The 57,403-nt window shown below is 69.7% G+C and carries 49 protein-coding genes and 4 pseudogenes (1 of these 53 cut by a window edge); 30 read left to right on the top strand and 23 right to left on the bottom strand.

Translation table 11 applies throughout. The features are described from left to right. The 5 genes from ABZ896_RS03585 to ABZ896_RS03565 form a co-directional block, all read left to right on the top strand. Positions 1-1,783: the 3' portion of a heavy metal translocating P-type ATPase gene (locus ABZ896_RS03585; protein WP_360921447.1), read on the top strand. 329 nt of this gene lie to the left of the window's left edge; 1,783 of the gene's 2,112 nt are visible here — the last part of the coding sequence; its start codon lies off the left edge, out of view; its stop codon occupies positions 1,781-1,783. 49 nt (positions 1,784-1,832) lie between these two features. After that, on the top strand, positions 1,833-3,377 hold the full coding sequence (locus tag ABZ896_RS03580) for an AlkA N-terminal domain-containing protein (RefSeq protein ID WP_360921238.1): 1,545 nt from the start codon (positions 1,833-1,835) through the stop codon (positions 3,375-3,377). Positions 3,378-3,385: 8 nt separating this feature from the next. Continuing rightward, positions 3,386-3,868 carry a methylated-DNA--[protein]-cysteine S-methyltransferase gene (locus ABZ896_RS03575; RefSeq protein WP_360921235.1) on the top strand — a complete coding sequence of 161 codons (483 nt, stop codon included), beginning with the start codon at positions 3,386-3,388 and terminating at the stop codon, positions 3,866-3,868. A gap of 109 nt (positions 3,869-3,977) precedes the next feature. Next, positions 3,978-4,379 (top strand): hypothetical protein, encoded by a 402-nt coding sequence (locus ABZ896_RS03570; protein WP_360921232.1) that lies wholly within the window; start codon positions 3,978-3,980, stop codon positions 4,377-4,379. A 393-nt stretch (positions 4,380-4,772) separates the two neighbouring features. Beyond that, complete coding sequence (locus ABZ896_RS03565) at positions 4,773-5,582, top strand: LuxR C-terminal-related transcriptional regulator (protein WP_360921229.1); 810 nt, start codon at positions 4,773-4,775, stop codon at positions 5,580-5,582. Here ABZ896_RS03565 and ABZ896_RS03560 read toward each other — a convergent pair. The 3 genes from ABZ896_RS03560 to ABZ896_RS03550 all read right to left on the bottom strand — a co-directional run bounded on the left by ABZ896_RS03560 (position 5,570) and on the right by ABZ896_RS03550 (position 8,191). Beyond that, positions 5,570-6,313: a Sir2 family NAD-dependent protein deacetylase gene (locus ABZ896_RS03560; RefSeq protein ID WP_360921226.1), complete on the bottom strand. Its 744-nt coding sequence runs from the start codon at positions 6,311-6,313 to the stop codon at positions 5,570-5,572. The two genes, ABZ896_RS03565 and ABZ896_RS03560, sit on opposite strands and share 13 nt — an antisense overlap. A 67-nt stretch (positions 6,314-6,380) precedes the next feature. After that, entirely contained in the window at positions 6,381-6,875 is a 495-nt protein-coding gene (locus tag ABZ896_RS03555) for an NUDIX hydrolase (RefSeq protein WP_360921223.1), read from the bottom strand. A 242-nt stretch (positions 6,876-7,117) separates the two neighbouring features. Next, on the bottom strand, positions 7,118-8,191 hold the full coding sequence (locus tag ABZ896_RS03550) for an ADP-ribosylglycohydrolase family protein (RefSeq protein WP_360921220.1): 1,074 nt from the start codon (positions 8,189-8,191) through the stop codon (positions 7,118-7,120). Between the two features lie 171 nt (positions 8,192-8,362). On the opposite strand from ABZ896_RS03550, the gene ABZ896_RS03545 reads away from it, so the two are divergent. The 3 genes and pseudogenes from ABZ896_RS03545 to ABZ896_RS03535 all read left to right on the top strand — a co-directional run bounded on the left by ABZ896_RS03545 (position 8,363) and on the right by ABZ896_RS03535 (position 11,306). Then, positions 8,363-9,481, top strand: coding sequence for a glycerate kinase (locus ABZ896_RS03545; RefSeq protein ID WP_360921444.1), 1,119 nt, complete (start codon positions 8,363-8,365; stop codon positions 9,479-9,481). A 185-nt stretch (positions 9,482-9,666) separates the two neighbouring features. Further along, a pseudogene (locus tag ABZ896_RS03540) lies at positions 9,667-10,041 on the top strand (branched-chain amino acid ABC transporter permease); the annotation flags it as partial. Beyond that, on the top strand, positions 10,038-11,306 hold the full coding sequence (locus ABZ896_RS03535) for an ABC transporter substrate-binding protein (RefSeq protein ID WP_360921217.1): 1,269 nt from the start codon (positions 10,038-10,040) through the stop codon (positions 11,304-11,306). The pseudogene ABZ896_RS03540 and the gene ABZ896_RS03535, both read left to right, overlap by 4 nt. Before the next feature lie 87 nt (positions 11,307-11,393). Here the strand turns inward: ABZ896_RS03535 and pssA are convergent, their stop codons facing one another. From pssA to ABZ896_RS03490, 9 genes are all read right to left on the bottom strand, one after another. Continuing rightward, positions 11,394-12,248, bottom strand: coding sequence for a CDP-diacylglycerol--serine O-phosphatidyltransferase (gene pssA, locus ABZ896_RS03530; RefSeq protein ID WP_360921214.1), 855 nt, complete (start codon positions 12,246-12,248; stop codon positions 11,394-11,396). Next, positions 12,235-12,891 (bottom strand): phosphatidylserine decarboxylase, encoded by a 657-nt coding sequence (locus tag ABZ896_RS03525; RefSeq protein ID WP_360921211.1) that lies wholly within the window; start codon positions 12,889-12,891, stop codon positions 12,235-12,237. Before ABZ896_RS03525 ends, pssA begins: the two co-directional genes overlap by 14 nt. A gap of 169 nt (positions 12,892-13,060) precedes the next feature. Continuing rightward, positions 13,061-14,275, bottom strand: a complete 1,215-nt coding sequence (locus ABZ896_RS03520) for an acyl-CoA dehydrogenase family protein (protein WP_360921208.1) — start codon at positions 14,273-14,275, stop codon at positions 13,061-13,063. A 5-nt stretch (positions 14,276-14,280) separates the two neighbouring features. Then, positions 14,281-14,787 carry a MaoC family dehydratase gene (locus tag ABZ896_RS03515; protein ID WP_007385824.1) on the bottom strand — a complete coding sequence of 169 codons (507 nt, stop codon included), beginning with the start codon at positions 14,785-14,787 and terminating at the stop codon, positions 14,281-14,283. Between the two features lie 2 nt (positions 14,788-14,789). After that, complete coding sequence (locus ABZ896_RS03510) at positions 14,790-15,749, bottom strand: CoA ester lyase (protein ID WP_360921204.1); 960 nt, start codon at positions 15,747-15,749, stop codon at positions 14,790-14,792. Further along, positions 15,746-17,794, bottom strand: a complete 2,049-nt coding sequence (locus ABZ896_RS03505) for a protein meaA (RefSeq protein ID WP_360921201.1) — start codon at positions 17,792-17,794, stop codon at positions 15,746-15,748. Before ABZ896_RS03505 ends, ABZ896_RS03510 begins: the two co-directional genes overlap by 4 nt. 17 nt (positions 17,795-17,811) lie before the next feature. Further along, entirely contained in the window at positions 17,812-19,155 is a 1,344-nt protein-coding gene (ccrA, locus tag ABZ896_RS03500) for a crotonyl-CoA carboxylase/reductase (RefSeq protein ID WP_360921198.1), read from the bottom strand. A gap of 390 nt (positions 19,156-19,545) precedes the next feature. Continuing rightward, entirely contained in the window at positions 19,546-20,355 is an 810-nt protein-coding gene (locus ABZ896_RS03495) for a TetR family transcriptional regulator (RefSeq protein ID WP_360921195.1), read from the bottom strand. Positions 20,356-20,515: 160 nt separating this feature from the next. Further along, on the bottom strand, positions 20,516-22,321 hold the full coding sequence (locus ABZ896_RS03490) for a 3-hydroxyacyl-CoA dehydrogenase family protein (RefSeq protein ID WP_360921192.1): 1,806 nt from the start codon (positions 22,319-22,321) through the stop codon (positions 20,516-20,518). Between the two features lie 375 nt (positions 22,322-22,696). On the opposite strand from ABZ896_RS03490, the gene ABZ896_RS03485 reads away from it, so the two are divergent. Next, positions 22,697-23,272, top strand: a complete 576-nt coding sequence (locus tag ABZ896_RS03485) for an adenylosuccinate lyase (protein WP_360921189.1) — start codon at positions 22,697-22,699, stop codon at positions 23,270-23,272. Between the two features lie 7 nt (positions 23,273-23,279). On the opposite strand, the gene ABZ896_RS03480 is transcribed toward ABZ896_RS03485, so the two are convergent. From ABZ896_RS03480 to ABZ896_RS03465, 4 genes and pseudogenes are all read right to left on the bottom strand, one after another. Further along, complete coding sequence (locus tag ABZ896_RS03480; protein ID WP_360921186.1) at positions 23,280-23,810, bottom strand: GNAT family N-acetyltransferase; 531 nt, start codon at positions 23,808-23,810, stop codon at positions 23,280-23,282. 40 nt (positions 23,811-23,850) lie between these two features. After that, entirely contained in the window at positions 23,851-24,249 is a 399-nt protein-coding gene (locus ABZ896_RS03475; protein ID WP_360921183.1) for a RidA family protein, read from the bottom strand. A 66-nt stretch (positions 24,250-24,315) separates the two neighbouring features. Further along, entirely contained in the window at positions 24,316-25,893 is a 1,578-nt protein-coding gene (locus ABZ896_RS03470) for an alpha/beta hydrolase (protein WP_360921180.1), read from the bottom strand. 135 nt (positions 25,894-26,028) lie between these two features. Then, positions 26,029-26,847: pseudogene (locus tag ABZ896_RS03465) on the bottom strand (radical SAM protein); the annotation flags it as partial. Positions 26,848-27,100: 253 nt separating this feature from the next. Between ABZ896_RS03465 and ABZ896_RS03460 the strand changes: the two are divergent. The 11 genes from ABZ896_RS03460 to ABZ896_RS03410 all read left to right on the top strand — a co-directional run bounded on the left by ABZ896_RS03460 (position 27,101) and on the right by ABZ896_RS03410 (position 37,470). Then, entirely contained in the window at positions 27,101-27,304 is a 204-nt protein-coding gene (locus ABZ896_RS03460; RefSeq protein ID WP_360921178.1) for a hypothetical protein, read from the top strand. A gap of 58 nt (positions 27,305-27,362) precedes the next feature. Then, positions 27,363-27,794: a hypothetical protein gene (locus tag ABZ896_RS03455; RefSeq protein ID WP_360921175.1), complete on the top strand. Its 432-nt coding sequence runs from the start codon at positions 27,363-27,365 to the stop codon at positions 27,792-27,794. A gap of 26 nt (positions 27,795-27,820) precedes the next feature. Beyond that, complete coding sequence (locus tag ABZ896_RS03450) at positions 27,821-28,756, top strand: serine/arginine repetitive matrix protein 1 (protein ID WP_360921172.1); 936 nt, start codon at positions 27,821-27,823, stop codon at positions 28,754-28,756. After that, positions 28,753-28,980: a hypothetical protein gene (locus ABZ896_RS03445; RefSeq protein WP_360921169.1), complete on the top strand. Its 228-nt coding sequence runs from the start codon at positions 28,753-28,755 to the stop codon at positions 28,978-28,980. The genes ABZ896_RS03450 and ABZ896_RS03445 overlap by 4 nt, the downstream gene beginning before the upstream one ends. Positions 28,981-29,146: 166 nt before the next feature. Then, positions 29,147-30,067: an abortive infection family protein gene (locus ABZ896_RS03440; protein ID WP_360921166.1), complete on the top strand. Its 921-nt coding sequence runs from the start codon at positions 29,147-29,149 to the stop codon at positions 30,065-30,067. Positions 30,068-30,107: 40 nt separating this feature from the next. Beyond that, positions 30,108-31,061, top strand: a complete 954-nt coding sequence (locus ABZ896_RS03435; protein ID WP_360921163.1) for an abortive infection family protein — start codon at positions 30,108-30,110, stop codon at positions 31,059-31,061. Between the two features lie 295 nt (positions 31,062-31,356). After that, positions 31,357-32,628: an ATP-binding protein gene (locus ABZ896_RS03430; protein ID WP_360921160.1), complete on the top strand. Its 1,272-nt coding sequence runs from the start codon at positions 31,357-31,359 to the stop codon at positions 32,626-32,628. Between the two features lie 471 nt (positions 32,629-33,099). Continuing rightward, positions 33,100-34,038 (top strand): hypothetical protein, encoded by a 939-nt coding sequence (locus ABZ896_RS03425; protein ID WP_360921157.1) that lies wholly within the window; start codon positions 33,100-33,102, stop codon positions 34,036-34,038. Positions 34,039-34,162: 124 nt separating this feature from the next. Then, entirely contained in the window at positions 34,163-35,524 is a 1,362-nt protein-coding gene (locus ABZ896_RS03420) for a hypothetical protein (RefSeq protein WP_360921154.1), read from the top strand. Between the two features lie 86 nt (positions 35,525-35,610). Further along, complete coding sequence (locus tag ABZ896_RS03415) at positions 35,611-36,495, top strand: PIN domain-containing protein (protein ID WP_360921153.1); 885 nt, start codon at positions 35,611-35,613, stop codon at positions 36,493-36,495. A gap of 42 nt (positions 36,496-36,537) precedes the next feature. Further along, on the top strand, positions 36,538-37,470 hold the full coding sequence (locus ABZ896_RS03410; RefSeq protein ID WP_360921150.1) for a hypothetical protein: 933 nt from the start codon (positions 36,538-36,540) through the stop codon (positions 37,468-37,470). Between the two features lie 148 nt (positions 37,471-37,618). On the opposite strand, the gene ABZ896_RS03405 is transcribed toward ABZ896_RS03410, so the two are convergent. Further along, positions 37,619-37,750, bottom strand: a complete 132-nt coding sequence (locus tag ABZ896_RS03405; RefSeq protein WP_360921147.1) for a hypothetical protein — start codon at positions 37,748-37,750, stop codon at positions 37,619-37,621. A gap of 103 nt (positions 37,751-37,853) precedes the next feature. Here ABZ896_RS03405 and ABZ896_RS03400 point away from each other — a divergent pair, with 103 nt between their 5' ends. Next, on the top strand, positions 37,854-40,931 hold the full coding sequence (locus ABZ896_RS03400) for a hypothetical protein (RefSeq protein WP_360921144.1): 3,078 nt from the start codon (positions 37,854-37,856) through the stop codon (positions 40,929-40,931). A 105-nt stretch (positions 40,932-41,036) separates the two neighbouring features. On the opposite strand, the gene ABZ896_RS03395 is transcribed toward ABZ896_RS03400, so the two are convergent. After that, a complete protein-coding gene (locus ABZ896_RS03395) occupies positions 41,037-41,603 on the bottom strand; it encodes a hypothetical protein (protein ID WP_360921141.1) in 567 nt (188 codons plus the stop codon). Between the two features lie 209 nt (positions 41,604-41,812). Here ABZ896_RS03395 and ABZ896_RS03390 point away from each other — a divergent pair, with 209 nt between their 5' ends. The 4 genes and pseudogenes from ABZ896_RS03390 to ABZ896_RS03375 all read left to right on the top strand — a co-directional run bounded on the left by ABZ896_RS03390 (position 41,813) and on the right by ABZ896_RS03375 (position 44,211). Continuing rightward, positions 41,813-42,103: a hypothetical protein gene (locus ABZ896_RS03390; RefSeq protein WP_360921138.1), complete on the top strand. Its 291-nt coding sequence runs from the start codon at positions 41,813-41,815 to the stop codon at positions 42,101-42,103. Between the two features lie 218 nt (positions 42,104-42,321). Next, positions 42,322-43,144: pseudogene (locus ABZ896_RS03385) on the top strand (IS5 family transposase). 60 nt (positions 43,145-43,204) lie between these two features. Further along, entirely contained in the window at positions 43,205-43,759 is a 555-nt protein-coding gene (locus ABZ896_RS03380) for a YcxB family protein (RefSeq protein ID WP_360921136.1), read from the top strand. A gap of 245 nt (positions 43,760-44,004) precedes the next feature. Further along, on the top strand, positions 44,005-44,211 hold the full coding sequence (locus ABZ896_RS03375) for a hypothetical protein (protein ID WP_360921133.1): 207 nt from the start codon (positions 44,005-44,007) through the stop codon (positions 44,209-44,211). On the opposite strand, the gene ABZ896_RS03370 is transcribed toward ABZ896_RS03375, so the two are convergent. Both ABZ896_RS03370 and ABZ896_RS03365 read right to left on the bottom strand, forming a co-directional pair. Beyond that, positions 44,208-44,357: a hypothetical protein gene (locus tag ABZ896_RS03370; protein ID WP_360921130.1), complete on the bottom strand. Its 150-nt coding sequence runs from the start codon at positions 44,355-44,357 to the stop codon at positions 44,208-44,210. The two genes, ABZ896_RS03375 and ABZ896_RS03370, sit on opposite strands and share 4 nt — an antisense overlap. A 1,006-nt stretch (positions 44,358-45,363) precedes the next feature. Then, positions 45,364-45,594, bottom strand: a pseudogene (locus ABZ896_RS03365) (radical SAM protein); the annotation flags it as partial. A 134-nt stretch (positions 45,595-45,728) separates the two neighbouring features. Between ABZ896_RS03365 and ABZ896_RS03360 the strand changes: the two are divergent. The 5 genes from ABZ896_RS03360 to ABZ896_RS03340 all read left to right on the top strand — a co-directional run bounded on the left by ABZ896_RS03360 (position 45,729) and on the right by ABZ896_RS03340 (position 53,265). Then, entirely contained in the window at positions 45,729-46,172 is a 444-nt protein-coding gene (locus tag ABZ896_RS03360; protein ID WP_360921127.1) for an SRPBCC family protein, read from the top strand. Between the two features lie 164 nt (positions 46,173-46,336). Further along, on the top strand, positions 46,337-48,682 hold the full coding sequence (locus ABZ896_RS03355) for an MFS transporter (protein ID WP_360921124.1): 2,346 nt from the start codon (positions 46,337-46,339) through the stop codon (positions 48,680-48,682). A gap of 159 nt (positions 48,683-48,841) precedes the next feature. Next, positions 48,842-51,322, top strand: a complete 2,481-nt coding sequence (locus ABZ896_RS03350) for a SpoIIE family protein phosphatase (protein ID WP_360921121.1) — start codon at positions 48,842-48,844, stop codon at positions 51,320-51,322. A 157-nt stretch (positions 51,323-51,479) separates the two neighbouring features. Next, positions 51,480-52,205, top strand: coding sequence for a class I SAM-dependent methyltransferase (locus ABZ896_RS03345; protein WP_360921118.1), 726 nt, complete (start codon positions 51,480-51,482; stop codon positions 52,203-52,205). A 112-nt stretch (positions 52,206-52,317) separates the two neighbouring features. Then, a complete protein-coding gene (locus tag ABZ896_RS03340) occupies positions 52,318-53,265 on the top strand; it encodes a superoxide dismutase (protein WP_360921115.1) in 948 nt (315 codons plus the stop codon). 63 nt (positions 53,266-53,328) lie between these two features. Here ABZ896_RS03340 and ABZ896_RS03335 read toward each other — a convergent pair whose 3' ends face one another. The 3 genes from ABZ896_RS03335 to ABZ896_RS03325 form a co-directional block, all read right to left on the bottom strand. After that, the gene (locus tag ABZ896_RS03335) at positions 53,329-55,926 is read right to left on the bottom strand and encodes an immunoglobulin I-set domain protein (RefSeq protein ID WP_360921112.1); all 2,598 of its coding nucleotides are present in this window, start codon (positions 55,924-55,926) and stop codon (positions 53,329-53,331) included. 92 nt (positions 55,927-56,018) lie between these two features. After that, positions 56,019-56,558 carry a hypothetical protein gene (locus ABZ896_RS03330; RefSeq protein WP_360921109.1) on the bottom strand — a complete coding sequence of 180 codons (540 nt, stop codon included), beginning with the start codon at positions 56,556-56,558 and terminating at the stop codon, positions 56,019-56,021. Positions 56,559-56,643: 85 nt separating this feature from the next. After that, positions 56,644-57,288, bottom strand: a complete 645-nt coding sequence (locus tag ABZ896_RS03325) for a hypothetical protein (protein WP_360921106.1) — start codon at positions 57,286-57,288, stop codon at positions 56,644-56,646. Positions 57,289-57,403: the final 115 nt, after the last annotated feature.

Below are 57,403 nucleotides of genomic sequence, written 5' to 3'. Positions count from 1 at the left end.
GCTGCTGATCGTCATCTTCGCGACGTCGGGTGCGCTGGAGGCGCTGGCGACGGCCCGGACGGCGGACTCGGTGCGCGGGCTGCTGGATCTGGCGCCTTCTGTGGCGACTCGGGTGACCGACGACGGCACGCGTGAGGAGACGGTGCCGGTCTCCGAACTCGTCGTCGGGGACGTCCTGTTGATCCGGCCGGGCGAGCGCATCGGTGCCGACGGCGTGGTCGTGGACGGCGCGAGCGAGGCCGACCAGGCCACGATCACGGGCGAGCCGCTCCCCGTCGCCAAGGCGCCCGGCGACGAGGTCTTCGCCGGCACCCTGAACGGCACCGGCGCGCTGCGCGTCCGTGTCTCGCGTGATCCCGCGGACTCGGTGATCGCCCGCATCGTGACCCTCGTCGAGGAGGCCTCGCGTACCAAGGCGCCGACGCAGCTGTTCATCGAGAAGATCGAGCAGCGGTACGCGGTGGGGATCGTGGCCGCGACCCTGCTGGTCTTCGGCGTGCCGCTGGCCTTCGGCGCGGACCTCACGGACGCGTTGCTGCGTGCGATGACCTTCATGATCGTCGCCTCGCCCTGCGCGGTCGTCCTCGCGACCATGCCGCCCCTGCTGTCCGCCATCGCCAACGCCGGGCGGCACGGCGTCCTGGTCAAGTCGGCGGTCGCGATGGAGCGGCTCGGCGAGATCGACACGGTGGCCCTCGACAAGACGGGCACGCTGACGGAGGGAGCGCCGGAGGTGACGTCCGTACGCCCCCTGCCGGGCTCGGACCTGACCCCGGACGCCCTGCTCACGCTGGCCGCGGCCGCCGAACACCCGAGCGAGCATCCGCTGGCGCGGGCGATCGTGGCGGCGGCGCGGGCTCGGGGGCTGCGGATCCCGACGGTGGAGGAGTTCGTGGCGGTGCCGGGGCGGGGGGTTTCGGCGGTGGTTGAGGGGCGGGTGATCGGGGTCGGCCGCGTGGACGGCGCGAGCGCCGAGCACGGGTCGAGCGCGGGCGTCGGTCAGGTGGAGGGTGCGGGGGGCGGGCGGTCGGTGGGTGCGGGCGTCGTCCAGGCGGAGAGCGCGGAGGCCGGCCGAGCGGAGGGTCCCGCTGCCTCGCCGAGCCCGGCCGTCGCGCACCCCGCCGCCCTGTCCCTCCCCGCACACGACGAGGGCGCCACCGTCGTCCTCGTGACCGGCGACGGTGTGCCCCTCGGCACCCTCGCCCTCACCGACCGTCTCCGCGCCGCCGCCCCCGCCACGACCGCCGCGCTCACCGCCCTGACCGGGGCCGCGCCCCTCCTCGTCACCGGCGACAACCCGCACGCCGCCGCGCGGGTCGCCGAGGCCACCGGGATCGCCGACGTGCGCGCGGGGCTGCTGCCCGAGGGCAAGGTGGATGTCGTACGGGAGCTTCAGGACGCCGGCCGCAAGGTGCTGTTCGTCGGGGACGGGGTCAACGACGCGCCCGCCCTCGCCGCCTCCCACACCGGCATCGCGATGGGCCGCGCCGGCTCCGACCTGGCCCTGGAGACCGCGGACGCGGTCGTCGTGCGCGACGAACTCACGACGATCCCCGCCGTCGTACGACTCTCCCGGGCCGCCCGCCGCCTCGTCCTCCAGAACCTGGTGATCGCGGGCACCTTCATCACCGGACTCGTCCTGTGGGACCTCCTCGGCCACCTCCCGCTGCCCCTCGGCGTCGCGGGCCACGAGGGCTCGACGGTCCTGGTCGGCCTGAACGGGCTCCGCCTGCTGCGAGAGTCGGCGTGGCGATCCGGGCAGGTCCAGGACGCGCGAGGTTGATGTCGGATTCTCGCCAGCCCGGGTCCGTCCGGTGACCGATGCTGGACCCATGCAGACGGGGATGTACACCGAGACCGAGCGCTGTGTGCGGGCCGTGCAGTCGAAGGACGCGCGGTTCGACGGCTGGTTCTTCACGGCCGTCCTGACCACCCGGATCTACTGCCGGCCGAGCTGCCCGGCCGTCCCGCCCAAGCCGCGGAACATGACCTTCTACCCGAGCGCGGCGGCCTGCCAGCAGGCGGGCTTCCGGGCCTGCAAGCGCTGCCGTCCCGACACCAGCCCCGGCTCCCCGGAGTGGAACCAGCGCGCCGACCTCGTCGCCCGCGCGATGCGCCTGATCGCCGACGGCGTGGTCGACCGCGAGGGCGTCCCAGGTCTCGCGACCCGCCTCGGCTACAGCACCCGGCAGATCGAACGCCAGCTCCTCACCGAACTCGGCGCGGGCCCGCTCGCCCTCGCCCGCGCCCAGCGCGCCCAGACCGCGCGGATCCTGATCGAGACGACCCCGCTCCCGATGGCGGACATCGCCTTCGCGGCCGGTTTCTCCGCGATCCGCACCTTCAACGACACCGTGCGCGAGGTCTTCGCCCTCTCCCCGAGCGAGCTGCGCGCGCGAGTGCCGCGCGGGGCCGTGGGAGGTGCGCCGGGGGTGGCGGCAGGCGCTCCGGCGGTGGCGGGGGGCGCCCCCGGTGTGACGGGAAGCGCCCCGGGTGTGCTCGCCCTGCGCCTGCCCTTCCGGGCCCCGCTCAACCCCGACAACCTCTTCGGCCACCTCGCCGCCACCGCCGTCCCCGGTGTGGAGGAGTGGCGGGACGGCGCGTACCGGCGCACGCTCCGACTGCCCTACGGGCACGGTGTCGTGGCGCTCACGCCCCAACCCGACCACATCGCCTGCCGGTTGATGCTCAGCGACCTGCGCGACCTGACCGTCGCCATCAGCCGCTGCCGCCGGATGCTCGACCTGGACGCCGACCCGGTCGCCGTCGACGACCAGCTGCGCACCGACCCGGTGCTGGCACCCCTGGTCGACAAGGCACCGGGCCGCCGCGTCCCACGCACCGTGGACGAGGCGGAGTTCGCCGTACGGGCCGTCCTCGGCCAGCAGGTCTCCACGGCCGCCGCCCGCACCCACGCCGGCCGTCTGGTCACGGCGTACGGCGACCCCGTGGACGACCCCGAGGGCGGCCTCACCCACCTCTTCCCGACCCCCGAGGCGTTGGCCGAGGCCGACCCGTCGAGGCTCGCGATGCCCCGCACCCGCCGCACCACCTTCACCACGCTGGTGGACCAACTGGCCGACGGAACACTCCAGTTGGGCGTGGAGGCGGACTGGACGGAGACCCGTGCCCGGCTCCTCGCACTCCCCGGATTCGGCCCCTGGACGGTCGACGTCATCGCCATGCGGGCCCTCGGTGACCCGGACGCCTTCCTCCCGACCGACCTCGGAATCCGGCGCGCCGCCCAGGAGTTGGGCCTGCCCGCGACCCCGGCCGCGCTCACCGCCCGCGCGGCGGCCTGGCGGCCCTGGCGGGCGTACGCGGTCCAGTACCTGTGGGCGACCGACAGCCACCCGATCAACTTCCTTCCCGTGTGAGGACGTTCATGAAGCAGCACACCGTGATCGACAGTCCCTACGGCCTCCTGACCCTCGTCGCCGACGACGGCGTTCTGTGCGGCCTCTACATGACCGAGCAACGTCACCGCCCACCCGAGGAATCCTTCGGCGAACCGGACGACGCCCCCTTCGCGGAGGCCGCGGAGCAGCTCGGGGCGTACTTCCAGGGCGACTTGAAGGAGTTCACCCTCGAACTCCGGCTCCAGGGCACCCCGTTCCAGCGCAGGGTCTGGGACCAGCTCGCCCGGATCCCCTACGGCGAGACCCGCTCCTACGGCCAGCTCGCCGACGCCCTCGGCAACCCCCAAGCCTCCCGCGCGGTCGGCCTGGCCAACGGCAAGAACCCCGTCGGCATCATCGTCCCGTGCCACCGGGTGGTCGGCGCCGACGGTGGCCTCACGGGCTACGGCGGCGGCCTGGAACGCAAGCAGCGGCTGCTGGACTTCGAGCGGGGGGCCGCGCTGTTCTAGGCAACTCACCCACGTCAATGGGGAGTTCTACCGATCCCTCGACCGGTCGGGTGTCCCTAGGTTCCGAGTGACCGAAGCACCGTCACCAACCGAACGCCTGGAGGTCACCATGGCCGGATCATGGGACGCCGAGATCAAGATGGTCTACCCCGTCGACGACGGGACGTTCTTCACCGTCGACCGCATCCCGAGCGGGACGCCCTTCGACGTCATCGCCAACGTGGAGATCGGCGAGGAGATCAACCAGAACGTCGACGAGCACGACGTGTGGGTCTCGGTGCGCAACCTCAGCACCTCGACGATCGTCGCCGCCCGGAAGCTCAACGAGGTGCTGGTCCCGCAGAAGGACACCCGGCGCAGGCTGGAGATCCGGGTGGACCTGGACGCCCCCTGGACCGCGGCCGACGGCGACGTCCTGGAAGTGGTGGCCTCCTATCGCGTACGCGCCGGCATCAACACGGTCTTCTCCGTGGCGCGCAGCCTGCCGTTCGTCGTCGCGCCGGAGGACTGAGTCCCCGGTGCGGTTCCGGCATCCGCGGGGTGCCGGAACCGCACCGCGCGCCGGGCGGGGTTCACGCCCGCCACGCGCGGGGCGCCGGTCTGCCGCAACCGAACCCCCAAAGACCCATGGGGTGTTGACGTTCCGCTTCGGCCGAGCGGTAGCCGACGCGGCCTCCCGCGTCCCCCGCCCCGCCCTTCGTCGGGACGAGCAGGCCCGGCGGCAGAGCGGCACCGCCCGTACCAGGAGTGGCGGCCACCCACACGGTCCACGGACGTGACGCGGACGCACGGTCGACTCGACGCGCGTACCGGATCGATCGCCTGTGACACACCCGGGATACGGGCCGAATCTCCGCGCGAGCGGCACGTGCCGTACCGTCCGGCAGCCGCGATCCTGACGGGCATGACGGACCTGGAAGCCCGTGACTACCGACGCATGCTCGACCTGGCGGTCGCCCTCCTGGACAGCTTCGACCCCGACTGGTCGCTCGCCACGGCGGAACTCAACGACGCGCTCCACGGAGGGCTCTGCCTGTTCCTCGACGACGTCCGTTTCGCCGAACGGTCCGGCCGGGTGCGGGCGTGGGCCCCCGCCACTCCGCGGCTCGGCCGCCTCTCCTGGGACATGCTCCTGCACGCCAACATGGGCGCGCACCCGATCGCCGGGTACTACGCCGGGGGCGGTGACCGGAAGGTGGTCGCCATCGACGACGTGGCGGGTCCGGGCCACTGGCACCGCACCCCCACCTACCGCACCATGCACACCCTGTTCGACGTCGACGACCAGATCGCCCTGCCGCTGCGCGCACCCGCCGGTGCCATCCGCTCCTTCCTCCTGTGCCGCCCTCCCGGGGAGCGCGTCACCGAGCGCGACCTCCTCTACGCGCGCCGGATCCAACCGCTGCTCGTCCGCGTCGACAGCCATCTCAGGGAACTCGAGCGCCTGCGCACGGCGGCACCGGACCGACCGCGGCCACAGCGACGCGCCGCCGAACACGGCCTCACCCCAAGGGAGTTGACCGTCCTGTCCCTGCTGGCGGAGGGCCTCACCGCCGACGCCGTCGCCCGGCGCCTGTCGATCTCGCCGCACACCGTGAACAGCCATGTGGAGCGCGTCTACCGGAAACTGGGCACCACCAACCGCCTCACCACGGTGCTCGTGGCCCGCGATCTCGGGCTCGTCACCGGGCCCGACACCCGTCAGGACGAGTGACCGGCACCCGTACCCAGCCCCCGCAACAGCGTCGGCAGCGCCGTGCCGATCGGCTCGCGGATCACCTCGTCGGCGATCTCGTCGTACGGTGTCGGCTCGGCGTTGACGATGACGAGCCGGGCGCCGTGGTCGGCGGCGACGCCCGCGAGCCCGGCGGCGGGCTGTACCTGCAGGCTGGTGCCGACCGCGATGAAGACCTGGCAGGCCTTGGTGACGGCGACCGCCTCGCCGAGGACGACCGGGTCGAGCCGCTCGCCGAACATCACGGTCGCCGACTTGAGGACACCACCGCACCGCAGGCACGGCGGGTCGTCCTCACCGGCCTCGACACGGGCGAGCGCGTCCTCCATCGGCCCGCGCGCATGGCACCCGGTGCACACGAAACTCCTTGCGGTGCCGTGCAGTTCGAGCACCTTGCGGGCGGGCAGCCCGGCCAGTTGGTGCAGCCCGTCCACGTTCTGCGTGATCACCCGCACCGGCACCCCGGACCGCTCCAGCTCGGCCACCGCCACGTGCGCGGCGTTCGGCTCGGCCTTCAGGGTGCGATTCGCCCGCCGCATCTGCCACGACCGCCGCCGGATCTCCGGATCACCCATGTAGTACTCGTACGTCACGAGCTTCTCGGCCTCGGGATCCTTGCGCCACAGTCCGTTCGGGCCGCGGTAGTCGGGGATCCCGGAGTCGGTGGAGATACCGGCACCGCTGAGGATCGCGACGAGGGGCTTGGTCATGGAGCCGAGGGTAGGTCGGCCGATCCGGTGCCGGCGAACAGATATCCGAGGCCGAGGCCGAGCCCCGTCAGCCCACCCGGTGCCCGTTCTCCAGCTCCACCGCCCCCGACCCGTCCGCCAGCGCGTCCAGACCCGCGAGGACACGGCGGCCGAGGGAGCCCGGAAGGTACTCCGGGACGTCCTCGCGCGGGACCAGGCGCCAGGACAGCAGCTCCTCCTCCTGGAGGCGGATCGCCTTGAGCTCGGCCTCGGTGAGGACCCCGCCGTCGTAGAGGTAGGCGACGACCGGCGGCCGCCCCGGCCCGACCGACCAGTCCACCGCCAGCAGCCGACCGGGCTCCCGGTCCAGGCCGATCTCCTCGGCCGTCTCCCGGCGCGCCCCCTGCCGCGGGGTCTCGTCCTCGTCGGACTCGATCGTGCCGCCCGGAAGCGCCCAGCCCTCCCGGTAGTTGGGCTCGACGAGCAGTACCCGGCCCTCCGCGTCCCGGAAGAGCGCGGCGGCACCGGCGAGGACACGGGGCAGACCGGCGATGTACGTGGCGAAGTCCTGGATGGTGGTCATGCCCGAAGGGTAACCAGCCCCCGTACCCCCTCCGGCACGCCTCAGCAGGTCGCGACGGTCACGGCGGTCGTCGCACGCAGGTCGGCGCCGGAATCGGTGGACGGGGGTACGGGTAGCACCGACCGGCTCGCGGGTCGACACACACCAGCACGCCGACCACGCCCGTGCGCCCCTCACGCACCACATCCGCCCTCACGCACCACGCCCGCGGCCCCCACTCACGCCTCCCGCTGCCCCCTCGCTCACCCCTCCGCTTCCGCCAACCGCACCGTCCTCTCCGCCAGTTCACTGATCCGCACCCCGTCGAAGCCGAACACCGCGCTGCGCACCCGGTCCTCCAGCGGCTCCGTCCACTGGCCCGGGATCGCCTTCGCGCCCGTGAGCACCCCGGCCACCGAGCCCGCCGTCGCGCCGTTGGAGTCGGTGTCCAGGCCGCCGCGGACGGTGAGCGTGATGGTGCGGGTGAAGTCGCCGTCGCCGTAGAGGAGCCCGGCGGTCAGGACGGCCGCGTTCGGGATCGTGTGGATCCAGCCGAGCCCGGCGGTCTCCTCGGACACCGTCGTCAGCGTGTCCTCCCAGGTCATCCGGGTGTCGTGGAGGGACACCACCCGCCGCACGACCCGGGCGAGCCGGCTGCTCGCCGGGATCACCGCCAGCGCCTGGTCGACGGCGTGCCGCACGCTCGGCGCCGTGAACGCCGCCGCGATCAGCGCAGCGGCCCACATCGCGCCGTACACCCCGTTCCCGGTGTGCGACAGGACCGCGTCCCGGCGGGCCAGCGCGGCGGCGCGGCGGGGGACTCCGGGGCAGGTCCAGCCGTAGATGTCGGCGCGGATCAGCGCCCCGATCCACTCCTGGCAGGGATTGTCGTACGTCGCCGTCAGCGGCGGTTTCAGTCCGTTGGCGAGGTTGCGGTAGGCGGCCCGCTCCGCGGTGAACGTCTGCAGATACGGCAGCCGCAGCAGCCACAGGTCGCCGACCTGCTCGGTGCTGAAGGCGAAGCCGTGCGTCTCCAGGAGGTCGAGGCCGAGGATGGCGTAGTCGACGTCGTCGTCGCGGCAGCTGCCGTGGATGCGGCCGCGCACGCACTCCCGCCACTCGGGCCGCAGCTCGAAGCCGTCGTCCTCGCCGACGGGCTCGGGCAGGTAGTCGGTCAGGGGCAGGGCGGCGGCCTGCCGCAGATAGCGGTCGATCCGGTCCCGCGTCCACAGGTCGCCCTGCTCGACCGGCTTGCCGAGCATGTTGCCCGCGATCCGGCCCAGCCAGCCCCCGAGGACGCGGTCGGCGAGCTCTGGCTCGGTGCCCACAGGGGTCATACGTGTAGGTCTACCCGATTCCGGGAGCCCGCACAGTGGGGGCGAAGGCGCTTCTCAGGCTTCGGGCACCGCATGACGGCGGGTGCCGCCTCCGGTTAAGGTCGCAGCGGCGCGACTGGCCTCGGTGTACGCCGGGCCCGGAGAGCAAGGGGAGAACTGGTGACACAGCGCGTGCTCATCGCCGCGGACAAGTTCAAGGGCTCGCTGACGGCCGTACAGGTCGCCGAGCGGGTGACGGCGGGGCTGCGCCGGGTCGTGCCGGATCTGGACGTCGAGTCGCTGCCGGTGGCCGACGGCGGCGACGGCACCGTCGCGGCGGCCGTCGCGGCCGGGTTCGAGCGGCGCGAGGTGCGGGTCGCCGGGCCGCTCGGCCAGGAGGTCACCGCCGCCTTCGCGCTGCGCGACGGCACCGCCGTGGTCGAGATGGCCGAGGCGAGCGGCCTCCAGCGGCTGCCCGCGGGCGTCTTCGCACCGCTCACGGCATCCACGTACGGCTCCGGAGAGCTGCTGCGCGCCGCCCTCGACGCGGGCGCCCGCACGATCGTCTTCGGTGTCGGCGGCAGCGCCACGACCGACGGCGGCGCCGGCATGCTCTCCGCGCTCGGCGCGCGCTTCCTGGACGCGGACGGGGAGCCGGTGGCGCCGGGCGGCGGCGGTCTCGCCGACCTCGCGTCGGCCGACCTGTCGGGCCTGGACCCGCGGCTCGCCGAGATCGAGTTCGTCCTCGCCAGCGACGTCGACAACCCGCTGACCGGCCCGAAGGGCGCCCCCGCGGTCTACGGCCCGCAGAAGGGCGCCTCGCCGGACGACGTGGAGATCCTGGACGACGCGCTCGCCCACTTCGCCAAGGTCCTGGAGGCGGCGGTCGGCCCGAAGGCCGCCGAGTTCGCCGCGTCCCCGGGCGCCGGCGCGGCCGGTGGCATCGGCTACGGCGCGCTCCTGGTCGGCGCCCGATTCCGCGCCGGTATCGAGGTCATGCTGGACGTCCTCGGGTTCGCGCCCGCTCTGGAGCGGGCCGACCTGGTGATCACCGGCGAGGGCTCCCTCGACGAGCAGACCCTGCACGGCAAGGCCCCGGCGGGCGTCGCCGCGGCCGCCCGCGCCGCCGACAAGGAGGTCGTAGCGGTCTGCGGCCGCCTGGCCCTCCCCCCGGAGGCCCTGGGCCGCGCCGGCATCCGCCGCGCCTACCCCCTGACGGAGTCCGAGCCCGACATCCAACGCTGCATCGCGGAGGCGGGCCCGATCCTGGAGGACGTGGCAGAACGCATCGGCCGGGACTTCCTCCACTGACCCCTTGGCGGCCCGGGGGGATTGGTGCGGATGTCCCGGGCCCCTTGGTATCCCGCGGCGTGTCGCCGGGACATCCGCACCAATCACCCAGCCGCCAGTCAACGGCGCGCCCCCGATAGCCGGTACGCGTCCAGCGCCGGCGTCATCTCGATCAGGTCCCGCGGGCGGGCCGGCGAGCGGACCAGCGCATCGCCGCCGGGGTGCTCGGCGTGCCGGTCGCCCGCGACGGGGCCGCCGTCTTCGTGCTGTCGTCGATGTACGTGGGCCTCGCGGGTGTCCTGCTCGCCCTCGTCTTCCGGCGGACCGTGCCCGACTACTTCGGCATCACGCTCTCCCTGGAGTACCTTGCCCTGATTGTCACCGGCGGGCTCGGCTCGGTCTCCGGGGCGGTCGCGGGAGCCGTGTTCGTCTCCCTGCCGCCCCGGCTGCTGACCCGCTCCGAGGTGTCCCGGTACCGCTACGGCGCCGCCGTCGTGCTGGTGGTGCTGTTCCTGTCCGGCCGCCTGGTCGGAACGGCCGCCCGGCGTCGCGTCACAACCGAACCCGGGGAGGAACGATGAACGCGACGTACGCCGCCAGGGCCGCCGCGGGCGCCCTCGCCGCACTGCTCGTACTGGCCGGATGCAGCTCCAAGGCCAGGAACGCCGACCACGGGGACGGCGACAAGGCGTCCGCGAGCCCGATGAAGACCGGCGTGGGCGTTTCCGGCAAGACGATCACGCTCGGCGCCCTCACCGACATGACCGGCGCCTACGCCACCCTCGGCAAGAGCGTCACCCAGGCCCAGCAGCTCTATGTGAAGCAGCTGAACGCGGCCGGAGGCGCCTGCGGCTACAAGGTGCAGCTCGCCATCCGCGACCACGGCTACGACCCGCAGAAGGCCCTCTCCGGCTACGCCGAGCTCGAACCGAAGGTCCTGGGCTTCGTCCAGTTCATCGGCTCCCCCTTCGTCGCCGCCGTCCAGCAGCGCATCCACGATCACGACAAGGGACTCGTGTTGCCCCAGACATGGTCGGCTGCGCTCGACGGTTATTACATCCGGACCATCGGATCGACGTACGACATGGAGACGATGAACGCCATCGACTTCCTGATGAAGGAGAAGGGGATCAAGAAGGGCGACAGGATCGGGCACGTCTACGTCGAGGGCGACTACGGCGAGGGCGCGCTGAGGGGCTCCAAGCACGTCGCCCAGCTGTATGGGCTGACGGTCGTCGAGCAGAAGATCAAGCCGACCGACAACGACATGACCGCCCAGGTCGCCGCCCTCAGAAAGGCCGGCGTCAAGGCGATCGTCCTCAGCGCGGGCCCGCGTCAGGCCGCCTCGCTGGTCGGCGTCGCGGCCGCCGGCGGCTTCGACGTGCCGGTCATCGGCAACCACTCCGCCTTCGCGCCCCGACTGCTCGCCACCCGGGCCGGTCCGGCCCTGACGAGGAACTACTGGGTGGCCTCGCCCTGGCTCCCGATCGGCGCGGACACCCCCGAGGCGAAGAAGCTGGTCGCCGACTACCGGGCCGCCTATCCGAAGGACGCCCTGGACAACGACATCGTCGCCGGCTGGATTGCCGCGTCGGCCTTCGGCGAGGTACTCAAGAGGGCGTGCGCGCGCAAGGACCTCACCCGGGAGGGCGTCCTCAGTGCACTCCCGACGACCGACTCCTTGGACCTCGGCTTCGGAGTCGTCCAGGGCTTCACCGACTTCTGGGGACCGTCCGCCCGGGCGAGCGTGATCCTCCGGCCGGACAAGAGCGTGACAGGCGGCCTGCGGGTCGTGCGGGAGCCGACGGTCTCGGAGGCGGCCTCGGCGTACGTAGACGCGGACTGACGCGCCTCAGACGGGGCTGGTACGCCTGACACGCCGAAGGGCCCCGAACCTGTCGGCTCGGGGCCCTTCACCGTCGTAGAGCATCCGCTACGGCAGCTGGGCCGCCCGCGCCTCTCGGCGGTTGTCGCGGAAGTTGTGCACCCGGCGGGCCGTGGCGAAGAGCGGGATCACCGCGCCCGTCACCAGCTGGAGCGCGCAGCCCGTCTGGAGGAGGAGCTGGCCGCCCGGGGCGCCGAAGGCCCAGGCCGCGAGGAGACCCATCCCGAGGACGATCCAGGTGAGCATCGCGATGGCCAGCCGGCCCCGCGGCTTCGGGTACTCGACCCGGCTCACCATCAGCCAGGCGGTGCCCAGGATCGCCAGGAGCGTGGCCACGAAGGGCAGCTCCAGGAGCACGATGGCGACGACCGTGAGCGCGCCGAACGGGGACGGCATGCCCTGGAACATCCCGTTCGCCGGGGTCACACAGGAGAATCTCGCCAGCCTCAGCACCACCGCGAGCAGCACCACGACGGCCCCCACCGCCGCCACTCGCTGCGACGCGTCGTCCGCGACCATGCCGTACACGAGGACGAAGTACGCCGGGGCGAGACCGAAGCTGATCAGGTCGGAGAGGTTGTCCAGCTCCGCGCCCATCGGGGAGGAGCGCAGCTTGCGCGCCACCAGGCCGTCGAACAGGTCGAAGACCGCCGCGCACAGCATCAGGATGACGGCGGTGGCCGCGCTGTTGCGCGCCATGCCGGACTCCTGGCTGTCGGTGAGGTGCGGGATCAGGATGCCGGTGGTGGTGAAGTACACCGCCATGAAGCCGCACGTGGCGTTGCCGAGGGTGAGGGTGTCCGCTATCGAGAGGCGGAGAGAAAGAGGCATCTCCTCCTCGTCGTCGACCTCGTCGGCCTCGGGCACCCAGCCCGCCTGGGTCTCGGGATCAATCACGGTCAATGCGAGTCACCCCAGCCACCGTCTTCTCGCCGACCTCGACCGCGACCTCCACGCCCTCGGGCAGGTAGATGTCGACGCGCGAGCCGAAGCGGATCAGACCGATCCGGTCCCCCTGCTCGACCTTCGTGCCCGACGGGATGTAGGGCACGATGCGACGGGCCACCGCGCCGGCGATCTGGATCATCTCGATGTCGCCGAGCTCGGTGTCGAAGTGCCAGACGACACGCTCGTTGTTCTCGCTCTCCTTGTTGAACGCCGGAACGAACCCGCCGGGGATGTGCTCGACCGACGTCACCGTGCCGGAGAGCGGCGCGCGGTTGACGTGGACGTTGAGCGGGCTCATGAAGATCGCGACGCGGGTGCGACCGTCCTTCCACGGCATGATGCTCTGCACCACGCCGTCGGCCGGGGAGATGACCCGGCCCTGGGCGATCTCGCGCTCGGGGTCGCGGAAGAACCACAGCATGCCCGCCGCCAGCGCGGTGGTGGGCACGGCGACGGCCTTCGCGACGCCGGAGCGGCGTGCGCGCAGCAGACTGACGGCTGCGGTGGCGACGGTCGGGAGAAGCCACGGCGATGCTCCGCGCGCCAGGCGTACGCCTGCCAGGCTGTCGCGAGGTGCAGAGGTTTGGCTGTGGGGCATGGATGACCTTCGTAGCGGATGATGCCGCGCTCTAGACGGGGGACGGCGGCTTTCCGGGATCGTACCGGTCGTGGACCACAACTGGGCAAGCCAGGAAGCCGAGTCGGCGACTGAACCGTATTGACGGGGTGTGATCTTCTTCTCGAAGAAAACACCCCCAACCCGACATCTATCCCTGGAAACGATACTCTTCGAGCAGCCTGCGACCGATGATCATTTTCTGGATCTCGGCGGTACCTTCACCGATCAGCAGCATCGGAGCCTCGCGGTAGAGGCGCTCGATCTCGTACTCCTTGGAGAAGCCGTAGCCGCCGTGGATCCGGAAAGCGTCCTCGACGACCTCCTTGCAGTACTCGGAGGCGAGGTACTTCGCCATCCCTGCTTCGAGGTCGTTCCGTTCCCCGGAGTCCTTTTTGCGTGCCGCGTTCACCATCATCGCATGGGCGGCCTCGACCTTGGTAGCCATCTCGGCGAGCTTGAACTGGATCGCCTGGTGCTGGGCGATCGGCTTGCCGAACGTGTGCCGCTGCTGGGCGTACGAGACGCCGAGCTCGAAGGCACGCTGAGCGACACCGCAGCCACGCGCCGCCACATTGACGCGGCCCACTTCCACGCCGTCCATCATTTGGTAAAAACCTCGGCCGGTGACCCCGCCGAGCACGCGATCAGCCGGAAGTCGCAGGCCATCCATGATCAGTTCGGTGGTGTCGACGCCCTTGTAGCCCATCTTGTCGATCTTCCCGGGGATGGTGAGGCCGGGGCGGACCTCTCCGAAGCCGGGCTCCTTCTCGATCAGGAAGGTGGTCATCGACTTGTGCGGCTTGGCGGCCGCCTCTTCGGGAGTGAGTCCTTCATCACTTCGGACGAGTACGGCGACCAGACTTGACGTTCCGCCGTTGGTCAGCCACATCTTCTGGCCGTTGAGGACGTATTCGTCACCGTCCCTGACCGCCTTGGAGGTGATGGCGGACACGTCCGAGCCCAGCGCCGGCTCCGACATCGAGAAGGCGCCGCGGATGTCGCCGGCCGCCATGCGCGGCAGGAAGTGGTCCTTCTGCTCCTGTGTGCCGTGCTGCTTGAGCATGTACGCCACGATGAAGTGGGTGTTGATGATGCCGGAGACCGACATCCACCCGCGGGCGATCTCCTCGACGCACAGCGCGTACGTCAGGAGGGACTCGCCCAGACCGCCGTACTCCTCCGGGATCATGAGCCCGAAGAGGCCCAACTCCCTGAGCCCGTCGACGATCTGCTGCGGGTACTCGTCGCGGTGCTCCAGCTCGGTCGCGACCGGGATGATCTCCTTGTCCACGAAGTCGCGGACGGTGGAGAGGATTTCCTGCTGGACGTCGGTCAGACCGGCGGTCTGGGCGAGGCGTGCCATGGGGCTCAGCCCTCCTGAAGTTCCGGGCGGCCGGGCTGCTCGCCGCCGCGCTCCTTGATGTAGGTCTCGGTGGGCACCATGACCTTGCGGCGGAACACGCAGACCAGCGTGCCGTCCTGCTTGTAGCCCTTGGTCTCGACGTAGACGATCCCGCGGTCGTTCTTCGACTTGGAGGGCCACTTGTCGAGCACGGTCGTCTGGCCGTAGATCGTGTCCCCGTGGAAGGTCGGCGCCACGTGCTTCAGCGACTCGATCTCCAGGTTGGCGATCGCCTTGCCGGAGACGTCCGGCACCGACATGCCGAGCAGCAAGGAGTAGATGTAGTTCCCGACCACCACGTTCTTGCCGAAGTCCGTCGTCTTCTCGGCGTAGTTGACGTCCATGTGGAGCGGGTGGTGGTTCATCGTGAGGAGGCAGAAGAGGTGGTCGTCGTACTCCGTGACCGTCTTCCCGGGCCAGTGCTTGTAGACCGCGCCGACCTCGAACTCCTCGTAGGTGCGTCCGAACTGCATGCTCACGCCTCCGGGATCTCGAACTTGGAGGTGCGCTGCATACCGGCCGCGCGGCCCTTGCCGGAGATGACCAGCGCCATCTTGCGGCTGGCCTCGTCGATCATCTCGTCGCCGAGCATCGCCGAGCCCTTCTTGCCGCCCGCCTCGGACGTGTAGTAGTCGTACGCGTCCAGGATCAGCTCGGCGTGGTCGTAGTCCTCCTGCGAGGGCGAGAAGATCTCGTTGGACGCCTCGACCTGGCCCGGGTGCAGCACCCACTTGCCGTCGAAGCCGAGGGCCGCGGCGCGCTGGGCGACCTCGCGGTAGCCGTCGATGTTGCGGATCTGGAGGTAGGGGCCGTCGATCGCCTGGAGGTTGTTGGCGCGGGCGGCCATCAGGATCTTCATCAGGATGTAGTGGTAGGCGTCCGCCGGGTAGCCGGGCGGCTGCTCGCCCACGACCAGCGACTTCATGTTGATCGACGCCATGAAGTCGGCCGGGCCGAAGATGATCGTCTCGACACGTTGACTGGCTTGAGCGATCTCATTGACGTTGTTGAGACCCTGCGCGTTCTCGATCTGCGCCTCAATACCGATCTTGCCGAGGTCGAAGCCCATCGTCTTCTCGATCTGCGTCAGCAGGAGGTCGAGAGCGACGATCTGCTGGGCGTCCTGCACCTTCGGCAGCATGATGCAGTCGAGGTTCTGCCCCGCGCCCTCGACGACCGTGACGACATCGCGGTACGTCCACTCGGTCGTCCAGTCGTTGACGCGCACGACCCTCGTCTTGCCGGTCCAGTCACCCTCGTTGAGGAACTTGACGATGGTGTGCCGCGCCTCGGGCTTGGCGAGCGGGGCGCACGCGTCCTCCAGGTCGAGGAAGACCTGGTCCGCCGGGAGGCCCTGCGCCTTCTCCAGGAAGCGGGGGTTGCTTCCCGGTACCGCGAGACACGAGCGGCGGGGACGCAGACGGTTGACGGTCATGCGGGGACCTCCAGGGGGTCGAGCTTGTTCGCTTTCCGGATCTCGTCGACGATGCGGCCGATGATTCCGGTGATGTCGAAGTCCTTCGGGGTGAAGACCGCGGCCACGCCGGCAGCCCTGAGCTGTTCGGCGTCTCCATTGGGGATGATCCCACCGGCGATGACAGGTACATCTGTGGCACCGGCCACACTGAGCCGCTCCAGTACGTCCGGAACCAGCTGCGCGTGCGAGCCGGACAGGATCGACAGGCCGACCGCGTGCACGTCCTCCGCGAGAGCCGCGTCCACGATCTGCTCGGGAGTCAGCCGGATGCCCTGGTAGACCACCTCGAAGCCCGCGTCACGCGCGCGTACGGCGATCTGCTCGGCGCCGTTGGAGTGCCCGTCCAGGCCCGGCTTGCCGACCAGGAAGCGCAGCTTGCCGACGCCGAGGTCCTTCGCCGTGAGGTCGACCTTGCGGCGCACCTCGGCCATCGCCGAGCCCTCCTCGGCAGGGACCGCGACCGGCGCGGAGGAGACGCCCGTGGGCGCCCGGAACTCCCCGAACACCTCCCGCAGGGCCCCGGCCCACTCACCGGTCGTGGCACCCGCGCGGGCGCACTCCAGGGTGGCCTCCATGAGGTTGCCGGTTCCCCGGGCGGCCTCCTTCAGCTTCTCCAGCGCCTTGCAGGGGCGCGGGTGGTTGAACGGCGGCTGGTAGCGGGTGTCGCGCCAGTTCTGGAGCGACGAGATGACACGGGCCTCGACAGCTGGATCAACTGTCTGGATCGCTTGATCGAGATCCGCGGTGAGTGGATTGGGCTCGGTCGTGTTGAAGATGTTGACGCCCACGATCTTCTCTTGACCGGACTCAATACGGGCCCGCCGCTCGGCGTGCGAGGAGACGAGCTGCGACTTCAGGTAGCCCGACTCGACGGCCGCCATCGCGCCGCCCATCTCCTCGATCCGCTCGATCTCCGCGAGGCACTCCTCGACGAGCTTCGCGACCTTCGCCTCGATGACGTGCGAGCCCTCGAAGATGTCCTCGTACTCCAGCAGGTCGCTCTCGTGGGCGAGGACCTGCTGGATGCGCAGCGACCACTGCTGGTCCCAGGGCCGGGGCAGACCCAGCGCCTCGTTCCAGGCCGGCAGCTGCACGGCACGCGCGCGTGCGTCCTTGGAGAGCGTCACGGCCAGCATCTCGAGGACGATCCGCTGGACGTTGTTCTCCGGCTGCGCCTCGGTCAGGCCGAGGGAGTTGACCTGGACGCCGTAGCGGAAGCGGCGGTGCTTGGGGTTCTGGATGCCGTACCGCTCCAGCGTGATCCTGTCCCAGATGCGGCCGAAGGCGCGCATCTTGCACATCTCCTCGACGAAGCGGACGCCCGCGTTCACGAAGAAGGAGATACGGCCGACGACGTCGCCCATGCGCTCCTGCGGCACCTGGCCGCTGTCGCGCACGGCGTCCAGGACCGCGATCGCCGTCGACATCGCGTACGCGATCTCCTGGACCGGCGTGGCGCCGGCTTCCTGGAGGTGGTAGCTACAGATGTTGATCGGGTTCCACTTGGGGATGTGGGAGACCGTGTACGCGATCATGTCGGTCGTCAGGCGGAGCGACGGGCCCGGCGGGAAGACGTGCGTCCCGCGCGAGAGGTACTCCTTGACGATGTCGTTCTGGGTCGTGCCCTGGAGCTTGGTGATGTCCGCACCCTGCTCCTCGGCGACGACCTGGTAGAGCGCCAGCAGCCACATGGCGGTGGCGTTGATCGTCATCGAGGTGTTCATCTGCTCCAGGGGGATGTCCTGGAACAGCCGGCGCATGTCACCGAGGTGCGCGATCGGCACGCCGACCCGGCCCACCTCGCCGCGGGCGAGGATGTGGTCGGAGTCGTAGCCGGTCTGCGTCGGCAGGTCGAACGCCACCGACAGACCGGTCTGGCCCTTGGCGAGGTTGCGCCGGTACAGCTCGTTGGACGCCTCGGCCGTGGAGTGGCCGGCGTACGTGCGCATGAGCCACGGCCGGTCCTTCTCCCTTGCCCCGTCGGCGTTCTGACGCTCAGTCATCTATGACCCCGGGTGTCTCAGATGTTGCGGAAGCGGTTGATGGCGTCGAGGTGCTTGGCGCGCATCTCCTCGTCGCGCACGCCGAGGCCCTCCTCGGGGGCCAGGCACAGCACGCCGACCTTGCCCTGGTGGAGGTTGCGGTGCACGTCGTAGGCGGCCTGCCCGGTCTCCTCCAGGGAGTACACCTTGGACAGGGTCGGGTGGATCTTGCCCTTCGCGATGAGCCGGTTGGCCTCCCAGGCCTCGCGGTAGTTGGCGAAGTGCGAGCCGATGATCCGCTTCAGGGACATCCACAGGTAGCGGTTGTCGTACTCGTGGTTGTAGCCCGAGGTCGAGGCGCAGGTGACGATGGTGCCGCCCTTGCGGGTGACGTAGACCGAGGCGCCGAAGGTCTCACGGCCCGGGTGCTCGAAGACGATGTCGACGTCCTCGCCGCCGGTCAGCTCACGGATGCGCTTGCCGAACCGCTTCCACTCGCGCGGGTCCTGCTCGTGCTCGTTCTTCCAGAACCGGTAGTCCTCGGCGTTGCGGTCGATGATCGCCTCGGCGCCCATCGCCCGGCAGATGTCCGCCTTCTGCGGGCTGGAGACGACGCAGATGGGGTTCGCGCCGCCGGCCAGCGCGAACTGTGTGGCGTACGAGCCGAGGCCGCCGCTCGCGCCCCAGATCAGCACGTTGTCGCCCTGCTTCATGCCGGCGCCGTTGCGCGAGACCAGCTGCCGGTAGGCGGTGGAGTTGACCAGACCGGGAGCGGCGGCCTCCTCCCAGCTGAGGTGGTCCGGCTTCGGCATCAGCTGGTTCGACTTGACAAGTGCGATCTCTGCCAGGCCGCCGAAGTTGGTCTCGAAGCCCCAGATCCGCTGCTCGGGGTCGAGCATCGTGTCGTTGTGGCCGTCGCTGGACTCCAGCTCGACCGACAGACAGTGCGCGACGACCTCGTCGCCGGGCTTCCAGGCGTTGACGCCCGGGCCGGTGCGCAGGACGACGCCCGCGAGGTCGGAGCCGATGATGTGGTACGGCAGGTCGTGGCGCTTGGCCAGGTCATTGGTGCGGCCGTAGCGCTCCAGGAAGCCGAAGGTCGACAGCGGCTCGAAGATCGAGGTCCACACCGAGTTGTAGTTGACACTCGATGCCATGACGGCGACCAGGGCCTCGCCCGGGCCGAGTTCCGGCAGCGCCACCTCGTCGAGGTGGATCGACTTGCGCGGGTCCTTGTCGCGGGTCTCCAGGCCCGCGAACATGTCCGTCTCGTCCTTGTGCACGGTGATCGCGCGGTACGACTCGGGCAGCGGCAGGGCGGCGAAGTCGGCCGGCGTCGAGTCCGGGGACTGGATCGCGTCCAGGATGTCCTTCGTGGTCACGGTGTTGCCTCCGGCGATACGCGCCCTGAGGGAGGGGCGCTGAGGGTTACGTCGGTGCCGTCGATGCGGCGGTCTTGGTGTTCGGCAGCGCTTTGTGGCGCGGGAGGTTGCCTGTGACGCAGGCGTCCGGGGCACGCGGGCGGTAGACCCGCCGGGACAGTCGCCCGGACTCCCTCAACGTAAGACACCGCGTGCCACCGTGCAAGGCACTGAGTGCCAGAAGTTCACCTCAGATGAAATCTTTACGTAACAAATGAGCGATGATCGATCGAACGGAGGGTGAAAGGTGCCCGAAATGGGTCTCTGACGTGCCAAAACGGCCACCCCGAAGGGTGGCCGTCGTCACAGCGTCGTCGTGACAGCGTCGTCGTGACAGCGTCGAGGAGCCGCTCAGCGCTCCTTGAGCGCCTCCTCGATGGTCCGCATCACCTCGTCGAGCGGGGCGTCCGTCCGCGCGACCGTGACCAGCACCTCGCCGTGGGTGGAGACGGTCGCGGCCGACGGCTGCGGGACGGTGGTCCGGCCCGCCCCGATGCCCGTACCGAAGGTCTTGCGCACGATCGCGAAGGCGTGGTCCAGCTGTGTCTCCACGTCGCCCTGGCCGCCCGCCCGCAGCCAGCGCCGCAGGACGTGGTTGTGGGCCGTGACCACGGCGGACGCGGCGACCTCCGCCAGCAGCGGGTCGTCGTTGGCGTCGTCGTCGTGGGCGTGCTCGTCGAAGTGGCCGAGGAGGTAGCGGGTGAAGAGGCGCTCGTAGCGGGCGACCGAGGCGATCTCGGCCTCGCGCAGGGTGGGCACCTCGCGCGTGAGCTTGTAGCGGGCGACCGAGATGTCCGGCCGGGCCGCGTACATCCGCATGACCTCCTTGATGCCGCGGCACACCGTGTCGAGCGGGTGCTCGTGCGCGGGGGCCGCGTTGAGGACGGCCTCGGCCCGGATCAGGGTGTCGTCGTGGTCGGGGAAGATCGCCTCTTCCTTGGAGCGGAAGTGGCGGAAGAAGGTGCGGCGGGCGACCCCGGCCGCGGCGGCGATCTCGTCGACGGTGGTCGCCTCGTACCCCTTGGTCGAGAACAGCTCCATCGCGGCGGCCGCCAGCTCTCGGCGCATCTTGAGCCGCTGGGCGGCCGCGCGACTGCCTGCGGCACTCTCGGGCGCGTCGGGCGTGGCTGGTGTACGGGAGGACCTGGCGGGCTGGGACATGCCCCGAACGTACTGCATATGTGCAGGACGGCGCGCGAGTCCGCCGTTCCCCCCGCCCCGCGCGGGCGGGGGAGCGCCGGGCCGGGCGGACGGGGGAGGGCCACCGGGATCCAGCAGCCCGCCCCAGTCCGTCCCGTCGGTGAACCAGTCGCCGACGCCGTCAGCGGCGGGCATACTCGCGGAAGCCGCGGCCGGTCTTGCGGCCGAGGCAGCCCGCGGCCACCAGGTGCTCCAGGAGCGGGGCCGGCGCCAGGCCCGGGTCGCGGAACTCGCGGTGCAGGACCTTCTCGATCGCGAGCGAGACGTCCAGGCCGACGACGTCGAGGAGCTCGAACGGGCCCATGGGGTAGCCGCCGCCCAGCTTCATCGCCGCGTCGATGTCGTCAAGAGACGCGTAGTGCTCCTGCACCATCTTGATCGCGTTGTTTAGGTACGGGAAAAGCAGTGCATTGACGATGAAGCCTGCACGGTCACCACAGTCGACGGCATGCTTCTTGATCCGTCCACACACCTCGTGAACTGTTGAGTGGACGTCCTCGGCCGTCAACACCGTACGGACGACCTCGACCAGCTTCATCGCCGGCGCCGGGTTGAAGAAGTGCATGCCGATCACGTCCTGCGGCCGCGAGGTGGCGCGGGCGCAGGCCACGACGGGCAGCGAGGAGGTCGTGGTGGCGAGCACCGCACCGGGCTTGCAGACCTTGTCCAGCGCCTGGAACAGCTGCTGCTTGACCTCCAGGTCCTCGGCGACGGCCTCGACGGCAAGGTCGACGTCGGAGAAGGCCTCGTAGGAACCCGCCGGGGTGATCAGGTCCAGGGTCCGCGCCGCCGCCTCGGCGGTCATCCGGCCCTTGTCGACGGAACGGGAGAGGGACTTGCCGATCCGGGCCTTCGCGGTCTGCGCCTTCTCCTCGCTGCGGGCGGCGAGGACGACCTCGTACCCGGCCTTGGCGAAGACCTCGGCGATCCCGGACGCCATGGTCCCGGACCCGGCGACCCCGACGGAGCGGACCTCGCGCCCGGGGACCCGCGCGGAGTCCGCCGCGGGCGTCAGCGCGTCCGGCACGACCGTCGCACCGCCCGGCGCCTCGTACGTGTAGAAGCCGCGCCCCGACTTACGGCCGGTCAGGCCCGCCTCGCTGAGCTGCTTGAGGATCGGGGCGGGGGCGTGCAGCCGGTCGTGGGACTCGGCGTACATGGCCTCCAGGACGGTGCGCGCGGTGTCGACGCCGATCAGGTCGAGCAGCGCCAGCGGGCCCATGGGCAGGCCGCAGCCGAGCCGCATCGCCGCGTCGATGTCCTCGCGGGAGGCGTAGCGCGCCTCGTACATCGCGGCCGCCTGGTTGAGGTAGCCGAACAGCAGCCCGTCCGCGACGAACCCGGGCCGGTCGCCGACCGCGACGGGCTCCTTGCCGAGGTCGAGGGCGAGGTCGGTGACCGCGGCGACGGCGGTCGGCGCGGTCAGCACCGAGGAGACGACCTCGACCAGCTTCATCGCCGGGGCCGGGTTGAAGAAGTGCAGGCCCAGCACGCGCTCCGGACGGGCCGAGTCGGCGGCCAGGCGGGTCACCGAGAGAGCGTTGGTGCCGGTCGCGAGGATCGTCTCCGGGCGCACGATGCCGTCCAGCTCACGGAAGATCTGGTGCTTGATCTCGTACGACTCCGGCGCGACCTCGATGACGAGATCGGCGTCGGCCGCCTCCCGCAGATCGGTGGAGGTGCGCAGCCGGGCGAGGACCTCGGTGCGTTCCTCGTCGGTCAGCCGGCCGCGCTCCACCGCGCGGGCGGTCGCGGACTCCAGGGCGGCGACGGCCCTGGCGGCCTGCGCCTCGCTGATGTCGATGCCGACGACCTGACGGCCGGCCTTGGCGAGGACCTCGGTGATGCCGGTGCCCATGGTGCCGAGGCCGACGACGGCAATGGTCGTCAGCGGGGACGGAGAGGTGTCGGACAGGGGAGCGGCCATCGCGGGACTCCAGGAATGAGGGTGACGACTGGGAACGCGACCCGGTACGCCGAAGGGCGCACCGGGTGCGTGAGGATGCGGGTGTTGCCGGGCTGCGAGCGCACACGCCCGGGGCCGTCGTACGGGCGTGCACACGCCCTCAGAACGGTGGAGACCGACCGGCCCTGTCCCAAGCCAGGTCGTACGAAAATGCTGTGGTACCTGAGGTACCGAACCGACTGCTCTTGCGGCGGCTGCGTCACCAGGCCGCCACAAGGAGTTCCGCGAGTGGGTAACTCGCTCGTCTGAGCTTAACCGGTGGGTAACGAGCGCGCCAGCCCCCGGTCTTTGTGATGTACGTCCCCACGCCCCGGGACCCCGCCTAGGCTGCGTCTCATGGACGAAGAGTTGCGATCGCTCACGGAGCGCTTACGGCAGGAGTCGGGAGGAACGCTCGCCCACGACCGTCTCCTGTCCACCGAGGACCACGACGAACTGGCCGCGGTGCTCACCGAGCCGGGACACCCGCTGTGGGCCCGGGAGTTGGCCGCCTTCCGGCTCGGGCTCGCCGGGGACCCGCGGGCCTTCGAGGCACTCGTCCTGCTGCTCAACCACCGCGATCCGCCGCGCTGCGCCTCCGCCGCGTACGCCCTGGCCCGGCTCGGCGACCCGCGCACGGCCCGCGCGGCCGCCGCCCTCGCCACCAACGAACTGCGCGTCGCCTACGCCCTGCATCCCGTACGGCTCCTCGCCGAACTGGCCGCCCCCGAGTCGGTCCCGGCGCTGATCACCACGCTCCGGCGCAGACTCGGACCGCACGACCCCTACCGGCGCGTGGCCCTCGCCTGTGTGGAGGGCCTCGGCGCCCTGGGCGACGCCCGCGCCAGACCCGTACTGAACGAGGCCCTCGCGCATCCGGCGCTCGCGGAGGCGGCGGTACGGGCGCTGAAGCGGATCCCCGACGACGGGTGAGGTGCCGTCAGTGGGGCAGCTCGCGGACGTACCGCACCTCGGGCACCGCGACCCCGTCCACCTCGAAGGGCTCCTCCACGCCGTCGGCCTCGAAGCCGTGGCGCTCGTAGAAGCGGCGGGCGTGGGCGTTGCCCTTGAGGACCCACAGGCACATGCGGCCGTGGTCGAGGGCCGTGCGGTACCCGAGCGACTCCAGCAGCAGGGCGTGTCCGATGCCGGCGCCCTGGCGCCGTGCGTCCACGTACAGGGCGTACAACTCGGCCTCGGCGGTGCGTGCTTCGCCGTCGCGGTACGGGCCGTCGCAGGCCCAGCCCACGACCTCGCCGTCCCACTCGGCGACGAGGTTGCGGATCTCTGGGTGCGCCGTGCTGAAGCGGGACCGGCGGTGCTCGGCGTCCTCTGTCACGCTCATCGCGTCGAGGAAGGGCTGCGGCATCAGACCCCGGTAGGCGTTCTGCCAGCCGCGGACGCGGATCTCCGCCACGCGGTCGCAGTCGGCCAGGGTCATCTCGCGGATGAGGAGGCGGTCGTCGTCCATGACGGCACCCTAGGTACCACGGGCCGGACAGGCCTCGGAATTACGGGCTCACCACCGCGAACGCCTCGACCTCCATCAGGAACTCCGGCCGCACCAGCCCGGCGACCCGCACGGCGGACGCCGCCGGCAGCCGGTCGTCGGGTATGTGCGCGGCGCGGGCCTCGCGGAGCGCGGGCATGTGCGTCATGTCCGTGACGAAGTAGGTGAGCTTCACGACGTCGTCGAAGTCCGCGCCCGCCGCGGCCAGACAGCGGCGGAGGTTCTCGAAGACCTGGCGGGCCTGGGCGGCGGGATCGCCCTCGCCGACGAGCTTGCCGTCCCCGTCGAGGGCGACCTGGCCGGAGATCGCGACGAAACGGCCGCTGCCCAGGACGACATGGCTGTACTGGGCGGCGGGGGCGACACCGTCGGGGGCGGGGATCCTGGTCAGTTCGGTCATGGCTCCATGGTGGACCACACCACTGACAACGCCCGTCCCCGACGGATCGTCGACCGGTCGAAGGCGTCAGCCGCGGAAGCCGACCAGCCCGTGCAGTGCCGAGCCGCGCGACGACGTCGAGGCCGCCTTCGAGGTCAGCGGCTTCGGGTCGGGCAGCTTCTGGCAGACCGCGTCGGCCTCGCCGTGACCGCGCGGCACCGAGCCGTCGGTCAGGTACTTCGCGAGGTACTTGTCGAGGCAGGCGTTGCCGCTCAGCGTGATGCCGTGGTTCCCGCCGCCCTGCTCGACGACGAGGCTGGAGCGGGCGAGCAGCCGATGGACCGTCACACCGCCCTGGTACGGCGTCGCCGCGTCGTCCGTCGCCTGGAAGAGCAGCGTCGGCGGCAGCTTGCCGTTGGCCACGTTCACCGGGTGTAGCGACTTGGTGGGCCAGAAGGCGCACGGCGCGTTGTACCAGGCGTTGTTCCAGGCCATGAACGGAGCCTTCTCGTACACCGCCCAGTTGTCCTTCTGCCACTGGCCCCAGTCGCGCGGCCAGGAGGCGTCACGGCACTGCACCGAGGTGTAGATGCTGTAGCCGTTATCCCCGGAGGCGTCGACGGCCGCGAAGTTCTCGTACGCCTCGACCAGCGGGTCGGCGTTCTTCTTGTTCACGTACGCCGACAGCGCCTCGGCGAGGTAGGGCCAGTAGCCGTTGTAGTAGCCGCCCGGGATGTAGGTGTCCTCGAACTCCGAGGCGCCCACCTTGCCGCCGGCCGGCTTCTTGGCCAGGGCCGCGCGCACCGCGTACCACGTGGCCTCGATCTTCTCGGGATCGGTGCCCAGCTTGTAGGTGGAGTCGTACTTGGCGATCCACGCCATCAGCGCCCGGTGCCGGTCGTTGAAGGCGTAGTCCTGGCCGAGGTTGTCGTCGTACCAGACGCCCGTCGGGTCGACGATCGAGTCCAGGACCAGGCGGCGCACCTGGTGCGGGAAGAGCTTGGCGTAGACCGCGCCCAGATAGGTGCCGTAGGAGTAACCGAAGTAATTGATCCTCTTGGCGCCCAGGGCCTGCCGGATCGAGTCCATGTCGCGCACGGCCTGGACCGTGTTGATGTACGGCAGCACGCTCGCGTACTTGCGGCCGCAGGCGGCGGCGAAGGACTTGGCGCGCTGGAGGTTGGCCTTCTCGATCGCCGGCGTGCTCGGCACGGAGTCCGGTCGCACGGGGTTGAAGTAGCCCGGCTTGCAGTTCAGGGCGGGCGTGCTCTTGCCGACGCCGCGCGGGTCGAAGCCGATGACGTCGTACTGCGCCGCGACGGCCTTGGGCAGCGAGGCGGCGACGAAACCGGCGAGCGTGAGACCGCTGCCGCCGGGGCCGCCCGGGTTGACCAGGAGCGGACCTTGGTACTTCTTCGCGGTGTGCGGGACACGCGAGAGCGCGAGGGTGATCTGCTTCCCGTGCGGGTTCGCGTGGTCGAGCGGCACCTTGAGGGACGCGCACTGGAGCGTCGGGTAGTCGGTGGTACCGCACTTCTTCCAGGTGGGTTTCGCCGTCGTCGCGGCGGGTGCGTTCTGCGGGGTGCTCGCGTCGGCGGGGAGGGCGGTGAAGGCCCCGGCCACGACGGCGGCGGCGGTACAGAACACGGCTGCGCGTTTTCTCATGAAGTCCTCCCAGGACGGAGGGTGTGGGGCCGCGGATGTCACGGTCCACGCCGCATCGTCCCGGAAACGGCGCCCGGAAGAACGTGTTCTGGCAATACTTGACCCAATTGGGCCGCCGATAGCGCCCGAACGCTCTCAGATCAACGTGAGTTGGGTCGGTTCGGACACCTCGTCCGCCGCGGGGTCCGGCGCCGCGATCCGGCGCGGCATCCCGGGACCGGCCGGGCCGATGCCGTACTCCTGGGCCAGCTCGTGGACCTGACGGGTGATCCGGCGCTGGTACCACTTGGGCGCGTAGGAGCCGTCCGCGTACAGCCGCCGGTAACGGCCCACCAGATACGGGTGCTCCCGCGCGAGCCAGGCCATGAACCACTCCCGGGCGCCCGGACGCAGATGCAGCACCAGCGGGGTGACGGAGGTGGCCCCGGCGGCGGCGATCGCGCGCACGGTCGCCCGCAGCCGGTCCGGATGGTCGCTCAGGAACGGGATCACCGGCGCCATCAGGACCCCGCACCCGAGCCCGTGCTCGGCCAGCGTCCGTACGACGTCCAGGCGCCGCTGCGGGGCCGGCGTGCCCGGCTCGACGGTGCGCCACAGCTCGGGGTCGGTGAAGCCGACCGACACCGAGATGCCGACGTCCGTCACCTCGGCCGCCTGCCGCAGCACGTCCAGGTCGCGCAGGATCAGGGTGCCCTTGGTCAGGATCGAGAAGGGGTTCGCGTGGTCGCGCAGGGCGGCGAGGATGCCCGGCATCAGGCGGTAGCGGCCCTCCGCGCGCTGGTAGCAGTCGACGTTGGTGCCCATGGCTATGTGGTCGCCGGTCCAGCGGCGCGAGCCCAGCTGGCGCCTGAGCAGCTCCGGGGCGTTCACCTTGACCACGATCTGCGAGTCGAAGCCGAGCCCTGTGTCGAGGTCCAGATAGCTGTGCGTCTTGCGGGCGAAGCAGTACACGCAGGTGCATGCACTCCCGTTAAGCCTCGGGTGGGCCACTGGCGCCTGGCGGCACGGGCCCGGACGTGTCGCAGGCCCCGGGGGAGGGGCAGCCATGACATCCCTAGGGCCCGGCTCGGGGAAACCGGGACAACATTGACATGTCGTGGTCGGTGGGGCCGGTGACCATAGAAGCGAGGCGAAACCGCCCTCACGGGACAGCAGTTGACGATGGAGACGACGCGCATCATGAGACTGGCTGAACAAGGAGTGGACCGTGGGGACCGCTATCGGGGATGGCGGCTTCGGCGCCGTGTACGCGGCGGAGAACACTGCCGGCGAGAAGGCGGCGGTGAAGCTCGTGCCCAAGGCGCCGGGCACCGAGCGCGAGATGCTGTTCACCAACCTGGACGGCGTCCGCAACGTGGTGCCGGTCATCGACAGTGGCGAGTCGGATAATGTGCCATACCCGAGGCGGTAGACCGGACATGACGAGGGGTTACTCCGGCCGCCCGTACCGAGAGGACAGCCCCTTTAAAGTGTCCGACCCTCAACAGTTGCGCTATACGGTGGACATCACGAGCAAGGACATCGACGCGATCGAGGCCTTCCTCACCACCCGCACCGCCGAACAGTTCACCGCGCACGAGCCCGGCACCATCGAGCACAGGATGGCTGGCGCGGTCGAGTGGGGCGTCAAGGACCTCGTGGTCGATGCCCGGATCGCCCTGGAGTGGCTCGCCGACCCGGAGCAGGCCGATCTCCACGGCGAACTCGATCTGCGGCACGACCTGAGACGCGCCTGGAATCTGCTGGTGCGGATGACGAACCCCTGGCGCCGCCACCCAGGCCACGACACGGCCCGCTGGTGCCGGGTCACCTACACCGACGCCCAGTCCGAGAAGGACATGAAGCGGGGCGTGGAGAGGGCGCGGGCGGCCCGCGAGGCGAGGGAGGCGGCGAGCGCGTGACCGCTGTCCGTGTCGACTTCCCGCCCGTGGAGAACGGGCTCGATTACCTCAAGAGTGTGGTCGAGCTCCTGGCCCACGGCGAGGGCGGGGTGAGCCCCCGCAACCTGAAGTACGCAGTGCTCCATCTCCAGGCTGCCACCGAGGTGTTGCTGAAGTACCGGCTTTACCTTGAGCACTGGACGCTTGTCTTGCAGGACCTGGATCTGGCCCGGAAGACCCCGAAGAAGAGGGTCACCCGTCAGATGTTTGACGAGGGCGACTTCGTCAGCTGCTCGCCTCAGGAGACCCTGCTACGGCTCCGCACCGTCGTCGGTCTGCCCATCACGCCCGGGGAAGAGGCGGAGATCGTCTCCCTGGCTAAGTCGCGCAACGCTCTCCAGCACTATGGGCTGACCGACTCGGAAGGCACGATCGAGACCCGTACGGTCGCGGTTCTCGACTTCCTGATCCGCTTCCTGGACGAACACCTACTGCCAGAGCTACCGCCCGGGGCGCGCGAACGCTTCGAGGACGATGTGGAGCTCATCCGCTCCGGCCTCACGTACATCCGAGCCTTCGTCGATCAGCGAATGGAGCGGCTGAAGGACGAGCTCGGGCCGCTGCGGGACCGGACGGTGCAGTGCCCGAACTGCCGCCAGTGGGCCCTGGTGACGGGCGGGGAACTGGCCGAGTGTCTGTTCTGCCCGTGGGCCGCGGATCCCAAGCTGTACGCATTCGACTACGTCGTCAAGTTCCTCGACGTTCCCTGGCGGATCACACCGACGGACGGTCCGTTCTCGCAGCCCGCACAGCCTCCCATCGATCCTTGTCCATACTGCGGCGAGGAGGCGGCAGTGCCCGGCGTTGTCACCGCGGCGGCACCGGACCACCCCGTCACCTTCTGCTTCGCCTGCGGTGTTGCCCGTCCCTTTGAGGACTGGCAGGGCCAGGACGGCCAGAGACAGCCGCGGGGAAGGAGATGAGCACCGAGCTGGAGCAGGTCGACCTGGTCGAGGCTGAACCTGTCGAGGACGGCGACGCCTCGGCCGGCGGCGCGGTCGCCGCGTACGACCCGGCGACCGCAGCCTTGGACGCGCTGGAGACGAAGGCGGTCGAGGAGCTGCACGCCTCCTGGCCTCGCAAGACCCGGACCGGTTACGCTCGGGACTGGGACAACCTGGACGTGCGCGCGGCAGGGTGGCGTTGAGGGTTTCCGGCCGTGGGCAGTCCTTCCCGTGGATGTTGGTCTTGTGGACGGCCTCGGGCGCTCTCCGCTCGGGCGGTGAGGCGTGACGCCGCGTGCCTCCGGCCGAGCGTCGGTGAAGGGGGAAAATGCCGGGGTCTTGTGCATGCCGGCCCCGTAATCTGCCTATATGGCCACCCCTGATCGTGAACTGCTCTCCCGGACCGCCCGGAACGCTGTCCGGGGACTGATGAGCGGTCTTGTGGCAGGGGCGATCGGCGAGTACTGGGAGAACGAACACTTCGCCCAAAACCCTGACGCCACTCCCGGCGAGGGCGGCGTCCGCAAACAGCTCTTCGACTCCTACGCCGCGTCCGTTGACTGGACCGACCACGACCATGTGACCCGGGCCCTGCGGGTGTTCGAGAACATGCTGCGCCGCCTCGACCGCGAGAGCCTAAAGTTCGGTGGGGACGGCTTGCCTGCCGACACGGTGGCGGAGCTGCGAGAGGCGTTCGCGCGGGACGGCTGCCGCCTAGACGATGAACTCCGCCTGCACACCGCACGCATCGACCACCTGGTTGTGCACGCTGACGCCCTGTCCGAGGCATCGGGCATCCACGCCGAACTCGAACGGCTCCGCAGGTTCGGGGCCGATTACCCCGACGACGCGATCGGCGCTGCCAAGCAGCTCATCGAGGCCACCGCCAAACTCGTGCTGCTCAAGCGCAACCTGCCGGTCGACGAACGCCAGGACCTGCCCGCGCTGATCAAACAGGCTCAGCAGGCCCTTCACCTCCACCCTGCGGCCGTTCCGACTGCCCGCAACAGCGAGAGCCCGGACAACGCCGACAGCATCAAGCGCATCCTGGGTGCACTGACCTCGGCTGCCATCGGCGTTGCCGAACTGCGCAACCGGTACGGGACCGGCCACGGACGGCTGGCCGCACCCATAGGGCTCGGCCCCCGGCATGCCCGCTTCGCCGTCGGTGCCGCCGCCACCTGGTGCGAGCTGATGCTCGACACCCTCGCCGACCCCAACGCCCCCTGGCGCAAGGTGGCCCCCGCACTGACCCCGCCTGCGAGGAACACACCCGCAGCCTCAACCTGAGCCGGCGCGAGCTGGAACTCCTCATGAGAAAGGGCAGCCGGTGGCACCACAGCGGCTCACCGTCGTCACTCGCCAGCGCCTTATCGACCTCCTGGTCGTCGAGAAGGTCTGGTGGTGGGGCGCTCTGGACGAGGTGAGGTTCCTGGAACGCCTGTACGACCTGGACGCTCTCGAAGGCGATGGCTACCGGCGTCTCACGGCGAGAGAAGACATCTGGCAGCACTGCATCAACAACGACGACTGGCCGCCGGAATGGGTGTTCACGGACTCCCGCTTCGGCCTCAGCAGCGACTCTCCGCAGCCGCTCTTGAACTTCCTCGCCGAAATGCTCCACCCCGTGGTGCGGCGTGACCCGGCCGAGGTCCAACGTCTGGCCGAGAAGCTCAACGACATCCTCACCAAAGACGGCTTCGAGCTCTACCCGACCGAGTACATCAGCGGGTTGCCGGTCTACGCAGGCGGCCCCCGAGCGTCCTTCCACGGCGCCCGGCCGGACTTGAAGTTCGAATCTCGACCGCTCCTGACCGACCCCCGAGTGCTCCACGAACATCAAGAGCGCATCAGAGCTGGCCTGGAACGCGACCCGGCCGCAGCGATCGCCTCGTGTAAGGAACTCGTCGAAAGCTTGTGCAAAATCATCTTGGAACAACAAGGCATAGAGTTCCCGGCCGGAGAAGACCTGCCGCCCCTCTTCAAGCGTGTCACGACGCTGCTGGGCCTGAATGCCGACGCCGTGGCCGACCACGCCAAGGCCAGTGCCACGGTGGTCAAGATCCTGCGCACACTCACCACGACGGTGCAGGGCCTGGCCGAGCTGCGCAACCAGCTCGGACTCGGCCACGGACGCACCGCACCGAGTCCAGCGCTGACCCGCCACGCAAGGTTGGCAATGAACAGCACCGTGACCGTGACGGAGTTCGTGCTCGACACCTGGCAGGACCGCATCGATCGAGGGAAGCTCCCACCCCTGTCTCAGCAACCTCGGGCCGAGTGAAGTGGGAGTGCAGTGCCGTGAAGCCGTATTGACCGGTGTTGTGTTCGCTTCATTCCGGCCGACTCCGCCGCCCGTCTCACGCAGGTGCTGCTCGTGACTGACGTCGAAGCCGCCACGCAGGCCGGCGGTGAGCAGACCGCGACGTCTTGACCCCGCCCGACCGACGAAGGGGGATGCCCCACAGTGTCCCGGAAAACGGAAGGCCTGTTGTCGGACCCGCTCCGTACCCTTGGCGCTCAGCCCCCTGGGCTACGGCCCGTGCCGGGCCTTGGATCACGGGAAGCGGGACCCCATAGTGACATCGATCTACCTCTCCTCCGACAACCCCCGGTGGATGCCGAAGACCGAGGCTGACCTCCAGGCCGCCGTCGACGGCGGCCTGTTCGAGGAAAGCCACCACCTGGACCTGAAGAAGGCCCCGAACAGCAAGGGCGACAACAAGGAACTGGCACGCGACCTGTCCTCGTTTGCCGTCCACGGCGGCGCCCTGATCATCGGCGTCCAGGAGAACAAGGAGAGCCGCACCTTCGAGCTCGCTCCCCAGCCGCTGAACGGACTGCCGGAGAAGATCGAGCAGGTGGCCCGGACCATCCCCGACCCGCCGCTGACGATCCTCACCGAGGAGATCAGCGCTGCGGCCGACGACGGGACCGGCTACCTCATCGTGCACATCCCGGCTAGCCCCGTCGCACCGCACATGGTCGACAACAGGTACTTCGGCCGCGGCGACAAGACGAAGTACCAGATGGGCGACTCCGAAGTCGTCGCACTCCACGCACGGCGACGCAATACCGAGGCCGACGCTCTCACCCTGCTGCGCAAGGAGATGGACGAGGATCCGTTGCGCGACGTCGGATCCCAGTCCCATCTCTTCCTGATCGCCCAGCCGACCGCCGGACGACGGGACATGTGCCTGCCTATCACCGGCGCCCGGGACTGGAACCAGCGCCTGCACGCCCTGATCCGTCGTGCCCTGGAAGCCCCTCGCACCCGGGCATCGCTTTCCGGGATGGGCTTCAGCCCTGATCTGTCTTCCGCCCATCAGGGGCACCGGCGCGCGCGGGGAGTGGCTCTCAGCTCCTCGGGGCTCGGAGCCGGCCGCGTCTACGCCCCGGAAGGCCGTTCCTCCGACGAGTCCGTCACCGAGCTTCAGCTCTTCGAGGACGGAGGGCTGCGGCTGCTCATGACCCGTCTTTCCGAGGGCACCTCCAGGCCGTACGAGTCGCCAGGTGATGCGGAGCAGGTCATCTTCGACGCTGCCACCGTCGTCTTCACCCGACACATGCTGGAGCTGATCCGCCTGATCTCCGATGACGTGGGCTACCACGGGAACTGGGCGGTGGCCGTCGGAGCCAACCGGCTCCGTGGCCGACGTCGATGGAGTCAGCCGTCCATCTTCGCCAGTAACCACAGGTACAGCGCCGACACGTACGAGGAGAGCACCGGCGTGACCCTGGCCGAGTTGCGCGACGCACCGGGCACGGTCACACGAAGGCTCCTCGGTCCCCTGCTCCGCTCGCTGGACTCCGAAGAGTCGTTCGTCAAGGCCCTGACCGACGAAGAGTGAGTCTTGCTCCAGGAGACGACACGGGCCTCGGAGGAGAAGCCATGACATCTCTGAGCCCGGCTCGAGGGCGCATCGTCCAACGACGCCGCGACCCCACCACGACACGATGTCCTCCATCGAGACCGGCGGAACGGCACCGCGGCCCCTCACCTTCGGATATTGGCTGTGTGGACGTACCGACCGTTCTTATGAAGGCCGCCGCAGTGACCGACTGGATCACCCGGGGCTGAGACTTCACGCCCCGAAGTAAGTGCGTGTTCCTGGCCGCCTGAGCGATGTGGAGGTCTTGCTGCCGGGAGAAGACGTCGAACGCGAAACGGGACTGTCCGCAGGCGGGACGCGTAGCGAACCGAATGCGACCAAGAACATTTTATGGGTTTATTGGCCAGGGGGCTGATCGTGTGGGTTGGCTGGGATGATTTCGAATCACACAGGCTGATCGGCTCGGGTCCAACGGAGGCACCCCGCACGATGAACGACCAGTTACCCCCGGGCCAGGAGCAGGCCGACAGCGCGGACAACCGTCAGCACGGCCCCGCTCCGGTGACGTTCCACATCATTAACAACAGTGGCAACATCGCAGCCAACAGCTCCGGCTTCATCCAGAACCCCGTGACGCAGAGCTTGCCCGTCACTCCCCGTCGGCCGACAGGCTGGGGCGGGATCCGAGGAAAACCGAAGAGGGTGACCGTCCGGGCCGTCGCGCTCCTGCTCGTCGCGCTTGGGATGGGTGGCGACGCCCTGACAGACACGGACCCGTGGAAGGACAGGCACGTTGAGGTCAACGGCAGCCCGTCCGGCCCGGCCCCGTCCGAGGGCCCCTCAAAGGGCTCGCCCTCGCCCACCGCGAGCCGGACGCCGAGCGCGAGCTCGCCTGGCTACGCCACCTCCCTCGGGACGGAGCCCGCTAGCGATGCCCGGAGCGGCAGCAACTCCGGCGGCACGACGGGCTCAGCCTCCGGTGATACCGGCTCTGGCGCTACCTCGGGGAGTCCCCGTTCCTCAGGCGGGTCGTCGGGGGACACGAGCGGCAACACCGGTCCGTCGACGAGCGGTGGAACGACCACCCCTGACACCCAGCCGTACATCGACGCCACGATCGAGTGGTCGAACGACGAGGTCGGCAGCACCGACGACCCCAAGGACCCCAGCGCGATCGTCAAGGTCTACGACACCTACGAAAAGGGCGCTGGTACGTCTGTCCATGCCTACTACCGGACCGCCAAGATCAGAGTGAAGTGCCAGGTCACTGGCGGACGTGTTATCGACTTGGGCGACGAGTACAAGGGCCCCGAGCCTCCTCAGCGGGACGGCATCTGGTACCGCATGGACAGCGGCGAGTGGGCCCCCGCCGTCTACGTCTCTACGGGGAAGGACTCCCTTCCCACCTGCTCGGCCGGGGACTCCTGATGGAGCGGTACGCGGGGGCCGTTGGGCACAGACCTGGCTAGCGCACCGGAAATAGTCTGACGCGATTCTGTCCACTAGTGTCCGTAGGCGTCGCCATACTTCTGCACCGGGGGGCACCGCCAACATGTCCGTGCACGACCTGACGGAAGTCCAACTCGGTCGGCAGCAACTCGCGCTGCTTGCCATGATCGGCACCCAGCAGGCGGCAGATCCGGACGGCCAGTGGCCCATGTGGGACTGGGTGGAACACAGGGCCAAGTCCTTCGGAATGGAACACCCGCGGGGTGTGCTCGACTCGCTTCCGCGTGTCGGGGCCGTCGGATCGCTGGGACTCTCCTACGGCTTCACCACGGCGGTTCCCCGCATCCTTGCGGCGGACACCCGGATCGCACTGACGGTCGCCGCGGCCTGGGCTCTGCAAGAAGCACGGTCCGACCTGGGGGATCCTTTCCTGCGGGTGCTCCATCACATGGTCATGCTGTGGCGGAGCGCCCCGCGTTCGCCGAACGAGGTCACCCGGGTCGTCCTCACCTCCGAAAGCCTCCAGGAGGCGTTCCCGCACATGCGCGCCCGCATCATCCGCATGGTCCCGGACCATTTCTCCCGCGAGCCGCTCCTGCACCACTCGTACAGCAAGCAGCCGGACGGCAGCTGGACGATGGACATTCCGCAGGACGTCATGCGCTACGAACACGCCTCCGACCTGCTCGCCTACGTGAGCGAGGCATGCAAGCAGGTGAACGCGGTCCTCGAAGAGGCCCACAGTGAACTTTTCGCCGACGGGCAGCCGGCGCCCATGCCTCAGCTTGATTCAGTGCTTCACGTCAGCGCTTCCCGCACGGCCCTGCTGACGTGGCTGTGGCACCAGAAACAGCGCCAGGATCCGGCCGTGCCCATGCCAAACGTGTTTGACGTGCTCTCAGACGACGACCTCGCCGTGGACCAAGGCATGCGATTCACGGAAGACGAGATCGATCGAGCCTCCGCGCACCTGGAGCGGCACGGACTGACTAAAGGCGCCGGCGTGGTCGACCAGATGACGGGCCCGGTCTTCGCCGAGATCACCCCAGCAGGCGAGGACTGCGTGGAAAACTACAACGGCGACATCAGTGCTTACATCCGTCGGAAGGACAACGGCCCCGTGACGTTCCACATCACTAACAACAGTGGCAACATCGCAGCCAACAGCACCGGCTTCACCCAGAACGCTGTGACACAGACCGGCTTCGACCCGGCACAGATCTTGGCAGCGGCCACCCTCATCCAGCAGCTAGCCCCCGCCCTGACCTCAGACCCCGACGAACAGCAGGGGCTTTTGACCCAGGTGAGCGACCTCCAGACGGCTGCCACGACCCCTGAACCGGACCGCGGTGTGGTCCGGCGCATCGCGAACGGAGTCATGTCCACCATCCGAGGACTCGCCCACTCACCTGACGTCCAGCGCCTTGCCCTTGAAGCGGTAGAGCAAGGGATCCAGAGCCTGTAGACGTCGTTCACCTCGCCCCACAGAACCCGAGCCGTACTCCTGCGGAATAGGAATGGGCTGTCAGAGGCGTGCGGCATCATCGGCAGATGGCCTCCGCACAAGCTCCGCCGACGTACCTGGAACGCCTCCGGTCCGACCTGGACCAGATCGAAGCGGATTTCCTGAAGGTTCTCGGGGACTCACAGATCCGGAACGTCGACCCTAACCGCCGGTCCAGCGGCTTCGTTCACTTCGGCGCCGCCAAGTGGGGCTGGGTACCCAGCGGCCCCGAACTCGAGACGCGAAGGATAGAGCTCCTTGGGCGCGTACGGGAATGGGAACCGTTGTTCCGGCTGCTGTTCCCGCACCCGACCCCAGAGGTCACCAAGCGCCTCGACGGGAGCCTTGCTCTGCTGAGGCGCTGGCTTGTACGCCCCCGGGACACCACCGTGCCAGCCACCATGGACAAGGCCATCGACAAGGTCAAGGCGGCCGTGGCCACGCTCCGGAAGGTGGGCGAGCTCCTGCCGGATGACGCCTGGGCGGTGCGTGTAGCGGTCGACACGAACATGCTGCTCGATGATCCCGACGTGGCGATCTATACACCGCTGCTCGGGAATCGGTACATGGTCCACCTGCTGCCCGTCGTTCTAAGGGAGCTGGACGACCACAAGCTCGCTGGTCGCAACCCCGACATCCGCGATGCGGCGAAGAAGGCCGACCGCCGCCTGAAAGGGCTTCGGACCAACGGCGATGTGCTGCGCGGTGTGCGGGTGGCCGGTGATGTGCATGCCGTCTTCGAGCACATCGAGCCCAAGGGTGACGGGCTGCCGAACTGGCTCGACATGGACATGCTCGACGACCGCTTCGTGGCCTCCACCCTGCTGCTGCAGTCCCGGCACCCAGGCTCCGCCGTCTACGTGGCCACCAGGGACATCAACCTGCAGACGAAACTCGCCGCCGTCGGACTGCCCTTCATTGAAAAGCAATGAGCACCAGCACAGCACCCGTCGTACCGAGCAAGGGAGCACCCTGTGTCCGCCGACTTCTCCGCCCTGCACGAACCGCTCGTGGAATGGGTCTACGACCGCACGAGAGCTGATCCACTGGGTGGGGTGCCGATCACCGAGTTCGGGCAGTCGCACGGCCTCACCGAGAACCAGACGTACCAACTCCTGCAGTTCTGCAAGGGCCAACGGCTCCTGGACGACCGTCACACGACCCACGACGGCCCGGAAGCCAACCTGACCTCGCGCGGCCTTGAATGGATCGAGGAGCGCAGGCGCCGGCGTGCCGACCCGGCCGCGCGGGCCGCCGCCGCACGCAAGGGCCTGCTGGTCTGGCTGTGGCACCGCAAACACGACGACATCCTGCTGCCTGCCGTCGCGGACGTGCTGAACGACCCGCTGTCCCTCTTCGAGGGCGAACGCCTCACCGACAGGGACATCGACCGGGCCTCCGCCTATCTCAGCGCCAAGGGCCTGATCAAAGGAGACCGGAATGCGAGCTCGGACGGGCCCGTCCAAGCCGAGATCACCGCCGAAGGAGAAGACTGCGTGGACAACTACCAGGGCGACATCGGCGCGTACGAACGCCGCAACACCGGTGGGAACACCACGATCCACATCGGGCAGAACACGGGCAACATCGCCGCGAACAGCCGCGACTTCACGCTGAACGCGACCACGCACAGCGGCGTCGACCTTGCTCAGGTCGTCATGGCTGTCCGAGCACTCCGCCAGGCCGTTCCCATCCTGGGGCTGCCCGAAGACGATGTTGCTGAGATCACCCAACTGGCGACGCGCATGGAAGAGGAAGCCACCAGCGTTAACCCCGATTCGGGACGCCTCCAGCGGTGGGGCGCTCAGGCGGTGGCCGTCTTGTCACCCGTCGCCAGCGGCGCCTTGGGCAGCGTCCTCGCCGCCTACCTCGGGATCGTACTTCCAGGACTGCCTACCGGCGGCTGAGACCAGAATGGACGGCGCGGACGCAGCCGGGGATTGGGCCACCCTCGCCGGTGCTGCGAGCCGCTGTGCGCGGCGAGTCGGCGGTGGCCCGGCCTCGGATCGGACCACCAGGCCCTCGGACGACGGGATCAGCGGGGGCTGCGCAGGGTCAGCGCTGATTGATCCAATAGTTGTTCCATCCCGTCGCGTTCGCGACGAGGACGCAGGCGGCGCTGCGGACGATGCCGTGGCTTGCCTTACGGGTGAGAGAGCGCAGGTGACGGCGGCTGCTGTCGTCCACGGGGGCTGTGCTTCTCGCTCAGGCGTCGCAGCCCGAATGTCAGTAGCGTCCACGACACTGGTGGATGTCCGTAGTCGCGGCGGGAAAGCCGAGGGAGAGTCGTATGACCGATGACGCCGTCCAGCTTGAGCGACGCATCCGCTTCGCCTTGAGCATCCTCGGTGAGAGCAACAGTCATCACGAATTCGAGGCGCTGTGTCTGGGGCTGGCGCGGCGGCGGGTCACCAGCAACCTGTTGCCGACGACCGGTCCGGTGAGCGGCGGCGGCGACCAGGGCAGGGACGCCGAGAGCCACTGGAGCAACATCCCACGCGAATTGCCGGGTACCTCCTGCTTTGAAGCCCTGGCCTCGACGGAACGCGTGGTGATGGCCTGCACCATCCAGCGCACCAAAATCCCGGCGAAGATCCGCAGCGACCTCGCATCGATCTGCGGGCAGGGCAGTGCAGTTTCCCGCGTGATCTACTTCACCGTGACCGCCGTGTCTACCAGGAAGCGCCACGAACTCATCGAGGAGGCCGCCCGCACGCACCAGGTGGAGCTGGACATCTGGGACGGCGCTTCGCTGTCCCACCACCTGGCCGATCACGACCTGTTCTACCTGGCCGTCCAGTATCTGCATCTGCCCTCAGAGCTGGCTCCCCCGCGACCGGACAATGCTGCTGTTCTTCCCGACTGGTATGCCGAGGCGCAGCAAAGGTGGCGGGCACGTGCTGAGCCCGGCCGCACGCTGGGTGACCTGGTGGACCTGAGGGAGCCGCTGCGGTATGCCACCTTCCACGTAGAGGCACGCTCTGACCTGCCAGAATGGATAGGCTATGCCCGCGCACTGCTGGATGCCACGCTTGGCGACCACACTGCCCTGCGAGCGCGCTACGAGATCGTGGTAGCGACCCTGCGCGGCCAGGAGACGATGCGCCCGGCGGACCAGCTGGCCCGGGACTTCTTCGCTGCTGTGACGGCGGACACCGCGCTCACCGACGCCGGAATCCTCCAAGATGCTGTGGTGCTGATCGAGTACGGATTCGGCGCCCTGGTCCGCCGGCTCACCGACGTCACCTCCGACGAACTGCAGGGCTGGCAGCGCCTGCTGGAAGACAAGACCGACCGCCTGCTGTCCGGTGGCCCTCCTCCCCACGCTGCCGCGCACCTCCTTGCGCTGCGAGCCCGTCTCGCACTGCACCCGGACATGGCCATCGACCTTCGGACGGTTCCCGAGGATCTGCCGACCATCGCAGAGGTGACTACAGACGTTCGCAGAGCCGTGGAAGCTGGTGAGCCGGTCCGCACTTCACCATCCGGGCCCCCATTGGTCGACATCGATACCGGCATGCAGACGCTGGCCCGGCTGGGCCGCCATCTGGAGGACGCCCCGCTGTTCCCCATCGAGCACACCGCGGCCCTGTTCGACATGCTCTCGCCTGACTTGGTGGATCATCCGCAGTACCGGGAAGTCCGTGACCTGCTCGATGCAGCCACCGACCGGGTCACGGGCCACGCCGCACGCGGGGAACGCGCCCAGACCCGCGGCTTGGCCCTGCTCACCAGCGACCGCATCCTGCAGGCCCTCCAAGAGATCCACGAGGCCAAGGCCAACTGGTGGCACGGCGAGACCCTGGAGGGCGGACTGACGATGCTGCTGTTGTGCTCGCGCATCTACAGCGAGCTCGGCCTGGCCATCGCCGCGAAACAGTACGCCCTGGCGGCAGCCGCCGCAGCGAAGTCCGCCCCCGACCCGCAGCTGAGACGATTCATCCCGCGCGGCATCATCCTGGCCGCGCTATACGACCATGAGGCCGGCGACTGGCTGTCCGCCACCCATCTGTTCCGCATCGGCCTGTGGGCGCAAAACGCCTACCTCGATGAGCCATACCACCCCGAACGCCACCCCTACGTGTGGGACATGATGGCCAACCAGGCGACCACGATGCGCGCCGCGCGCGCGATACGGCCCGGCTTCGTGCCACTGATCCACGAGATCACCGCCTCGGCAGGCATCGACACCATCATTGACGACATCCTCGCCCCGACATCTGGTGAACCCCCGGTGACCGAGGACGCCTGCGCCGGCGCAGCCGACACTCGGGGAGTGGGGCGACCCTTCAGCGACGCCGGACCCACACGCCGCTACACCTGGACCGCCCTTGACGTCGGCTGGGAGATCACCTGCGCGAACGACCGGTTCTCGGTCCTGGCCGCCGAACGCTTCACCGCCGCGGTCCAGGTACTTCTCGCCGAACTCGCCCGATACGACCCGCTGTTTCTTCCCGGCCGCCTGGCCGTCGAAGTCCACGCTGATGCCGCAACCGCCCCCGACCAGCCCGCCGACTGTGAACAGACTACCGACGCGGACACCAACCGGTGGACGGTGAGGCTGACCGGAGCCGACCATCTCCAGCCGGAGACGGCCCACACACAACTGCTGGGAGCCGCAGCCCAAGTGCTGCTCTCCCAGTCCTTGCTGCCCGACGAGGCATTCATGAACCTCGTCGAGCAAGCATTCGCCAGCGGGCTGTGGCACAAGCTCACCGCCGGCCGCCCCTACGACGATCTGGCGGACTTCCTCAAGCCCGGCGACTACCAGAGAATGGCCGCACTGACCGACCCAGCCGTCGGAGGCGTCGGCCCCCGCAACGCACAGCCGAAATCGCCCGCCCTGCACGCCAAGACCGGACCCGGCCCCGGCTACAGCCACGACGCAGCGCTCGAAGCCGTCCGCACCCGATACTCGGTCATGCTGCCGATCGTGCGTCACACGCTTCCGCGCCTGTTGGCCGACCCCGCCTTCCGGCGCACCGCCTCGCTTCTACGCGAACAGGGATGGCTCGACTGGCACCTGCTGACCGCCATCGCCAACCTCACGGGGAGCCGACGCGCTCAAGAGCAGGGGCTTCGTCCCGCCCCCGGCGACTCAGCGGAGCGCCGGGCCCAGATCATCGCCGTCATGACAGCGCCCGAGCGTCCCGAAGACCTGCAGGTGCCCCCCGAAGCCTTCACCAAGCATGCCATGCGATTGCACCTGCAGGCGGCAGCCCTGTCAGCTGCCTGCAACCACCTCGGCCTGATTATCCGCCAGAACTCTATCGCCCCCCATGCCTTGCTCTCCGTGCTCGGTAACCGATACGGCTACTGGACAGACGATGTCGACCACCGCGACCTCTTCGCTTGGCACCCCGACTGATGCTCTGCGCGTCCAGCATGCAGACGCTCGGCTCGGCATCCCGGCCTTCGGCCTCACGCACCAATCGACGTACGCAGGAAGGGAGTTCTCGGCTCGCAATGCGCCCTACTCCTCATCGTCCTCGTAGGGGAGGGGCACCAGGGGGAACCGGTCCTTGATGGTCGCCCATGCCTGGCTGCTCATCTCGACTTTGAGTACGTCGGCGTCACGGGGGAGGTCGGGGAAGCGTGGGCAGTCGATGAGCCTGTACTGCTGGGAGAAGTGCTGCCAGCAGTAAGCCGCTCCGACGGCGAAGATGTGTTTGCCAAGGGGCTGCATACAGTCTGGGCAGATGGCGACAGGCCCGAGGTACTCATGGATGTCGAGGTCGAAGTCCCCGCAGCCGGTGTACTCCATGAGCCCATCGGACATGGCAACGGTTTGCGCTGTCTCCCGCAGCTCCAGCGTCCGCAGGGTCTCGGTTGCCTTCACAGGCTCGCTGGCTGCCATGGGCGCGAACTCTTCAAGAGCCGCAAGCCACTCCTCACGGCTCGCATACGGTTCACGGTTGCGGACGTCGAACCAGAGATGGGCGAAGCAGCCGACGACAGCCTCGGGCCGGTCGAGCAGCGGCGTGAGCGTGATACAGGAGCCGTCGGTCTCGCCACAGCTCGGGCAAGTGTCAATTGGCACAGCGGTGCAGTGTACGTAGGAACTCCGTTCTGCCTGTCGACACGCGTTCCGGCGGCGAGCGCTGACACCGGGGGCTGGGGCTGTATGCCCGGCCGGTCACCATCCGCCCCTCCCGCGGCGCCAGCAACGACCCGAGCCGCCCGTCAGACCTGGAGACAGACCAGCGCGTCGCGGAGTTCAAGCTCGCTCGCTGACTCGGCGCGGACGTCATGCGCAATCGCCAGACCTTCAAGGACCTCGTGATGCTCGCCCCCGACACCTCCGGCCGCCGGGCAGAGCTGTTCGTGATCGGCCCCGAGCCCCGCCGCTTCCCGACCACCAGCACGTCAACCGCGGCCTGGGCCCTGGTCCGCAGCCCAGGGGCGCTGCGGACCTTCACCACCGTCTTCGGCGCGCCGAACATGTCCGTCGCCCAGTTCACCGCGACCCATGCCGCCCAAGTTCAGATCACCGATCTGCGGGATCTTCTCCCCGCGTCCGTCGCAGCCCTCCTGCGTTGAAATGTCCTCGGCATGAGGCGCCAGCCCTGCGAAGAGCCCCACACTCACGCCCAAGCCGCAGCTGCGCGTTCCGCCACTGGCGCGGCACCAGTAGACGATGCTGTCCGTTGCGCTCGGCCGGGCCGCGGTCGACGCCGGACACCGGGTCTTAGAACTCCTAACGAAATGATCTTCGAGGTGGTTGGATCACTCCAGGACTGGTGATCCGGGGGTGCGGGGTGGCTCGGCCGAAGCCGTGGGAAGTCGATGACGAGTTGTGGGCGGTGATCGAGCCGCTGCTGCCCAGGGTGGAGCGTCGGACCCGGCATCCGGGACGAAAGCGGCATCCGGACCGGTTGGTGTTCCAGGGCATCCTGTTCGTGCTGCACACGGGGATCGCCTGGGAACACCTTCCGCAGGAACTCGGCTTCGGGTCGGGCATGACCTGCTGGCGCCGGGTGGCCGAGTGGACCGAGGCTGACGTGTGGCCTCGGCTGCACGAGGTCCTCCTCGCGAAGCTGCGCCGCGCAAATGCCCTGGACTTCTCCCGGGCCGCGGTCGACGGCTCTCACGTACGGGCGTTAAAAGGGGATCCAAGACCGGACGAAGTCCTGTCGACCGGGGCAGGGCGGGCAGCAAACACCATCTGATCACCGACGCCACCGGCATCCCGCTCGCCGCCACGTTGACCGGCGGCAACCGCAACGACGTCACTCAGCTCGTCCCCCTGCTGAAGGCGGTACCGCCGGTGTGGGGCAAGCGCGGCCGGCCCAGGCGCCGCCCGGATGTGGTGCTGGGTGACCGCGGCTACGACCACGACAAGTACCGCCGCCTTGTCCGGGAACTCGGTGTGAAGCCGCTGATTGCCCGCCGGGGCACCGAGCACGGCTCCGGCCTGGGCACCCAACGCTGGGTCGTGGAGCGGGCCTTCGCCCATCGCACTGGTTCCGCCGCTTGCGAATCCGTTGGGAGATCCGTGACGACATCCACGAAGCCTTCCTCACCCTCGGATGCGCACTCATCTGCTGGAGGCGGCTCGTGGCCTTGCCACCGACAGGGTGATGCACGGAGCCTGGGGCCCTGGCCAAGGCGGTCCGTCGGGTGCCGCTACGATCCCGCTCCATGGAGAACGAGGAGCGGGAGGCGGCACCGGCGTCGGCCGGTGTCGAGCTGGCCTATCTGCCGACCCGGGCCGACATGGCCGAGGCGCTGCACGCACGGTCTGGCTCCCCCGCACACTGGTGGCGTCTTCCATTGATCGCCGGGCTGATCACGACGGCCGTTCCCGTGCTTCTCCTGATGCTCGCGGCACCCAAGAGCGTGACCGTGCTGGTGGCCGCAGCCCTGTGCCCAGTACTGGGGAGCCTCGTGGGCGGGTGGGTGAACCAGCTGTACCGAGTGCGACAGATGACCAGGTACGCGCGTTCCCAGGGCGAGTACACCATGCAGGCGGACGACAACGGCATACACGCCGCCACGGAACTTGTGGAGACCACGATCCCCTGGGCGTCGTTCCGCCACTACATCGAGACGGCGAACCTCTTCATACTGGTCATCGACGACACGGTGGGCGGAATGGCCCTGCTGCCGAAGCGCGGACTGCGCGACGGAGCGGACATCGACGGGATACGTGCAGTCGTCGCGCGGCATCTCGCACCCCGTCCGTCCAACGGCTGATCAGACGGCGACACCCCGCGTCAGCCCGGGTGCTTGGACTCCCGCCAACCTGAAGCCGACTGGGCCCTGTCCAGTTCTGGACAACACATCGTCAGCCAGCTGCGGTTGCGGATCACGCTCTCTCATTACCCCAACGGCACACAGGAGTGACACCCGCATTCCGTTAGGAGTTCTTATTCACGACCGCCGACGAACTCGCCGTCAAGTGCCACAAGGCCGCCCTCGGAAGACGCTGGAAGCCTCGCATGCGGTTCTTCGCCGGTCCGAGGCTTTTGATCATCGTCCTCGGCTATCTCGCGCTGCCCGAGGACGGCGCCTCCGCCCTGTTCCAGGTGATCAACCAGCGGTATCTGACATCAGCGAGCGGGAAGCCGGGTCTTCGGCATGTGATGCATGGACTGGCCCCTGTTGGTCTGGTGCTGGAACTCCGGCCTGGTGTGGCACGCTTCTAGGCTGCGATCGGTTTCGGCCTGGTCGGTTTGTGCCGGAGGAGGGCTTTGAGGCGGTCCCGTTGCTCGGGGGTGAGTGGGGGCGCCTGGTCGGCCAGTTCCTGGGCGTAGCGCCGAATGTCGGCGATCTCCGCAGCTGTCAACGCCATCGGTGATCTCCTCACCAAGGCGTACATCCTCGACGACGGCCATGATGCTGGACCGCCGCGTCACCGGGCCGGGCAGCTCGCGGCATCCGTTCCGGTTGGATCGGCCGGCAGGGGAGTGAGGCGGCTCCGGGGCCTTCGACGGCGCCGGCCCGTCGTTCGGGTCCCTGGGACCGAAGCGCCCTCTGGTTGGGCATCGGTATCTGCGCGCTGTGCGGCTGCAGTCCGGGGCGTGGGTTCGCAGCCGCAGTGGGCTGAGCGTGGTGCCTGCTCGGCACCGGCTGCCGTACACCGCGCACGCCTGTCAGGCCTGCGCGGCGTACGGCTATCGAAGCGGCAACGGCGCCCCTGGCTTGGATGGCCAGTAGGGGCATCGGGCGGAGGGCGACAGCGGCCGCAGCTGCAGTCTGTAAGTTCCTGAAGAGTTCGAGGATTCTATCGCGGGGAGTCCCCGATGCGCATTTCTTGTTCACCGGCGAGTTCGCCATGGCGCAGCCTCGGCCCGGCGCCCGGGGCGGATGATGGTGTGCCCGCCACGCGGCCGTGCGATCCCGTCAGGCGGTGCGGGGGCTCATCGACGGGGCCCGCCTCTCCGTGAACGCCGACGAGATCTTCCGCGACCTGGTGAATCCCGAGATGGCGTCGACTTGGAACAGGCGGGCCGCCACCGTGGCACCCAGCGCGTTCGCCCGCTCCGTCGGCAGGACTGCCTCGACGGTGTCCTGGGAGGCTGACGCGTTCCTGGAGTGTGGCTGTTGCTGGTGTGTCGGTTACCGGCGCTTCGCTGTGCGGTCGCGCAGCAGCAGCCACTGACTCGCGTCGGCGCCGTCTGAGCGCGCAGCCGGTCCGTGCAGCAGTACGGCGTAAGCCGTCCTCTCCGCCTTGTTCGGCGCTGCATACTGGCCTGGCGCCTCCGGGGTCGGGAAGGACCTCGTCATGCCTTTCCATGCCTTGTCCGCGTTCGGAGTGCTGAGCGTCGGCCCTCCCGGGCTCAATAGAGTCAGGCAGTGCAGTACACGCACGCGTGCGTGCAGCCCCGGTAGGGGTTCACCGTCCACTCGAACGGCATGCGGGAGGCGCCCGGCACCCGGTTGATGATCGAGCGGGCCCGGATCTCGTGGAACGTGATCCCGGCGAACTCGGGCGTGTCGAAGGTACGGCTCACCACCGCGTCGGCGCCGAACAGGGCGGCGTCGGCCCGGCTGTGTTCAGTGGAGTCGGTGAGGTTCTCCCAGCGCATGAGGCCTCCTCGGTAGCACTGCTCCCCGAGTGAAACACTTGTTCGATTTCTTGCGCAACCCCGATTTGGGCGGCCGTGGCCCGGGGTGGTTGGCTTGCCCCAAGCCCGAGAACTTGAGGTCCTGGAGGATGTCGATGGCGCAGGTCGAGGCCACTACGGAGCGGGTCGTCGCCGCGGACGCGGAGAAGGTGTTCGACGCCCTCGCCGACTACAGCGGCACGCGCGCGAAGGTGCTCCCCGAGCAGTTCAGCGAGTACGAGGTGCGCGAGGGCGGCGACGGCGAGGGCACCCTCGTCCACTGGAAGCTCCAGGCCACCAGCAAGCGGATCCGGGACTGCCTCCTGGAGGTCACCGAGCCCACCGACGGCGAGCTCGTCGAGAAGGACCGCAACTCCTCCATGGTCACCACCTGGCGGGTCACCCCGGCGGGCGAGGGCAGGTCCCGGGTCGTCGTCACCAGCGTCTGGAACGGCGCGGGCGGCATCGGCGGCTTCTTCGAGAAGACCTTCGCGCCCAAGGGTCTCGGCCGGATCTACGACGCGGTCCTGGAGAACCTCGCCACCGAGGTCGAGAAGTAAGCGGGTAGGGAAGTAAGTCCCCGGCGCCCCGCGGATGTTGATCTCGGTCACCGGATCGAGTGGATCTCCGTACGGCCCGCCGGTACGCCGTAACTCGTCGCACTTGTTCGCAGTTGTCGCCCAAAGCGGGAAATGCGTGACAGGTGCGACGAGGGGAACGGTACGTGGGCGGAACCACTCTGGTGCGGGAAGAACCGGTCGCGGAGGTTCCCGCCCCGGCCGCCGAACTCGGCCCCCGCCGCGTGCGGTTGGTCTTCTTCGGGCTGATGCTCGCCCTGCTCCTCGCCGCCCTGGAGCAGATGATCGTCGCCACCGCGCTCCCGAAGATCGTCGGTGAGCTGCACGGCCTGGACCGGATGTCCTGGGCGATCACCGCCTACCTGCTCACCGCCACCGTCGGACTGCCGGTCTACGGCAAGCTCGGCGACCTCCTCGGCCGCAAGGGCGTCTTCCAGTTCGCGATCGTCGTCTTCGTGATCGGCTCCGCGCTGGCCGGCCGGGCGCAGACCATGGACCAGCTGATCGCCTTCCGCGCGGTCCAGGGCGTCGGCGCGGGCGGTCTCATGATCGGCGTCCAGGCGATCATCGCGGACATCGTGCCGCCCCGGGAGCGCGGCCGTTTCATGGGCCTGATCGGCGCCGCCTTCGGACTCGCCTCCGTGGCGGGCCCGTTGCTCGGCGGCTACTTCACCGACCACCTCTCCTGGCGCTGGTGCTTCTACTTCAACGTCCCCTTCGGGCTGGTGACCCTCGCCGTCGTCACCGTCGTGCTGAAGCTGCCGAAGCCCGCCGTGCGGCCCCGATTCGACGTCCTCGGCGCCCTGTTGCTCGCCGCGGCCTCCACCTGTCTTGTCCTGCTGACCAGTTGGGGCGGCACCGAGTACGCGTGGGGCTCGAAGGTGATCCTGGGGCTCGGCGCGGGAGCCCTCGCCGCCACCGTGCTCTTCCTCGTCGCCGAGCGCTTCGCCGCCGAACCCCTCATCCCGCTCCGGCTGTTCAGGGACTCCGTCTTCACCGTCACCGCACTGGTGGGACTGGTGATCGGCGTCGCCCTCTTCGGCGCGGCGAGCTATCTGCCGACCTTCCTGCAGATGGTCGACGGGGCCAGCGCCACCGAGTCCGGGCTGCTGATGCTGCCCATGATGGCCGGCATCGTCGGCGCCTCCGTCGTCTCCGGGCAACTCATCAGCCACACCGGGCGGTACAAGATCTGGCCCGTCCTCGGCAGCGCCCTGGCCGTCGTCGGCATGTGGCTCCTGTCCCGCCTCGAAGCGGACACGCCCCGGCTGCACTACAGCCTCTGGATGGCCGTCCTCGGCGCCGGGATCGGCATGGTGATGCCGGTGCTGGTCCTCGCCGTGCAGAACTCCGTGCGCCCGGCTGACTTGGGGACGGCCACGAGTGCCAACAACTATTTCCGACAGATCGGCGGCAGCGTCGGGGCAGCGATCTTCGGCACGCTCTTCGCCCACCGGCTCGCCGACGCGCTCGCCGAGCAACTCCCCTCCGGTGCGGGCCTCCCCGACCCCGAGTCCCTCACCCCGCAGCTCGTCCACGCCCTGCCCCCGGCGCTGCGCGACGGCTACATCCGGGCCTACGCCGACGCCATGCCGCGGATCTTCCTCTACCTCGTGCCGGTGCTGGTCCTCGGCCTGCTCATCGCCTTCTTCCTCAAGGAGAAACCGCTGGTGTCCCACAACGCCCCCGACACGGAGACGGCGCCGATCCCGCAGGCGCGTTCACCGCACTCCGCGCAGGTCCCCGTCCGCGGGACGGTGCGCAACTCCGACGAGACCGTCGTGCCCCGCGCCGCGCTCACCCTCATCGACGTCGCCGGGCAGCAGATCGGGCGCGGCGCGAGCGGCGCGGACGGGCGGTACGCGCTCGCCACGCCCGGACCGGGGTCGTACGTCCTGATCGCCGCCGCGGGCGGGCACCAGCCGCAGGCGGTCGCGGTCACCGTCGGCGAGCGCCCGGTCGAGATCGACATCGTCCTCGGGGGTGCCGGACGGCTCGCGGGCCGTGTGCACACCGCCGACGGCACCCCGGTGCGCGACGCCACCGTCACCCTCACCGACGTGCACGGCGAGGTCGTCGCCACCACCCGCAGCGGCCCCGAGGGCGGCTACGTCGTCACCGAGCTGGTGGCCGGGGAGTACACCCTCGCCGCCAGTGCGAGCGCGTTCCGGCCGGCCGCGCTCCCCGTCACCGTCCAGGCCGCCCGGGAGACCCGCCAGGACGTCGAACTCGCGGGCGGGGCGGTCCTGCGCGGCACCGTGCGGGCGAGCGGCGGACGGCCCGTCGAGGACGCGCGCGTGACGCTCCTGGACGCGGCCGGCAATGTCGTGGACACCCTCACCACCCCGGCGGACGGTGCCTTCCGCTTCGTCGACCTGTCCTCCGGCGAGTACACCGTCATCGCCGCGGGCTACCCGCCCGTCGCCACGGTGCTGCGGGTGGCGGGCGGCGGACGTGCCGAGCGGGACCTCCAACTCGGGCACGAGGACTGAGAACCGGTGTGCGAGGCGGGGCGGGGTGTTCACCCCGGGCGCGCGCCGGGGCGATTCGCCACCGTCCAATTCCCGCATTGCCGCACACCGTGACCGGACGGAGCCGTACGGTGGAGTAGGCCAGATCTTGCGGAGCCGTGGGGAGAGAGGGCCTGCGCCATGGGTAACGGCAACGACCGTGGCACCGAGCGGGACACACCTTCCGGCCACGGAGGGAACGGCGCGGTGGAGGGATCCGCCGCGGCCGGACGTATCCCGCTGGCCGTGGTCGTGGTGGACCGCGACGGGCTGGTGTCCCACTGGAGCCGGGGTGCGCGCCGGCTGTTCGGCGCCTCCCGGGAGGAGGCGATCGGCCGTCCGGCGGTCGACCTGCTGCCCGTCTCCGGCGCCCTGCCCGACGAGGACGAGTCCCCGTCGTACGCCACCTACGGGGCCGCCTACGACGGTCTCGGCCCCGATCTCGAGTCCTCCCTGGACGGCAGGCTCTCCTACCCGGCCGCAGGACGCGCCCGTCTCACGGTGAGTGGGCCCGACCGCGTCGACGTCCTGTGGTGGGCCTACCCGCTCGTCGGGCCGGGCGGTGAGCGCCTGTTGGTCCTCGCCGCCGACGCCGAGGGGCTCCACCAGGACCTGGACCCGGCCGAGGGCACCCTCGCCGTCGAGCGGATCGCCCCCGCCTTCGCCCTGCACACCGACTTCCCGGGCGCCGACGAACTCGCCCGCCGGCTCCCCGAGATCCTCCCCAGCATGAGCGTCGGGGAGAGCGCCCGCATCGTCGCGCAGATCCTCGAACTGGGCTATCCCGTCCTGGAGTTCAGCCAGAACGACCGGGTGCCCGTGACCCCCGACTGGGGGGTGCCCCGGCGCGCCGAGCGCAAGGCGCGGCGCGAGCGGGCGGCCAGGGCGCTGGCCGAGGGGCTGCCCGTGCTGCCGGACGAGGCGGACGAGGGTGAGGACCTCGAATACGTCGCCGTACGCGAGCGGTTGGAGTTCCTCAACGAGGTCAGCGGGAAGATCGGCACCTCCCTCGACCTGTCCCGGACCATCGTCGAGGTCAGCCGGGCCGTCGTACCGCGCTTCACCGACGTCGCCGGCACCTATCTGCGCGAACAGGTCGTCGCCGGCGAGGGGTTCCCCGACGGCGTGCCCGACACCACCACCATGTGGCACCGGGTCGCCCTCGAACACACCGACGAGCCCGGCCGCTGGGACGACGTGGTGCCGGTCGGGGAAGCCATGCCGTTCCCCGCGCACACGCCGTTCTTCCAGTGCATGACCAGTGGCGAGCCCGTCCTGGTGCCGCGCATCAGCGAGCAGATGGGGCACGCCATCGCCTCGCAGTTCGAGAAGCGCGACATCCGGCCGCTGATCACCGGCCGCTCCATGCTCGTCGTACCGCTCAAGGCACGCAATGTGGTCCTCGGGTTCATGATCCTGCTACGGCACCCGGAGCGCGTCGAGTTCAACGACATGGACCGCGTCACCGGCGCCGAACTCGCCGCCCGCGCGGGCCTCGTGCTCGACAACGCGCGCATGTACACCTTCCAGGAGTCCGTCGCCGAGACGCTCCAGGACAGCATGCTGCCGCACATCCCGCCGCGCATGGCGGGCTGCGACATCGCCACCCGCTATCTGCCGGGCACCCTGCTCGGACGCGTCGGCGGCGACTGGTTCGACTCGGTCAAGCTGCCGGGAGCCCGTACCGCCCTCGTCGTCGGCGACGTCATGGGACACGGCCTCAACTCCGCCGCGATGATGGGCCAGTTGCGTACGGCCGTGCAGACCATGGCCGCGCTCGATCTGCCGCCGGCCCAGCTGCTGCGCAACCTCGACGACCTCGCCCAGCGACTCGGCGACACCTACCTCGCGACCTGTCTCTACGCCGTCTACGACCCGATCGCGAGCGAGCTGCACCTCGCCAACGCGGGCCACATCCCGCCGGTGGTCGTGCGGGCCAGGGACGGTCGCAGCGAGCTGCTGGAGCTGCCCACGGGGGCGCCCATCGGCGTCGGGGGAGTGCCCTTCGAGGCGGTACGCGTGCGCGTGGAGCCCGGCGACCGGCTGCTGATGTGCACCGACGGGCTGGTCGAGGTGCGCGGCGAGGACATCGGGGTGGGGCTCGCCACGCTCACCGAGACCGCGGCGCATCCGGCCGCCTCCATGGACGACGCGTGCGACACCATCATCCGTGCGCTCAACACCCGTGGCGGGCGCAAGGACGACGTGGCGCTGCTGATGGCCCGCCTCAACGGCATCGAGCCGGACGACGTCGCCGAGTGGCGGTTCTCCCCGCAGCCGGTCGAGGTCGGGCGGGCCCGCGCGGTGGTGCGGGAGCAGCTCCACGAGTGGGGGCTGGCCAAGCTCGCCGACGCGGCGGAGCTGATGGTGAGCGAGCTGGTCACCAACGCCGTACGGCACACCCGCCGGCGGCCTGTGGAGCTGCGGCTGGTGCGCGGGGACACCTTGCTGTGCGAGGTGGACGACGACGACCACGACCTGCCCACGCTGTTGAGCGCCGGGCCCGAGGACGAGCAGGGGCGGGGGCTGCGGGTGGTCAGTACGTTGGCTCGGGAATGGGGAGCCAGTCGTACGAAGGACGGGAAGACCGTCTGGTTCGAGATGACCCTGCCCCGGCGCTGAGACACCTGTTCCCCGCGCCCCCGGAGCGCACCAGCGCGCGTTTCTCGAACTGGGGGTGAAGGAATGCGCCATGTGCTTGTTCACGCTGCCCCGGCGCGATACACCGTATTGTCCTGCCAGGTGTGGCGGGATGCCTTCGTAACCTGGGGAGTTGGGCATGGGCGTGACGGGTCGGTATCGGGATGCCTGGGAGGGGTTCTGGCGTGACGCTCCGGGGCGGCAGGGGGCCGTGTTCTGGGACGCGGAGCCGGTCCTGACGGCGGGAGTGCACCTCGCGCACTTCGAGCCGCTGATGCTGGACCCGGGGCTGCCGATCGTGGACCTGGGATGTGGCAACGGCACGCAGAGCCGTTTTCTCGCCGCCCACTTCAGCCGGGTCGTCGGCGCGGATCTGTCCGCCGCCGCTCTTGACAAGGCCCGCGACGCCGACCCCGACGGGCAGGTGACGTACCGGCTGCTGGACGCCTCGGAGAAGGGCGAGCCGGAGACACTGCACGCCGAACTCGGCGACGCCAACGTCTACATGAGGGGCGTACTGCACCAGGCCGCCCCCGAGGACCGGCAGCAGCTCGTGGACAGCATCGCCGCGCTCCTCGGCGACCGGGGCCGCGCCTTCCTCGTCGAGCTGTCCGAGGCCGCCAAGCCGATCCTGGTCGGCCTCGCGCAGAGTCCCGAGGGGCCGCCCGCCAAGCTGGCGCCGATCTTCCAGCACGGCATCGCGCCCGGCGAGGTCGCCGACGAGGCGGTGCCCGTGTACCTCTCCGCGGCCGGGCTCACGGTCGTCGCCCACGGCGAACTGCCGCTCATCACCACGGAGTACCGGCCCGACGGCACCCGGATCGAGCTGCCGTCGAAGTGGTGGGTGGTGGGGCGCACGCTCTGACAGAAGGGCGGTGCATCGGGGGAACTCCCGTGGCGGACGGTTCGTTTGATACGAACAGATTCGAAACTTGCGTCAAGTCAAGGTCATCTCGTCCCCCACGGAGGCCCCCCGCATGACTCGACCCCACCCCCAGCCCACCCGGCGTGCCGTGCTGGGTGGTGCAGCCGCCCTCGCCGCGCTCACCGTCACGGCAGGTGCCGGTACGGCGAGCGCGGCCCGCAACGCCACCTGGCCGACGGAGTTCACGCTGCCCGACGGCTGGCTCCCGGAGGGCATCGCCATCGGGAGAACGCCGTACGCGTACCTGGGCTCGCGGGCCAACGGCGCGATCTACCGCACCGACCTGCGCACCGGCGAGGGCAAGGTGCTCTACGCCGGTGCCACCGGCCAGATAGCCGTCGGCCTCAAGACCGACCAGGACGGGCTGCTGTACGTCGCCGGGAACACCGGCGTCGCGCGCGTGCACGACGTCCGGACCGGCGAGGTGCTGCTGAGCTACCAACTGTCCGAGGCCACCGGCCACTTCATCAACGACGTCACGCTGCTCGGCGACCGCGCCTGGTTCACCGACTCGCGGGCCGCGGCCCTGTACTCCGTCCCGCGCGGCAGCCGATCGGGCGAGGTCCGCACGCTGCCGCTGACCGGCGACTGGGTGCAGCTGCCCGACGTCAACAACGGCAACGGTATCGTCGGCACCCCCGACGGCCGTGGTCTGATCGTCGTCAAGAGCACCCCGGGCGAGCTCTACAACGTCGACCCCAGGTCCGGGTACGCAAAGAAGATCACGCTGGTCGGCCAGGACACGGTGGTCAACGGGGACGGTCTGTGGCGCATCGGCCGCACCCTGTACGTCGTGCAGAACCGGCTCAATCTGATCAGCGTGTGGGACCTCGACGCCAAGGCCACCACCGCGACCCTGCGCACCACGATCACCGACCCGCGGTTCGACGTCCCCACCACGGCCGCCCGCTTCGGCAACCGCCTGTACCTGGTCAACGCGCGCTTCACGACCACGCCGACGCCCGAGACGACGTACAACGCCGTCGCGGTGTCGATCTGACGCACACCGGGCGATGCGCCCTGCCCGAGGAGGGGAGGGCGCATCGCCCGATGACGGGTGGAGCTACTGGGCGTCGGCCCGGCGGCCGCGGCGGTAGGCGACCCAGCCAGCCGCCACCAGGGCCGCGGCGAGCGCGGTGGCGGAGACCACGGTGACGCCGGTGGAGGCGAGGCTTCCGCCGGCGGTGGAGGTTCCCGAGGTGGAGCCGGCGGTGCTCGTGCCGCCGGTGCTCGTGGAGGCCGTGCCGCCCGTCGAGGCGGAGCCGCCGGTGTCCGAGCCGCCCGTGTCGCCGCTCTGCGGGTCGGTGTCCACCGGGTCCTGGCCCACGAAGCTCACCGGCACCTTCACGTCCTGCGAACGGTCGCCGGAGAGGGTGTGGTCGGCGCGGGTGGCCAGCACGCACGTCGCCTTGAAGCAGTCGGTGAACTCGTCCTTCGCGTCCACGGTCAGCTCGACCTCGAAGGAGCCGCCGTCGCCGTACGGGGTCGCCAACTCCTCGCCGTAGTCCGGCGGGTTGGAGGAGATCCACGCCGAGGAATGGGACTCGCCGCTCATGTCGACGCCGCCGATGCACGGCGTGGGCAGTTCGCCGTCGCCGTTGTCGACGCACAGGGCGACGTAGATGCCCTTGTCGACGTCGTAGCCGGAGCCGGTGACCTTCAGCTTCTGGCCGGTGAGGGCCAGGTCGTTGACCGGGGTGACGGTGAGCCTCTGGCCCTCGGTGCCGGTGACGGTCTTCGTGCCCGACGGCTCGGCGGGGTCCCCGCCGTCTCCGTCTCCGTCCCCGCCGCCGTCGCTCGCGGCTTCCTTCACCGTCAGTGTGATCGGTGAAGTGCGGGTCGTGCCCACGGAGTTGGTGAACTCGGCGCGGTACGCGTAGCCGTCCTGGCCCGCCTTCGCGGTGAAGGCGTACGCGTTCGCCGTCGCGCCCTCGATCGTGGACCAGGTCTGGCCCCCGTCGGGGCTGACCTGCCAGCGCACGGTCGGCTCCGGAGTCCCCTCGGCCGCCGCCACGAAGCTCACCCGGTCGCCGGGGGCCACGGTCTGGTCGGTGGGGGACTGGGTCACCCTGGGGGAGACCCGTACGTCGAGCTTGAGGACCTTGCTCTCGGCCTGCTTGGTGACATAGACCGAGGTCGCGCCCGGGGCCACGGCGATCCCGGCATAGCTGTTGACCACGCGGCTGCCGGGCAGGGTGACCGGCTCGGCGACCTGCTCGAAGGTGGTGGCGTCGAGGATCTGGAGGGAGCCGTTGTTGTCCGCGCCGTCCTCGGCGGTGCCGTAGTCCTCGCGCAGCACGAAGGCGCGGCTGGTGGCCTTGTCGAAGGCCGCGGCGAGCGGACGGTCCTGACCTGTGAGGGTCTTGAGCGGCTTGGCGTCCTTGTCGAGGACGAGTACCGAATCGCCGCTGCCCACCCAGACGTTGCCCGTCGTCGGGTCCACCTCGGCGAAGAACACCGAGTCGGCGGCGGGGAGTTCGGCGGTGGCGGTCACCTCGAAGGTGGCGGTGTCGATCCTCCTGAGCACCTTCTTGCCCTCGGCGGTGCCGACGGACCAGGCGGCGCCGTGCGCGGAGTCGACGGCGAGCAGGGAGCCGCCCTCAACTGCCGTGCCGCGCTTGACGTTTCCGGTGACGGTCTCGACCTCGGAGAGCGTGGCGCCCTGCGCGACCAGCGTGGTGGCCGCGGTGGTGCCCGGACCGACGCCGGTGACCGTGGCGCCGTTCAGCCAGACGCCGCCTGCCGTGGTGTCGCCGTCCTTGGCGGTGCCGATGCCGCGCAGCGGGAAGTGGAAGACGACACCGTCGCCGGGCAGCGGCGCGATGATCTGGCGGACCACCCGGTTGGCCAGGGTGCCGCCCGCGCCGGGCGCCTGGGCGACATGGCTCAGGAGCTTTCCGTCCTGGGGGTCGAGCGCGTAGAGACCCTGCTCGGCGATGTCCGCCGTGTCCACGATGTTGTCCGAACCGACGTACAGCTTCCCGGAGTCGGGGTGCAGCAGCAGGTCGAGGGGGCGGCCCGCGGTGGTGAACTCGGCGGACCGGACATAGCTGACGGTGCCGGCCGGGACGTCCACGCCGTCGCCGCTTCCGTCCCCGGGGTCCTGGCCCTCGAAGGTGATCGGGATCCGGACGTCCTGGGAGCGGTCGCCGGTGCCGTTGTGGTCGACACGGGTGACGACCGAGCAGGCGACCGTGAGGCAGTCGAGGCCGCTGTCCTTCGCCTTGACGTTCAATTGGACGTCGAAGGTGCCGCCTTCGCCCCACGGGATCGCGACCGTGCCCGCGCCCTCGCCGTCGCTGCCCTCGGGGATGATCCATGCCGAGGAGCCGCTGCTGCCGGACTGGTCGGCGCCGCCGAGGCAGGGGGTGGGGATGCGGTTGTCGCCGTTGTCCTTGCAGACGGCGACGTAGACGCCCTTGGTGTCGTCGTAGCCCTCACCCGTCACGCGCAGGGTCTCGCCGGCCGGGTCGAGGTTCGCGGAGGCGGAGACGGTGAGCTTCTGGCCGTCCTTGCCGAGCCCCGTGCGGGGGGTGTCGGCGGCCCGGGCGGGCGAGCCGACGGTCACGGCGGTGGCCGCGGCCGCCACCAGGGCGGCGGCGCCGAGGAGGGCCGCGGGGCGTCTGAGCCGTCGTACGGACTGCCGGTCGTTCTCTGTCATGGAGGTTCCTCGGCGGAGGGGAGGCGGGGAGAGGGAGATGCCGGAACGGGCCGGCCGGACGGCCGGCCCGCGGACCAGGGGGCTACGACGGCTTACTGGAAGGTGATCGGGACGTGCACGTCGTACTTGCGGTCGTTCGTGTCGAAGTGGTCGGCGCGGGTGACGACCGCGCACTCGACGTCGACGCCGCAGACACTGCCGTCCTCAAGGGGCGCCTGGACGTAGATGTTCACGTCGAAGGTGCCGCCGGTGCCGAACTTGGAGCTGTTGGCGAACATGCCGCCGAAGGTGTTGTTGACCCAGTGCGAGGCACCGGTGGAGCCGGTCTCGTCCTGGCCGCCCAGGCACGGGGTGGGCTTGGTGTCGCCCGGGTTGCCCTCGACCACGCACAGGCCGACGTAGATGCCCTGGCTCGTGTTGAAGCCGGAGCCGGTGACGTTGACGACCTGGCCGGCCGCGGCGGCGGTGTCCGGGGCGGTCACCGACAGGGTGTACGTGGTGGTGCCGTCGACGATCGTGCGGGTCGAGGTGGCGGCGGAGGCCGAGGTCGCCAGGCCCAGGGTGAGGGCGGCGGAGGCGGCGACGGCGAGGCCCGTGCGGGCGGCGGTGCGGGCGGAGAGAACGGATCTCATGGTGAGCGTTACACCTTTCAAGGAGGTGCCCAACTCCGGGTTGAAGTTAGGTAAGGCAAACCTAAGTTCACGAGGTGAGGGTTTGTCAACGGACGGTAAAGCGCGTGATCGCTCCCCGCTCCCCGCCGACGGAGCGCAGCTCGACGGTGTGCTCACCCTCGGCGGCCGTCGCGTACACCGGGAACGCCTGGGCGACACGGCCCTCCGCGTCGGCCACCGCCTGGTACCGGGTGTCGGCGTCGATCGTGACGAGGACCACCTCGCCGCGCTCGAAGTCCGCACCGGTGACGGTCTGTTGGCCGCCCCCGGCGGGCAGGGAGTCGAGGGTGACCGACGCCGACGGGGCACTCCGCACCACGGGAGCGGCGGTCGGGGCCGGCTGCGATGTCTGTGCGGGCTCGTCCTCGGGGCGCGCGCTCGTACCCGTCCCCACGGTCACATCGAGCACCCCGAGATCGGCCCCTGGCGCGAACTCCCGCCCGCTCCACGCGGTCAGCAGCCGCGCGCCCTCCTCGGTGAGGGATGCCCGCAGCCCGGTCCAGGTCACCCCGCTCTTGCGTACGACGGGTCCGGCGCCCTCCGACGAGACGTCCGCCAGGGCGAGTTCACGGGCCTGGCCCTCGACGGCCGTGCGGGCGTGGAGGGCCCCGGAGTCGCCGTCCAGCTCCAGCCGCAGCGCGCCGAGCGGCAACGGCTCGGTGAAGCCGCCGAGTTGGGCGGCGCCGCCCAACTCGACCTCGGCGGAAGCGGGCCCGGGCCGAGGAGGTTGCGCGGGCGCAGGGGACGCGGCTCGTGCGGTGCGTGATGGTCGGGGAGATCTCCGACGTGACGGCGTCCTCGGGAAG

Source organism: Streptomyces sp. NPDC047072 (assembly GCF_040643855.1).
In the GTDB taxonomy this organism is placed as follows: domain Bacteria; phylum Actinomycetota; class Actinomycetes; order Streptomycetales; family Streptomycetaceae; genus Streptomyces.
This window is presented reverse-complemented; position numbering and strand designations above follow the sequence as displayed.

Bases quoted from the DNA above. Each gene is read 5' to 3' on its own strand.
- ABZ896_RS03580 (WP_360921238.1), top strand. From the start codon at position 1,833: ATGCAGACGGGGATGTACACCGAGACCGAGCGCTGTGTGCGGGCCGTG.
- ABZ896_RS03575 (WP_360921235.1), top strand. From the start codon at position 3,386: ATGAAGCAGCACACCGTGATCGACAGTCCCTACGGCCTCCTGACCCTC.
- ABZ896_RS03570 (WP_360921232.1), top strand. From the start codon at position 3,978: ATGGCCGGATCATGGGACGCCGAGATCAAGATGGTCTACCCCGTCGAC.
- ABZ896_RS03565 (WP_360921229.1), top strand. From the start codon at position 4,773: ATGACGGACCTGGAAGCCCGTGACTACCGACGCATGCTCGACCTGGCG.
- ABZ896_RS03560 (WP_360921226.1), bottom strand. From the start codon at position 6,313: ATGACCAAGCCCCTCGTCGCGATCCTCAGCGGTGCCGGTATCTCCACC.
- ABZ896_RS03555 (WP_360921223.1), bottom strand. From the start codon at position 6,875: ATGACCACCATCCAGGACTTCGCCACGTACATCGCCGGTCTGCCCCGT.
- ABZ896_RS03550 (WP_360921220.1), bottom strand. From the start codon at position 8,191: ATGACCCCTGTGGGCACCGAGCCAGAGCTCGCCGACCGCGTCCTCGGG.
- ABZ896_RS03535 (WP_360921217.1), top strand. From the start codon at position 10,038: ATGAACGCGACGTACGCCGCCAGGGCCGCCGCGGGCGCCCTCGCCGCA.
- ABZ896_RS03525 (WP_360921211.1), bottom strand. From the start codon at position 12,891: ATGCCCCACAGCCAAACCTCTGCACCTCGCGACAGCCTGGCAGGCGTA.
- ABZ896_RS03520 (WP_360921208.1), bottom strand. From the start codon at position 14,275: ATGGCACGCCTCGCCCAGACCGCCGGTCTGACCGACGTCCAGCAGGAA.
- ABZ896_RS03515 (WP_007385824.1), bottom strand. From the start codon at position 14,787: ATGCAGTTCGGACGCACCTACGAGGAGTTCGAGGTCGGCGCGGTCTAC.
- ABZ896_RS03510 (WP_360921204.1), bottom strand. From the start codon at position 15,749: ATGACCGTCAACCGTCTGCGTCCCCGCCGCTCGTGTCTCGCGGTACCG.
- ABZ896_RS03505 (WP_360921201.1), bottom strand. From the start codon at position 17,794: ATGACTGAGCGTCAGAACGCCGACGGGGCAAGGGAGAAGGACCGGCCG.
- ABZ896_RS03495 (WP_360921195.1), bottom strand. From the start codon at position 20,355: ATGTCCCAGCCCGCCAGGTCCTCCCGTACACCAGCCACGCCCGACGCG.
- ABZ896_RS03490 (WP_360921192.1), bottom strand. From the start codon at position 22,321: ATGGCCGCTCCCCTGTCCGACACCTCTCCGTCCCCGCTGACGACCATT.
- ABZ896_RS03485 (WP_360921189.1), top strand. From the start codon at position 22,697: ATGGACGAAGAGTTGCGATCGCTCACGGAGCGCTTACGGCAGGAGTCG.
- ABZ896_RS03480 (WP_360921186.1), bottom strand. From the start codon at position 23,810: ATGGACGACGACCGCCTCCTCATCCGCGAGATGACCCTGGCCGACTGC.
- ABZ896_RS03475 (WP_360921183.1), bottom strand. From the start codon at position 24,249: ATGACCGAACTGACCAGGATCCCCGCCCCCGACGGTGTCGCCCCCGCC.
- ABZ896_RS03470 (WP_360921180.1), bottom strand. From the start codon at position 25,893: ATGAGAAAACGCGCAGCCGTGTTCTGTACCGCCGCCGCCGTCGTGGCC.
- ABZ896_RS03445 (WP_360921169.1), top strand. From the start codon at position 28,753: ATGAGCACCGAGCTGGAGCAGGTCGACCTGGTCGAGGCTGAACCTGTC.
- ABZ896_RS03440 (WP_360921166.1), top strand. From the start codon at position 29,147: ATGGCCACCCCTGATCGTGAACTGCTCTCCCGGACCGCCCGGAACGCT.
- ABZ896_RS03425 (WP_360921157.1), top strand. From the start codon at position 33,100: ATGAACGACCAGTTACCCCCGGGCCAGGAGCAGGCCGACAGCGCGGAC.
- ABZ896_RS03420 (WP_360921154.1), top strand. From the start codon at position 34,163: ATGTCCGTGCACGACCTGACGGAAGTCCAACTCGGTCGGCAGCAACTC.
- ABZ896_RS03415 (WP_360921153.1), top strand. From the start codon at position 35,611: ATGGCCTCCGCACAAGCTCCGCCGACGTACCTGGAACGCCTCCGGTCC.
- ABZ896_RS03400 (WP_360921144.1), top strand. From the start codon at position 37,854: ATGACCGATGACGCCGTCCAGCTTGAGCGACGCATCCGCTTCGCCTTG.
- ABZ896_RS03390 (WP_360921138.1), top strand. From the start codon at position 41,813: ATGCGCAATCGCCAGACCTTCAAGGACCTCGTGATGCTCGCCCCCGAC.
- ABZ896_RS03380 (WP_360921136.1), top strand. From the start codon at position 43,205: ATGGAGAACGAGGAGCGGGAGGCGGCACCGGCGTCGGCCGGTGTCGAG.
- ABZ896_RS03375 (WP_360921133.1), top strand. From the start codon at position 44,005: ATGCGGTTCTTCGCCGGTCCGAGGCTTTTGATCATCGTCCTCGGCTAT.
- ABZ896_RS03370 (WP_360921130.1), bottom strand. From the start codon at position 44,357: ATGGCGTTGACAGCTGCGGAGATCGCCGACATTCGGCGCTACGCCCAG.
- ABZ896_RS03360 (WP_360921127.1), top strand. From the start codon at position 45,729: ATGGCGCAGGTCGAGGCCACTACGGAGCGGGTCGTCGCCGCGGACGCG.
- ABZ896_RS03350 (WP_360921121.1), top strand. From the start codon at position 48,842: ATGGGTAACGGCAACGACCGTGGCACCGAGCGGGACACACCTTCCGGC.
- ABZ896_RS03345 (WP_360921118.1), top strand. From the start codon at position 51,480: ATGGGCGTGACGGGTCGGTATCGGGATGCCTGGGAGGGGTTCTGGCGT.
- ABZ896_RS03340 (WP_360921115.1), top strand. From the start codon at position 52,318: ATGACTCGACCCCACCCCCAGCCCACCCGGCGTGCCGTGCTGGGTGGT.
- ABZ896_RS03335 (WP_360921112.1), bottom strand. From the start codon at position 55,926: ATGACAGAGAACGACCGGCAGTCCGTACGACGGCTCAGACGCCCCGCG.
- ABZ896_RS03330 (WP_360921109.1), bottom strand. From the start codon at position 56,558: ATGAGATCCGTTCTCTCCGCCCGCACCGCCGCCCGCACGGGCCTCGCC.